We start from the raw sequence: 57,671 nt of genomic DNA, 5'->3' as shown, positions 1-57,671 counted from the left end.
TTCCTTTGTATTTTTCTATTGCTCATGGATCTAGAGCTTTTGCTAGTGCTATTGTTTGTGCTAGAGTGATGAGCTCATTGATTTTTGATGAGCCAAGAATAAAAAAAGAATTTTTACATGCCTTACATCCTGCAAGATTCTTAATTAGAAAGCTTAAAAAAGGACTTATTTAATCCTTGATTTATTAATTTTATATATTGGTATATTAAAATTAATATTTTAAGGAGGGTATATGAAAAGAAAAATTTTGCCAAATAATAATCAAAAATTTTTCAATGACGGACAAATGATTATTTCCAAAACAGATACTACAGGAAAAATCATATATTGCAATAGAATCTTTATTTCTCTTTCGGGCTATAGTGAGGAAGAATTATTGGGAAAACCTCATAACATAGTGCGTCATCCGGATATGCCAAAAGTTGTTTTTGAATTACTTTGGGAAAGACTTAAGAGTAAAAAAGAGATTATAGCTTATGTTAAGAATCTATCAAAAGATGGATCATTTTATTGGGTTTTGGCTTTTGTCAGTCCTTCGTTTGATTCCAAAGGAGAAGTTGTTGGGTATTATTCTATGCGTTTAAAACCCAAAAAAGAAGCAGTTGAAAAAATAGAAAAATTATACAAAGAGCTTTTGATTGAAGAGCAAAAAGGTGGAAAAGGTGCATCAAGGAAGAAACTTGATGATTATTTAAATACAAAAGGGATGAGTTATGAAGAATTGGTTTTATCAATATAATATCAATCAATCTGTAAATTATTTTGCTTTATTTTTATTTTGTTTGATGGCAATCTTGGAAATAGTAGAAAATAATATTTTTGGTTTTATTTTTTGTGTGATTGGAACTTTAGTGGTGTTATTTGGACTTGCTAGTGCTTATTATAGAAATAAAGAAGTTTTAAGGATTACTCAAGTTTTAAATGAGCTTACAAAAGGAAATTTGGAAGCAAGAATTACTCATATAGCTGTTCCAAAATCTGGAGTAGGAAAATTAAGTTGGGTTGTAAATGATTTAGCTGATCAAATGGAGGCTTTTAATAGAGAAATTCTTAATGCTATTTTAGCTGTAAAAGAACAAAGATTTTATAGAAAAGCAAGATTAGAAGGCTTAATGGGTACTTTCGCATATAATGCTAAAATTATTAATGAAGCTACTTTAGAAATAGAAAAAACTCAAAATTTATCCATAAGAAGTATTGTCGTTGAAAATGTTTCTAAGGATATGTCAGATTCTTTGCAAAAAGAATTAGCTTTGATTAATGTGAAATTAAATGATAATGCAAGCACTATGCATGATATATATGAGCAGGCAAATGATATTTCTACTCATTCTTCAAAAAGTGCCAAAAATGCAGAATTAATTTCAGTCGATTTGCAAAATTTAGGTGAAAATATCACTCAAATTCATACTTTAATGGATACTTTTTCACAGCAAATTAATAATGTTTCTTCTTTTATATCTATTATAGAAGATATTACAGAGCAAACAAATCTTTTAGCATTAAATGCAGCTATTGAGGCAGCGCGTGCAGGAGAGCATGGTAGAGGTTTTGCGGTAGTTGCAGATGAGGTAAGACATTTAGCTGAAAAAACTCAAGAGGCCGCCAAAGAAATTTCTGTGATGATTAAAGTATCAATAGAGCAAATGAGTAATATTAAAAATATAACTAATGAAGCTTATAAAGTTGCTAAAAAATCTAACTCAAGTTTAGAAGAATTCCAAGAGGTGTTTACCGGTGTTGATGAGAAAGCTAAAATTTTATTAGATGAGATTTCTAAGACAAGTGTTGATACTAATAAAATATTGCTTTATTTAGAGTGTTGTTTAAAAACATATTTAGCTTGCTCTTGTGTGATTAATTCCAAAATAGAAGATATAGAAGATAAAAATTTAGCCAAATTTGATTCTACAAGTAATATTTATGTTTTAAATCAAAATTTAAATTCTTATATAGAAAAATTATTTGATTGTATAAGAAACAATCAAATAGTCAAAGAGGAAAGAAAAATTTATGCACATATTAAGCAAATTCAAGATATAAATGAAAAAATGATAAGCGAAATAGAGCATAAAAAACATATTTAATAAGAGGTTAAATGAAAAAATACATTTTTTTAAGTTGTATATGTTTAAATGTGCTTGCTTCTAATTTAGAAGAAAGCTTAAGTGAGGGTGATGTTAATATAACTAAAGAACAAAAAACAAATGCAATTTCTAAACAAGTATTTTTTCAAAAACCGCAGGAGTATCAAGTTCAAAATGTTGATTTTGGTACTTTTGCTAGTAATTCTTTAGCACAGGTTTTAAATTTAAGCTCAAAGGATAAAACAGAAGCTAGTTTAGATTATAACGCTTTAAATGTAAATATTAAAAATATCAACTCAATTTTAGATTATGATAATGCTACTTTACTTTTAGAAAAACAAGCAAGAATAGGGCAGTTAGAGCAAGCTTATTCTTTGGGAATTATTAATCGTTATGAATTTGATGAAATCAATTTTGGTTTTAATTATTTTAACGATCAATATAAACAAGCTTATGCAAAAAATAGTTTTGGTGCTGAATTGCAATTTAGTCAATATTTTAAAGCATATGCTAATCATTATGATATAAAAGAAAATAATAGTGATGATAGTACAGAGTTTGGGGTTATATTTGATTTACCTTATTTAAATGTTTTAAATGTAAATTCTAACATGAAAGAAACACAAAATCAGTATAACATTACTTATTCTCCAATTTCTATTTTGGATTTATCACTTAATTATCAAGATGAAAAAACAAGTGCAAAAGATCAAACGGCAATGTGGGTTAAGTTTAGACTAAATTATGAACAAAGTTTAAGTAAGCAATTTTATAATAGCTTTTATCGTAAAAATAGTATAGCCGAGTTTAATCGCTATGATTTTGCTACTAGGACTTATTAATTGCTCATAAAACGAGTAATGTCGTTGTAAGTTACAAATACCATTAAGCTTAAAAGTAAAGCCATGCCAAAATAACTAAGATATTCAAAACATACTTTTGGTACTTCTTTTTTAAAAATTAATTCATAAAGATTAAAAAGTATATGTCCTCCATCTAGTGCTGGTATCGGAAGTAAATTTAGTACTCCAAGATTGATGGAAATTAAAGCTGTGATTAAAAATAAAACTACTATACTAGTATTTGCTGCTTTGGAGGTTATATCCACCATAGTGATGATTCCACCCATATTTTTAGCATCTAATTCCCCGCTGATGATTTTAGTAAGACCTTTAAAAATAAGCAAAGAAGCATTTATGCTTTCTTCATAAGCATATTTTAAACTACTAATTCCTGAGTGATAAATAGTAACAAACTCACCCTTAGGTGCTATACCAATAAGAGGTTTTTGAACTTTTTGATAAAACTCATTATAGCCTTGGTCAATTTGCGGTGTTAAAGTGATATTGATAAATTTATTATCGCGTTCTATGTTAAGTAGGATTGGTTTTGCGTGAACAAGTTTGCCAATTTCTTCAAAACTTTGAATTTGAACCCCATCTATAGCTAGGATTTTATCACCAATTTGTAAATTTGCTTTTTGTGCAGCTGAGTTTGGCGCTATATCTCCAACAACAGGTGCAAGTTTTTGAACTCCTAAAAAACCTATGGCTATATAAAGTAAAAATGCTAGAAAAAAGTTAAAAAATGGTCCCGCAAAAAGTATATAAATTCTAGCTAAAGGACTTAAAGTGTTATAGCTATTTGGCTCATAATTTTTTTCACTAGGGTTTAAATCATCTTGTCCTTTAAGCTTGACATAACCACCAAATGGTAGGGCGGATAAGCGATACTCTGTATTTTTGTAAGTTTTTTTAAAAATAGCTTTTCCAAAACCTATGCTAAAAATTTCTACATCAACTCTCATATGTTTTGCAGCTAAAAAATGTCCTAATTCGTGAAAAAAAATTAAAAAAGATATCACTAAAAGTGTTATTAAAAAACTAAAAGAATAAAATTTAAAACCAATAGCTAAGATAATAAATAAAAATAAATATGATTTCAATTTATACCTTTTTTTAAATGTTTTACATAAGCTAGTATGTATTCAAAAGCTGAATAAAGTGTAAGCACTAAAGCAATAAATAACAATGTATTGGCAAAAGGCCATTGCATGATTAAAAATATAATAGCTATCATTTGAAAGGTTGTTTTTATTTTGCCTGCAAAAGAAGCACTTACATCAAATTTTTCACTTACCATAACCACTCTAAAGCCGGTGATGAAAAATTCTCTTACTAAGATAATGTAAACCATCCATGGATCAGCTTTTTGTGTAAGTAATAACCCTAAAAATGCAGCTAGAATAAGCATTTTATCTGCTAAAGGATCTATAATAGCTCCAAGTTTAGTAGTTTGATTCCAAGTTCTTGCAATATAGCCATCGAAAAAATCAGTTAAAGCAGCTATGCTAAAAATAACACAAGCAAAATAATTTACCCAACTAGGATGGATATTTTTGAAATCATTAATAAGTAAAAAAAACAAAAGTGGAGCTAATAATATCCTTATAAAAGCTAAGATATTGGGTAAATTCATACTTTTAAAATCCTTTATAAAGCACCCTTAAGGTAATATTACTTAAAGGTGGTGCCACCATCTACGATCAAAGTATGGCCTGTGATCCAATTTGCCTTATCAGAGCATAAAAATAAACATGCGCCAGCTAGATCTTGTGGCTGTCCAATGCGGTTTAGCGGACTAAGATTGATAGTTGCATTTTTTACCTCTTCATAATTTGTAAATGCTTTAAGCGCGTCAGTATCAATTGGTCCACCGCTAACTACATTTACACGGATATTTTTAGAACCAAGCTCGGTTGCAGCATATCTTGCCATAGCTTCAACCGCTGCTTTAGCTGTACCATGACCAGCATAATTTTCAATATGAACTAAATTTCCTGTTGAAGAAATAGATAATATACTACCCCCACCAACTTTTTCCATTCTTTTTGCCGCTTCTTGTGCTCCAACAACAAAAGCATTTACGGTTGCTGTGAAAATATTATTAATACCTTTTGGCTTTAATTTCATAAATTTAGTATATCCACCTACAACGGCACGACCTGAAATGATAGCATTAGAGATGAAAAAATCTATTCTATCAAAATCTTGATCGATTTTTTCAAACAACTCTTTATATGTTTCTGGTTCAAGTATATTAAATTCATAAGCCTTTACTTTGATTTTATAATTATTTTCTAAATCTTTCACAATTTCTTGAGCTAAATCTGCATTAGAATTATAAGTAAAAGCTACATTGGCTCCTGCTTTTGCAAACTCATATACAATAGCTTTACCAATCCCTCTTGTTCCACCGCTAATTACTAAAGTTTTATTTTGAAAAAAAGTATCCATTAAAATCCTTTTATGTTATAGTTTTTCATAATCGCTTCTATTTTTGTTAAATTGCAATCACTAGGTTTGCAAAGTGGCAAACGATATTCTAAAGTAGGGGTTAAACCTGCTATATACATTGCCGCTTTAATAGGTATAGGATTGCTTTCACAAAATAAAATTTTATTAATATTATATAACTCATCATTGATTTTTTTAGCTTCAATGTATTTTTCTTTTAAAGCTAGATGAGTTAATTTTGAAATCATATCAGGAAGTAAATTTGAAGTAACTGAAATCACACCCTTACCGCCATTTGAAAGTATAGGATAATTAATCGCATCTTCCCCGCTTAAAAGTATCATTCTAGGTTCATGCGCTAGCAAATCAACGCACTTATCAATGCTTCCACTAGCTTCTTTTACTCCGTAAATATTTTCACAATCTCTAAATAATCTTATAATAGTTTCTGTTTGAAGCTCACACCCTGTTCTTCCTGGGACATTATATAAAAGTACAGGTATATCTATACTTTTTGCTATTTCTTTATAATGAAGATATAAACCTTCTTGTGTGGGTTTGTTATAATATGGAGTAACGCTTAAAATTCCATCAGCTCCATGCTCTTGTGCAAACTTAGCCAAACTTACAGCTTCATGTGTGGCATTGCTTCCTGCTCCTGCTAAAACCTTACAAGAACTTCCTTTGCATGCATCTAGTGCTATTTCTATACAAATTCTATGTTCTTCATGGGTTAAGGTGGCACTTTCTCCGGTTGTTCCAACAGGCACTACTACATCAATTCCATTTGCGATTTGTCTTTTGATGAGTTTATGGTAAGTTTGCTCATCTAATTTTCCATTTTTAAACGGAGTTATTAAAGCTGTCATTGCTCCTATGATGATGTTATTGTCCATTTTCACCCCTTTTTAAGATTATTGTTGTAGATTTGTCTTCATTGAAGTATTTTCTAGCACAATGAATTAAATCATCTTTGCTTAGATTTTCTATATTTTTTTTATAATCAAGCAAAGGTTTTAAATCACCCTTTGCAAGATAAGATCCATAAATATTTGCAACGCTACTTGCATTGCTTAGTGAAAAAATAAAATCACTTTTTACGGTATTTTTGATTTTTTCCATGATAGCATCATCAAATTTGGCATTTTTTACATCTTCAAGAATTTTCAAAAGCTCTTTTTCAACATCTTCTGCTTTTATACTTTCATTACAAACACAAATAAATATAAATAAATTCTCATCTATATTTTCACTTGCATAGGCATAAAATTCATTGATTAGTTCTAATTTATCAATTAAAATTTCACTTATTAATGAGCTTTTTCCATTTCCTAAAAGCTCACTCAATGCGCAAAGTTTTGGCATATCTTCATGATTAAATGCAGGAATTTTGTATGCAAGTGCTAGTAGTTGCGTATCGCTTTCTTTGTGCAAAATCACGCGTTTAGCACCATCTTGTTCAGGTTCTTTTTCATGAACTATAGGGATTTCTTTGGTGTTTTTTATATCTTGAAAATGTTTTTTAGCAAGATTGAAAACTTCATCTTCATTAATATCGCCACTCACAAGCAAAATAGCATTTTTGGGTTGATAAAAAGTTTGATGAAAATCTTGTATATCTTCTATTTTCCAATTTTGTATATCTTTAAAAAAGCCTATTGGAGTCCAATGATATGGATGATGTAAAAAGGCATGATTGTATAATCTAAAATATAAATATCCTAAAGGATTGTTATCGGTTCTCCAACGCCTTTCTTCTAAAACTACATTTCTTTCGGGTTGAAACTCATCATCTTTTAAATTTAAATTACGCATTAATTCAGCAAAAAGCCACAAAGATTTGTCTAAATTTTCACTAGAGCATTTTATAAAATAATGCGTATAGTCAAAACCAGTACTTGCATTATCCACTCCACCAAAACCCTTGACTATCTCATCAAATTCGCCTGCTTTTAAATTTTTTGTACTTTTAAAATTTAAATGTTCAAGCATGTGAGCTATGCCGCTTTTTCCCATTTTTTCATTTCTTGAGCCAACTTTATAAAAAATATCTACACTTATAACCCCGCTTTTTTTATTTACAGGTAAAGTGTAAATTTCAAGTTCATTTTCAAGGGTGATTTTTTTATAATTAATCATTTAAAATTAACTCCTATAGCTTGACTAATATGATTAAAACCATCTTGTTTTAAAAGTTCAATTAATCCTTGATTGATATTTTTAACAATGCTTGGTCCTTTGAAAATCATAGCTGTATAAATTTGAACCAAACTAGCTCCATTTTTAATGCGTTCATAAGCAAGTTCAGCACTATCTATACCACCGCTTGCTATTAAAATAGTATCTTGATAAATTTCTTTAGCTACTTCTTTAAAAAATGTCGCACTTTTTTGAGTGATTAATCTACCACTAATTCCACCAAAGGTTCTTGTATTATCAATTAAAGAATAATCTATACTAGTATTTGCCATGATAATACCATCAGCTTTTGCACTAATAGCACTTTTGCAAAGTGAAATTGCACTATCTATACTCATATCTGGAGCAATTTTTAAAATCACAGGTTTTTTTGTGATTTCTTTTGCTTGATTAAATAGGGTGTTTACAAATTCCTCACTTTGTAAATCTCTTAAATTTTTGGTATTTGGAGAGGATATATTAATCACAAACAAATCGCACAAATCTTTAAATTCTTTTAATAAAATAATATAATCATTAATAGCTTCTTCATTTGGAGTGATTTTATTTTTGCCTATATTTGCTACTAAAGGTATGCTAAAAGGATAGACTTTTTTTACTTCTTTTGCGATAGCATCTTTACCTTTATTATTAAAACCCATAGCATTTTGAATACTTTCTTGTTCAACAAGTCTAAAAAGTCTAGGTTTTTCGTTGCCATTTTGAGGTTTTGGGGTGAAAGTTCCATATTCTAAAAAGCCAAAACCTAAAGCACTTAGCGGTCTTATCATAGTTGCATTTTTATCAAAGCCACCTGCTAAACCCACAGGATTGTAAAAATTTAAATTAAAAATTTCTTGATTTAAAATTTCATCATTTATTATACAATCTTTTGCAAAAAAACTAAGCCCTCCAGGAAATATACAATCTAGCGTTCGCATACTAAATTCAGCTAAAGCATGGGCATTTTCTGGATCTAATTTATATATTAAAGGTTTTAAACTTTCATAAGTCATATTTTTCCTTTTTTTACAAAATAGCATATTTTACTAAAAAAATGATAATTCTTAGTTTTCATTTTCTTTAACTTTATCAGTTTTTTGTACTTTTTGTTTTAATTTTTGATAAATTTCACAATGTTGCATTAAATAAGCATCATTTCCTATAGAAGCTATTTTTCCTTTATCAAGCACAGCAATTTTGTCAGCATTTTCTATAGTGCTAAGTCTATGAGCGATGATGAGTATTAAGCGATCTTTTTTTAAGCTTTCTATAGTTCTTACTATGGCTTTTTCACTTTCATTATCAAGTGCTGAAGTTGCTTCATCAAAAATTAAAATTTGAGGATTTTTATATAAAGCCCTTGCTATGGCAATGCGTTGTTTTTGTCCGCCGGAGAGATTTTTTCCATGTTCTTTTAATTCAGTATGTATACCACCAAGTTCTTGGACAAAATCATAAGCATTAGCTTGTTTTAAAACTTCTATCACGCGTGTTTCGTTATATTCTTTAGCATAAGCAATATTTTGAGCTATAGTGTCATTAAATATATAAATATTTTGAGTTACCAAAGAAATATTTTCTCTTAAACTAATAATATCAAAAGAGCTAATGTCTTTTTGATTGATTAAAATCTCACCACTATCTTTTTCAAAAAAATACATCAAAAGATTGATAATAGAAGATTTTCCTCCACCACTTGATCCAACTAAGGCTAGAATTTCTCCTTTATCAAAAGAAAAATTTACATCTTTTAATACCATTTTATCTTTTTGATAGCTTAAAGAGACATTTTTAAAATGAATATTTTGGATATTTTCTGCAAGTTTTTCATCACCACCTTTAATTTGCGGTTCTAAATCAGTTAGATAAAAAGTTCTCTCACTAGCTGCTACTGCATTTTGCAATCTTGTATAAAGTGAAGAAAGTCTTTTAATAGGAGTATAAGCCATAAATAAAGCTGTAGTAAAGCTAAAAAAAGAACCTATGCTTAAACTTCCATCAATTACTTCTTTACCACCTATTATAATTACTATTGCAAAGCCAATTGAACCCATAGATTCCATTAAAGGGCTACTTAAAGCTTCAATTCTAATGCCTTTTAAGGAAAGTTTGCAAACTTCGCTATTAGTTTGGCTGAATTTTTGCATTTCATTTTTACCTGCATTAGAAGCTTTAATAAGTTCTATATTAGAAAAGATTTCACTTAATCTTGAAGTAAGATCAGAATTTTTTTCTTGAGTATTGCGTCCTATTTTTTTGATTTTTTTAGCAAAAATAGCAAGAGGGTAAATTGCTAAAGGTAAAATAACTAAAGCAAAAAAAGCAAGTTTTGGGCTTTGATAAATCACCACACTTAAAAGTCCAATCGCGGTTAAACTTTCTCTTAAAATTTCAGGTATTATAGTAGAAACTATATTTTGTAAAGCTCCAATATCAGAAGTACATCTGCTGATTAATTCTCCACTTCTGTATTTATGAAAAAAGCTCATATCTAAGCGCAAAAGATTGCCAAGAACTAATTCTCTTAATCTTCTTAAAATATCTGTCCCAACATAAGATATATAATAAACTTGCATATAAGCACCAAGATTTTTTAAAGCATAAATTAAAACAACAAGCAAAGGCATATAATAAAGCAAATCAACATTTTTTTCTATAAAAATTTTATTTAAAATAGGCTCTATGATATATGCACTAGCTGCCGTTCCACCACTAGTTAAAAGCATACCAATAATAGCTAAAACAAAATAAAACCAATAATCTTTATAATAAGGCTTAAAGCGAGTAAAAACCTCTTTAAGCTTCATTTCTTTGTAATTTTTATCCATTTTTCTCCCATACCACACCATTTGGTGTATCCATTAAAAGAATATTCTCTTTAGCTAAATCATCACGAATTTGATCTGCTAAGGCATAGTTTTTTTCTTGCTTTGCCTTGTTGCGTAGAGCGATTTTTTCTTCTATTTCCTGGCATTTTTCTTCACTAATGCCAAATTGAAAATATTTTATAGTATCCATAAAACCTATACCAAAAATAAAAGCGAGTTCTTTTAAGGTTTTTTCTAATTGTATTTTATAAGCTTTGTCTTTTAGGTTTTGATCTAAGTAAATATTACTTTCATTGATAAACTCATCAAGTAAAGCCAAGGCTTTAGAGGCATTTAAATCATCATTTAAAACTTCTAAGATATTTTTAGCTACTTCGCTTTCTATGGTAGTTTTTTCATCTATAAAAGCATTTAAATTTAAGCGTTTTTTTAAACGATAAAATTTATCAAGTCTTTTTTTAGCAGCTTGTAAGTCTTCTAAAGCGTAGTTAAAATGCGCTCTATAATGCACACTTAAAAGATAAAATCTCAAAACCTCTCCGCTAAAAAGTTTTAAAGAATCTTTTAGAAAAAAGCTGTTTCCTAAGCTTTTGCTCATTTTTTCACCATTAATTTGCACAAAGCCATTATGCAGCCAAAAATTAGCCAACTCATGATTGTTTTTACAACGACACTGACAAGCTTCATTTTCATGATGAGGAAAAAGTAAATCTATGCCTCCTGCATGAATATCAAGTTTATCTTTAAAAATACTTTCTATCATCACAACGCATTCTGTGTGCCAACCTGGTCTTCCTTTACCAAAACTTGCAGGATAAAATTTTTCATCAAATTTCCATAAAACAAAATCGCTATCATTTTTTTTGGCTACACTTTCTTCTAAGCGTGATTGATTATCTTCTAAATTTCTTTTAGAGATATAAAAGTATTTATCATCTTTGCTGGTATCAAAATAAATTCCATCTTCAAGTTTATAAGCTAGGTTTAATTCTAAAAGTTTTTCTATATATATAATCATTTGCTCAATATAAGCTGTAGCCTTTGGTTTAAAATCAGGTTCTAAGATATTAAGCGCTTGCATATCCTCATCATATCTTTTAATATAAAAATTTGTAATTTCTTCTAAGCTTTTACCACTTTCTTGCATTTTTTTTAAAATTTTATCATCAATATCAGTGTAATTTCTAGCAAAAATCACTTCATAATCACTTGCTAGTAAAACTCTTCTTAAAAAATCAAAACAAACACTACTTCTTGCATGTCCTAAATGTGCATCATCATATACAGTAGGTCCGCATAGATAAATGTTTGCTTTTTTTGCCTCATTTGGGATAAATTCGCATTTTTTCTTTAAAACACTATCAAAAAAAACCATTAAAATAAACCTTTAAAAAAATGATAAATTCCAATTAAAAATTGTATTAAAATATCTTTAATTTCAAATAAGCCTAGAGCAAATAAACTTAAAAATACTATACTAATAAGCCAAAATTTAACCCTAAAAATACCCCAAAGATTTTTAAAGCCAAATTCTTTAATATTAGCATATAATAAATAAAAAGCACTAATAGATGAAGCTAATGCAATGCCTAAGCTCTTATAAGTTTCTTCTTTGATAAGTAAAATAATCACTATACTAAAAAATGCTGATATAAAAAGTGTTTTAAAGGCTATTATAGCGGCTATTTTTTGTTTAAATTTAGCATAAAGCCATAAAGAAAAAAGTTTTTGCAAACCAAAAGGTAAAAGTCCTAAAAGATAAGCTTGTAATAAAAATGCAGTGATTTTTGTATCTTCTTGATTAAAATTTCCTCTTTGAAATAAAAACTCTACAATTTCTTTAGCTAAAATAATCCCTACTATGCTAGCTAAAATCAAAAGCACGCTTAAATACTCAAAAGCTTTTTGCATAAAAGCTAAGGCTTTTTGTTCTTCATTTGCTTTTAAATGTCTTAGTATTTTTGGGAAGCTTACTTGACTTAGAGCGATTGCAAAAAGAGCTAAAGGAAGCTGAAAAACTCTGTTAGAATAATACAAATACGAAATACTTCCAGCCATTAAAAAACTAGCTATAGTAGTATCTAATAATGAACTAATTTGATTTGCCGAAGAGCCTAAAAGTCCATGGGTAAAAGTAGAGTGGAATTTATCTAAATTGGTCTTTGTTTTTTTAAGTTTTATGCTTAAATACATGCTTTTTAAAATTCTAGTATTTTTTAAAGCAAAAATATGCCATATAAGTTGAGCTAAACCACTTAAGACAGTCGCATATGAAAAATAATACAAGGCCTCTAAAGGCTCATCTTGATTGACAAAAAAACCTGCAATCACAACAAAAAGATTAAAAAATGAAGCAGAAAAAGAAGTGATGAAAAAATTTTGTTTATAATTTAATAAAGAGCCTAAAAAAGTTACCAAAAAAATAAAAAACAAATACCAAAAATTAATAGAAACCAAAGGCGCAGCTAAGATAATTGTTTCTTTATTAAAGCCAAAAGCAAAAATCTTTGTAAAAAATTCAGCAAAAAAACTCACTAAAATACAGGTTAAAAACACTATAATGCTAAATTGCAATAAAACGTTTATACAAAAAGCACCTTTTTTACTTGCTTTTAAAAAACTTGGTAAAAAAGCTTGTCCAAAGGCCCCTTCTGCAAAAATTCTTCTAAAAAAAGCAGGCATTTTTAAAGCCACAAAGAAAATATCGCTATAAATTCCAGCTCCTAAGTACAAAGCTAAAACAATATCTCTTAAAACGCCCATAATCCTAGAAAATAAAATTCCTAAGGCATTGATGATGAAATTTTTAAAAACAATATTTTTTCTCATTAATTTTCATTCTTTAAACATTAGTTTGAGTATTATAAAATTTTTAATAGAGCTAATTTTAACTAAATTTTGATTTTATTTTTGCTAAAATCAAAATTTTATATATAATAAGGAAGCTTAAGCTATGGAAGAAAAGAAAATTTTATACACTAAAGACCCTTATAGAGAGCTTTTAATATTTGCTTCTGAAAATAAATGTGAAGTTGATGAACTTGATTTTAGGTTGTTAAGTTTTAGTACTTCTTATACTTATGATAATCAAGAATGGATAAAAGTTAATGAAAAAGAGTTGAAAATTTTTGAAGAAGATGAGAAATTTTTAAATCATGAATTAAATATAGAACAAGAATATAAAATAGAAATTTATTTTAAAAAATTTGCACGCATTTCAACTTTTGAAGTTAGTTTATATACTAATGAGCTTTGTACTTTATTAAAAGCCAGCGTTAAAGCTAGTGAAACTATTGCTTTTCATGACAAATTAGCTCTAGAGCTTTTAGAAGCTATTTATAAAGCAATGATAAAAGAGAAATACTTGCTTGGATTTAGAATTTTTGACTTTAAAAAGCAAATTATTGATTTTAATGCTAAGATTAAAGAGAAGCAAAAATTTGATTTTGAAGTTGAATTTGAAGTATGTAAAGGAATTAATCCGCAAGAGCCTACAAATGAAGAAATAAAATATCATTATTTAGAAAATCTAAAAAAGTATAATGATGTGATGAATAGAAACTATGTAGCGCCTATAGGAAAAGATGAGGTGGCTATTGAGAGAATTAAGCCAAAAGAGGGTAGCGATGGCAAGGATTTAAAATTTAAAATTTTAAAAGCACTTCCACCAAAAATAAATAAAGAAAAAGTTATTTGTTCTGATAAATTTGAAGTTAAAGAAGATGATGAGAGTATAAAATATATTGCTAAAAAAGATGGTTTTATTATACAAAGAAAATCCATTTATGAGATAGAAAATTATTTAGAATTTGGTAAGGTTGATTTTAAAAGTACAGGTTCTATTTGGGCGGGTTTTGATAAGCAAGTTATTATTGTGATTAAAAATACAAATACTCTAGAAGATGCAATAGGTCCTAGAATTACTGTTGAGGCTCAGGAGTTAGAAGTTACTGGTAATATGGCTCAAGATTCTGTTTTAAGAGGTAAAAAGATAATTCTTAAAGGCAATATGCATCATAAAAGCACTATTATAGGACAAAAGGTTGAGGTTAATATCTTAAGAGGATATTGTGAGGCTGAGGAGGTTTTTGCTGAAACTTTGGAAAATGGCTCTATCAAGGCTAAAAAAGTAAATATTAAAAAGGCTATGGGTGGAGAGATTATTGCTGATGAAATTTACATACAAGAACTCGGCGGAAATTGTTTATGTAGTGCTAAAAGTTTAATCCATGTTGAAAAAATTCAAGGCAGTGGAAATAAATTTATAATTCAAGATCTTAAAGCTTTTGGAGAAGAAAAAAGCGGAGAAGAGATACTAATACATGTTGATGGATTGAAAAAAGAACAAGAAAATTTAGCTAAAGAAATAGAAGAGACTAAACACACAATCAATATAAGTAAAGACTCCATACGAATTTTACAGCAAAAAGTAAAAGAATTAATGAGTGCAAAAAGAGCTATACCGCAAGCTTATAAAGCTACTATTAAAGATTTTAATCAAAAGATTGAAAATCTAAGTATTTTTGCCAATAAAATAGAATCTTTAAAAGAAGAAGAAAAAGCAAATATAGAAAAGCTTAAGAAAATTCAAGAAAAACTTTTAAAATCTAAGATTATTAATAAAAGTGGAAAATGGATGGATTTAAATGAAATTAAATTCATTTTGTTAAATCCTAGAAAAGAATTAAGCTATTATCCTCATGATGAAGAAAAAATTCAATGTTTTGAGCTTCAAAAAATTAATACAGAAAATGAGATGGAACTTTTTGAAATTCGTGCTATTAGCAATTACAAGGAAGAAACTAAATGATAGTGGCAATTGAAGGAATAGTGAGTAAAAAAGAACCCACTTTTGTAGTTTTGAAAACTTCAAGTGGGGTAAGTTATGGTGTTTTTGTTTCGCTTTTTTGCTCAAGTAATTTTGAAAAAGATCAAAAGGTTGAGTTTTTAATCACTCAAATTATCAAAGAAGACTCTCATAAATTATATGGATTTTTAGATATAAATGAGCAAAAAATGTTTGAGTTGTTGATTAAAATTAGCGGTATAGGAGCAACTACTGCTATGGCACTTTGCTCAAGCTTAGATACCAATACTTTTTATGCAGCTTTGCAAAGTGGCGATGAGAGTGTATTTAAAAAGGTTCCTGGTATTGGTCCAAAGAGTGCAAAAAGAATTATAGCTGAGTTAAGTGATGCAAAAATCAATATAGAAAATTCCAATCAAGACCAAGCACAAGCTTTGGCAGCTTTACTTTCACTTGGTTTTAAACAAGAAAATATTTTAAAGGTTTTAAGAACTTGTGAGAGTAAAAATACTAGTGAGCTTATTAAAGAGGCTTTGAAAAAATTAGCATAATAAAAGGAAAAATATAATGATATATGGTGTAATTTTTGGCGCAAATTCTTATGAGCATGAAATTAGCATTGTAAGTGCTGTGGTATTAAAAAAAGTACTCAAAGCACAAAAAAAATTTATATTTTGTGATAAAAATAAGGAATTTTTTCTTATAGATGAAGAAAAAATGAATGCAAAAACTTTTAGCAGCGGTGCTTATAAAAAAGAAAAAGCCTTGGTGTTAAAGCAGGGTGGGTTTTTTATAAAAACTATGTTAGGTGAGAAAAAACTTGACATTGATATAGCGATAAATATCATACATGGAAAAGATGGTGAAGATGGTAAAATAGCTGCTTTGCTTGATTTTTATGGTATAAAATACATAGGCCCACGCATAGAAGCTAGTGTTTTATCTTTTAATAAGGTTTTAACTAAACTTTATGCACAAAGCGTAGAGGTGAAAACACTTGATTATAAGGTTTTAAATTTGCATAAAGAGCAAAATGTATCTTTGGATTTTCCTTGTATTTTAAAGCCTGCAAGATTAGGTAGTAGTATAGGTATAAGCATAGTTAAAGATGAAAGCGAGCTTAAGTATGCCAAAGATGTTGCTTTTGAATTTGATGAGGATGTTGTGATAGAACAATTTGTAAGTAATATTAAAGAATATAACTTAGCAGGTTGTATGATAGATGAAAAAATGGAATTTTCTATTATTGAAGAGCCTAGAAAAAATGAAATTTTAGATTTTGAACAAAAATATTTAGGTTTTTCAGAAAGTTCTAAAGTAAGTGAAGCAAATATTAGTGAAGAATTAAAACAAAAATTAAGGGATAATTTTACGAGAATTTATAATCCTTTATTTAAAGGAGCTTTGATTCGCTGTGATTTTTTTGTGATAGATGATGAGGTTTATTTAAATGAGATCAATCCAAATCCAGGATCTTTAGCAAATTATTTATTTGAAGATTTTACTAATGTAATTAATAGTCTAGCTAAAAATATAGAATTTGAAAAGCAAATTAAGATTGATTATGCTTTTATTCATAGTATTAATGGACAAAAAGGTAAGCTATAATCATGGCTACTTTTAGCAAAGATGAAATTTATACTGCAACTGAAGTGGTAAGAAATTTCAGCACTATGCTTGAAAAAACAAAAAAAAGTGAAAATGGTAGAGTGGTGATTGTGAAAAACAATAAATTTGAAGCTGTACTTTTGAACTTTGAAGAATATGAGCGTTTAAATGAAGCTGTGATGCTTTTAGAAAAGATTTACAAAGATAAAAAAGGCTAGAAATGGCAAAAACTAGAGTATATTCTAATGGGTATTTTTATAATTTAAGTTATGAAATCATCAATCCAAAATGTGAAAAAACAATTCTTATTTTACATGGTTGGGGTGCTAATAAAGAGCTTATGAAGCAAGCTTTTGAAAAGCCTTTGAGTGATTTTAAGCAAATTTATTTAGATTTACCTGGTTTTGGAAATTCAAGTATAGATGCACCTATGGATTCTTATGCTTATGCAAAGGTTGTAGAAGACTTTTTAACTACAATTGAGCAAAAAACAGATTATTTAATGGGGCATTCTTTTGGCGGAAAAGTTGCGACTATTATGTGCCAAAATGCTAATTTTCAAGGTTTGATTTTGCTTTCTAGTGCAGGCGTAGTTTTACCAAAAAATTTTAAAGTGAAGTTTAAAATAGCCTTGTTTAAAATTTTGAAAAATCTCCCTTATGGGGATTTTTGGAGGAAATTTTTTATTAGTAAAGACGCTCAAGGCATGAATGAAGTGATGTATGAAACCTTTAAAAGGGTTGTTAATGAAAATTTAGAAAATGAATTTCAAAAGCTTAAAAATCCTATTTTGATTTTTTGGGGTAATGAAGATAAGGCTACACCTTTAAAAAGCGGAGCAATTATCCATTCTTTAGCACAAAAAGGGAAATTTTTTGCATTAGATGGGGATCATTTTTTCTTTTTAAAACATGCTGATTTTATAAATGAAAAAATACATGAGGAATTTTTAAAAAATGATTAGTATGATAGCTTTTTTAAGTTTGAATTTTTTACTTGGATTTTATCTGATTTTAGCCTTACAATGGTATTCTTATAAATTTTCACGCATAATTTTACACTTTCCCAAACCTTTATGGCATTTGTATTTTTTAATAATTCCTTATTTTGCTTTTGTGTTTTCTTTGTATAGTGGAAATTTTTATTTATATTTTATAGTTTTTGCTCTATCTTTACTATATGGTGGATATTTATATAAAAATTTAGATAAAAAGCTAGTTTTTACTGCTAGGATTAAGCGTTATTTTTTATTTTTGTTACTTTTTAGCTTGATATTTATGCCATTTTTTTGGATAGGTTTAGAAGCTTTAGTAGTTACATTTTTATTAAGCTTTTTTGTGGAAAAAATTAATCAGAAAAGTTTTATAAAAAAAGCAAGTAAAAAGATTTGTGATAATCCAAATTTAAAAATTATTCTAATAACTGCAAGTTTTGGAAAAACAAGTATAAAAAATTTTTTATACGAACTTTTAAAAGATGAGTTTAAGTGCTATAAGACTCTAAGAAGTGTTAATACTTTTATGGGTATAGTAAAAGATATCAATGAAAATTTGGAAAATAATACTGAAATTTATATCGTAGAAGCTGGCGCAAGAGAGCAAAATGATATTTTAGAAATTACAGAGTTTTTAAATCCTCAAATTTGCATAGTAGGTGAGATTGGTTTGGCACATTTGGAATATTTTAAAACTCAAGATAATATCCGCAAAGCTAAGTTGCAAGCTTTAAAATCCGAGCGTTTAGAAAAATACTTTTTGCACTCAAGCACCTTATATGAAAATGAATTTTATGATGAGTATTTAAGTGATGTTAGGGCAAGTTTGGAAGGATTGGATTTTAAAATAAGATTAGATGATAGTATTTATGACTTTCATGCAAATTTACTAGGTGCTTTTAATGCTTATAATATTAGCGTGTGTATTTTGCTTGCACATTATTTAGGAATTAAAATAGAAAATATTACAAAAAGCGTATCGAATTTAAAAGCAGTAGAACATCGCTTGCAAGTGATTTCTAAAGAGCCTAAATTTATCATAGATGATGGCTTTAATGGAAATTTTAAGGGTATGAGTCAAAGCTATGAGCTTTGTAAAAGCTATCAAGGAAGAAGAGTTTTAGTAACTCCTGGTATAGTTGAAGTTAATGAAGAAGAAAATATAAAATTATGTAAAATTATTAATGAATGTTTTGATTTTGTGATTATTACTTCAGAGACTAATAGCGTGATTTTACAAAAACATATCACATTAGATTTTTATGTATTAAAAGAAAAATCTCAACTTGTGCAAACTTTATCAAGATTAACTCAAAATGGGGATTTGATTTTATTTTCCAATGATGCGCCAAGTTTTATGTAAAACCATTTAGCTTAAAAAGGCCAAATGGTCTCCATAAATTTTGTCCCCCAAGGCTTGCGTGTAGATTTGTCTATATCGCCTTCGGTTTTATAAAGAATTTTTGCATCAGCTATATATTTACTATCTATCATATTATCTTGAGAAATATCATAAGGTCTTATAACCCCGCTTAGTTGAATGATTTGTTTTTCTCCATTGATTAAAAGCTCGCGACTTCCTTCTATAAAATAATTTCCATTAGATAAAACCTTAATTACTCTAGCAGAAATTGTAGTTTGGAAATTTTCACTTCTAGTTTGGCTTCCTGTGCCTTGATATTGTGAAGTACTTGCTGTGGTATAGCCTATATTTGTATAGTCATTAACAAAATCTCTAACTTTGCTAAGTCCAGCACCTGTAGTTATTTGTCCACCACCTAAATTTACATTGTTGTTTTTGCTTGTAGATTTAGAGCCTTGTGAATTTTGTGTAGCATTTTCTCTAATGACTACGGTTACCAAGTCATTTACATTCATTGCTTTTTTATCAGAAAATAAAGGGTTATCTCCTTTACCAAACAGCGATCCAGGATTGCTTTGAGTATTATGATTTTGCTTAGGAGCTAGTTCTTCTACATAAGTAGGTGGTTTCATATTAATATGTGGATCAACTGTGGCACTACAGCCAAACATTACAAAAGGTAACAAGTAAAAATTAACATTTTTAAATTTCATATCTTTATAACCTTATATTATTATGATGAATTTTAAAATAATTATATTATAAAAAACAATTATTTTGTTAAATAAAGAGGAAAAAATGAAATCTATGTTTTTATTAAACTGCATTGATGAAAAATTTTTGCAGCAGTGTTTAGAAAAGGTACGAGGCAAAATAGCTTTTTACTTTCCTGTTTTTTGTGAAAAAAATAAAGAAAAAATTACTTCATTTTGCACAAAAAGAAATCTTAAAATAGATTTTTTTAGTAGTTTTGAAAAAAATGAGTATCAAGGTAAATTCACTCAAAATTTAAATGATTTTTTTAAAAAAATTATTGAAGATTTTGAGAAAACAAAAAAAGAAAATGATTTTACTATAGTAGTTGGAGTAGATGATTTTGGCTTGATGGGGGATTTAAGTTTAAATATAGCCTTAGCTAAAGAGCTAAACACTCCATTGTATGCAAAAAGTCAAGATGAAAATCATACTATGTTAAATTTTTTACTAAGCCAAAAGCTTAGCGACTTTGTTTTGTTAAAAGAAAATGAAGATTTTACTCAAGATTTATTACAAGAATATACTTATAAAACTCAGGCAAGATTTTCTTATGAGCTTTTTGAAAAAGCAAAAGCAGATAAAAAAATAGTAGTTTTACCTGAAAGTTTTGATGAAAGAGTATTAAAAGCTAGTGAATTTTTAATACAAAATGAAATTGTTGATTTGATTTTGCTAGGTGATAGCAATGAAATTTGTGCGAAAGCCAATAGTTTAAATATCAATATCGATGGTGTGCGTATTATAAATCCTAAAAATTCTCAATATAATGAAGAATTTGAAGAACTTTTATATGAAGCTAGAAAAAGTAAAGGTATGAGTAAAGAAGAAGCTAAAAAACTCGTGCAAGATAAAACTTATTTTGCGACTTTACTTGTACATACTCAAAAAGCCCATGCTATGGTAAGTGGTGCAAGTACAACTACTGCTGAAACTATTCGTCCTGCTTTGCAAATTATCAAAACAAAACCTGATGTGAGTTTGGTTTCTGGTATGTTTTTTATGTCTTTAGAAGATAAGGTTTTGGTTTTTGCTGATTGCGCTGTTATGCCAAATCCAACCCCTGAACAACTTGCTGAAATTGCTTATGTGAGTGCAAATAGTGCTAAGGCTTTTGGACTTGAACCTAAAGTGGCTTTACTTTCATATTCTAGTGGAGATAGTGGGAGTGGAGCTAGCGTGGATGCGATTAAAGAAGCTACTAAAATAGCTAAAGAAAAATATCCTCAACTTGAGCTAGAAGGTCCTATACAATTTGATGCAGCATATGATATGCTAACAGCAAAAAGTAAAATGCCAAATTCTAAAGTAGCAGGAAAGGCAAATGTATATGTGTTTCCTGATTTAAATGCGGCAAATATTTGCTATAAAGCAGTACAAAGAACAGCAAATTCTTTAGCTATTGGCCCGATTTTACAAGGTCTTAAAAAGCCAATTAATGATTTAAGTAGAGGTTGCTTGGTGGAAGATATTGTTAATACTGTGATTTTAAGTGCTATTCAAGCACAAGAATAAGGAGAAAAATGAAAATATTAGTTTTAAATTCAGGCTCATCTTCAATTAAATTTAAGCTTTTTGAAAAAGATGAAGCCCTAGCATCTGGTTTAGTGGAAAAAATAGGCGAGCAAAGCTCTAAAATAGAACTAAAAGATCTAAAAAGTGGTCAAAAATACCAAAAAGAATTAGCAATTAAAGATCATGAGCAAGGTATTGAATTAGTAAATGAATTATTTGCTCAAAGTGGAATTTTATATGATTTAAATGAGCTTGATGGGTGTGGACATAGGATAGTTCATGGAGGTCCAAATTTAACTAAACATTGTTTAGTAGATGATGAAATTTTAAAAGAAATTGATAGGGTTTCTCATATAGCACCTTTACATAATCCTGCACATTTAATAGGTATTAAAACTATGATAAAAGCAGCTCCAAAAGTTCCCAATGTGACAGTTTTTGACACAGCTTTTCATCAAAGCATGCCTGATTATGCTTATATGTATGCTTTGCCTTATGAGTTTTATGAAAAACACCAAGTTAGAAAATACGGCTTTCACGGTACTTCACATTCTTATGTAAGTAAACAAGCTGCACATATACTTGGTAAAAATATTAATGAATTTAATGCAATTAGCGCTCACCTTGGAAATGGTGCGAGTGTTTGTGCTATAGAAAATGGAAAATGCGTAGATACTTCTATGGGTTTTACTCCACTAGAAGGTTTGATTATGGGAACTAGATGTGGTGATATTGATCCTGCTGTATTGCCATTTTTAGCAAAAGAATTAAATTTAAATCCATCTGATTTAGATACTATAATGAATAAAAAAAGTGGTGTTTATGGAATTTGTGGGTTTAATGATTTTAGAGATATTGAAGCGCAAATTGAAGAAAATAACGAAAAAGCAAGACTTGCTCTTGATATGTTTTGTTATCGTTTGAGTAAATATATTGGCTCATATTTTGCGATTTTACCTAGAGTCGATGCGTTGATTTTTACAGCTGGTATTGGAGAAAATGATAATATTGTTAGAGCAAAAGTTTGTCAAAGACTAGCGCATTTGGGATTTGATATAGATTTAGATAAAAATGCACAACTTAGAAATGGTGAGATTAGTAAAAAAGACTCTAAAATTAAAATTTTAATTGTTCCAACAGAAGAAGAATTAGAAATAGCTAAAATTACCACAGAACTTATTAAAAAATAAATAACCTTGAGTTTTAAACTCAAGGTTTGTTTTAAAATGCAGGAACTACGGCACCTTGGTATTTTTCATTGATAAAATCTTTTACTTTTTGACTTTGCAAAGCCTTTATTAAAGCTTTGATTTTAGGATTATCTTTATTATCTTGAGTAGTTACTAAGATGTTTGCATAAGGACTTTCTTTGCTTTCTATTAAAATAGAATCTTTTACAGGATTTAAATTTGCCGATAAAGCATAGTTTGAATTAATCACTGCAAAATCAACATCATCTAAAGCTCTTGGAAGTTGTGCTGCTTTTAACTCTTTAAATTTGATATTTTTTGGATTATCTTTAATATCAAGTGGAGTTTTTAATGCGATATTTTTAAAACTAACTAGTTTAGTACTAGCGATAATATCTAAAGCTCTGCTTTCATTTGTCGGATCATTTGGTACAGCTATAGTAGCATTTTGTGGAAGATCTTGGATATTTTTATATTTTTTAGAATAAACAGCCATTGGTTCGATGTGAACTTTTGCAACGCTAATTAATTTTGTGCCTTTATTGGCATTAAACTCATCCAAATAAGGTTGGTGTTGGAAGAAATTCGCATCAAGTTCTTTACTATCTGTACTAAGATTTGGTAAAACATAGTCATTAAATTCTTTAATTTCTAATGTGTAACCTTCTTTTTTTAATAAATCTTTAGTTTGTTCTAAAATTTCAGCATGAGGCACAGGTGTTGCACCTACAGTGATAACTTCATTAGCAAATAAACTTGCACCTAAAATTGTGCTTACAGCGAGCAATTTTAACAATTTCATATTAACTCCTTTTTATAGTTTTTTAAAATGTTTGATTATATTGTAAAAATATTAATAAGATGAGAAAAGTTTTATTTTTGTTTGTTTTTATATTCTTTAGAAAAGTATTTAAGTTCTTTTATAAATTTTATATAACCACCTTTATACCAACTTTTTTGAGCATTAATAAGGGCTTTTCCAATTTTATAAGAATAAGTATTTTGATTTTTAATACCTTCGCTTTTGTAATCATCATAGCTTGATAAAGGTGGAAGTTTAAGGTAAGGTTTTGTTTTCAAATCTTTTTGGTATTGTTTAGCTAGTTTTGTGTGTTTGTAATAAATCTTTAGTAGAGTAAAAGGTAAAAAAGGAATTTTTTTCTTATTCTTAGCACACTCTATAAAGGCATAACCTAGTTTGTATGATAAATGATATCTTGTGCGTTGGATGGATTGCTTGTTGTCTTTGTGAAAAGAGCCTATATATTTACTTCCTCCAAGTTTTAACCATTTTTCATAATATTCTTGCCATTTAGGCCATGTTTGATTGCAAAATTTACTATTCCAAAAACGACTGTTGGTGCCACAAGCATGAACTATAGAAGCATTTTGTGTAAGATTTGTAAGATAATGAGTACTTCCCGTGTATTTGTCTTTTAAATCTTTGACTTTAAAGTGATTTTCATAAACCATTAAGGAAAAAATTCCTTGATCTTGCCAATTTTTAGTATTTTGTGAAAGATAATTATAAATGAATTGATAACACTGTAAAGGATTTGGTATAAGATCGTTAAAGACTAAAATTCCTGTTTGATATACACGCTTATTAAGATATTTTTTTTCTAAAGGCAGTGCTGTGTGAATTAATGTTTTACCTAATCTTGCACCAAAATGATATTTTCTAGCTCTTAATTTACTAAGTTCATCTATACTTTTTAAAAGTAAAACATCAAAATCAAGATAGATAATACTTTCGCATTCATCTAAAAACTTAAAAGCTTCAAATCTTGCAAAAGCCATATGCGTCCATCTTTTTAAGAAAAATAAATTATTAATATCGTTTTGATTTTTATCAAGAGTGGTTAAAAAATCTTCTTGGGTAAAAAGAATAAATTTAATTGTTTTGTTTTTAACAATTTTTTGCATGATATTTTGATCATTCAAGCTAAAACCATCATGTAAAATGTAAAACACATCTACCTTTTCACCCATAACATCCATGATATTAATGAGCAAGGTTCCTATGGTAAAGCTTGAATTTTTAGTCGCTGCTAGTAAGATACCAAGTTTATGTTTCATTGTTTATCTTTTGGTGATTTTATAAAGAATATTTCCTATAAATTGTATGATTTGAACTAAAACAATTAAAACCACAACAGTTTGAATCATAATATCAGTTCTAAAACGCTCATAACCATAGCGAATAGCCACATCACCTAAACCACCACCACCAACAGTTCCTGCCATAGCAGAAAAACCAATAACAATAATCAAAATTAAAGTAATACCATTAATAATACTTGGTAAAGCCTCGCTAAACATAACTTTAAAGATAATTTGTGCTTTACTAGCTCCATAAGATCTTGCTGCTTCAATGATAGCAGGATCAATTTCTTTAAAAGCACTTTCAATCATTTTGGCCAAATAAGGCGCAATTCCTATGGTAAGTGGTACTATGGTAGCAGTTGTTCCTATGCTAATACCAATGAGATATTTTGTAAAAGGACTTAAAACTACAATAAGTACTAAAAATGGAAAAGATCTTAAAATATTGATAATAAAATCAAGCACACTGTAAATGCTTTTATTTTCCCATAAGCCACCTTTATCAGTAACAGTAAGCACAATTGCAGGGATAAGCGCGATTAAAAAGGCTAAAAAAGTGGCTGTAAAACTCATATAAAGAGTTTCTAGTAATGCCGGATAAAGTATATTTTCAAAATTTCTTAAAATTGTTTCTAAGTTCATTACACAAGCTCCCAAATAACGCCATTTTCTTGTAAATAATTTAAAACTCTTTCTTGATCTTTAGCTTCTATATTGATCACCAAATTTCCTAAAGCATTGTTGTTTAATTTTTCTATCTTACCCCAAACTATATTAAAATCAATATTTAAACTTCTAGCCATATGAGTGATAATGCTTTGGTTTGCTTTTTCTTTGCAAAAGTATAAGCGCACATTAACTCCATTTAGTGGTAAAAAATCACTTTCCCCTAGAAATTCACGCATTTTTTCACTTGGTTTTAAGAATAAATCTTCGATTTTCCCTTGACCTATGATTTGTCCATGCTCTAGCAATACAGCCTTTTGTGCTATTTGTTTTACTGCCTCCATTTCATGAGTTACTAATACTACACTGATGTTAAATTCTTGATTGATTTTGGCAATAAGTTCTAAAATATTATTTGTAGTATTTGGATCAAGCGCAGAAGTAGCTTCATCACTTAGTAAAATTTTAGGATTTAAAGCAAGGGCTCTAGCTATGGCTACTCTTTGTTTTTGCCCACCACTTAGCTCATTTGGATAAGCTTTGCTTTTAGCTAAAAGTCCCACAAGATCTAAAAGTTCATTAACTCTTTTTTGAATTGTGCTTTTGTCAAAATTATGAATTTCTAAAGGCATAGCTACATTTTCAAATACATTTTTTCTACTCATAAGTGCAAAATGCTGAAAAATCATCCCTATATCTTTTCTAAATACTCTTAACTCTTTTTCTTTTAAAGTAGCTATTTCTTTACCAAAAACTTCCACACTACCGCTTTGATAATTTTCTAAACCATTAATACATCTTAGCAAAGTTGATTTTCCTGCCCCGCTGTGTCCAACAAGAGCATAAATTTCTCCTTCTTTAACTTCTAAAGAAACATCATTTATAACTAATTCTTTGCCATAATATTTTTTAAGATTTTGTATTTTTATCACTTATTAGCCTTCTAAATTAGAAATTTCATCATTGATTTTTTCAAGTTGAGCTTTAATATTTTCAAGTTGAGTTTTATTTTGCTCAACGACTGCAGTAGGTGCATTAGAGATAAATTTTTCATTTTTCATCATAGCATCTAGCTTGTTAAATTCTTTTTCAAGTTTTGTTTTTTGACTATTAAGCCTATTTAAAACACCGCTTAAATCAAGATCTTGAGTTGGTATAAATACTTCTAAATTCTCGCTTACATCTCTAATGGATTTTTCTAAATTTGTATTGATAAACTCGATGTTTTCACATTTTGCAAGTGTTGAGATGAAATTAGTGTAATTTTTTAACTCAGCCATTAAACTCTCATCGTTTAATTTTATACAAGCTTTTTGAATTTTTGCATTTGCAAGCTCTACTAGGGTTTTTGCACGGCGTAAACTTACTATACTTTCTATAATGATATTAAATAGTTTTTCTATTTTTTCATCTCTAGAATTAAATTTAGGATATTTTGAAATCATTATAGATTCATGAGTTTGAATAGAGGTTTTACTTAACTCATGGTATAAATACTCACTAATAAATGGCATAAAAGGATTTAAAAGTTTTAATGCTTCTTTAAAAATACTTCCAAGTTCTTTTATACTTGATTTTTCAGCCTTGCTAAGCTCAATCCCCCAATCACAAAATTCATCCCAGAAAAATCTATACAAAGTATTTGCCGCATCATTAAAGCGGTAGTTGTCTAAATTTTCTCTTGTTTCTTTTACGCATACTTCAAAACGAGATAGCATGTATTTTGCTAAGTTAGTTTGAATTTTACTTTTATCTAAATCTTCAAATTTTTCTTCATTTAAGAGTAAAAATTTACTTGCGTTATAAAGCTTATTGGTAAAATTTCTAACTTGTATGAGTTTGTCATTGCTTAACTTTATATCTCTACCTTGGATAGCTAAAAGAGCAAGAGTAAAACGCAAGATATCAGCGCTGTATTCATCCACGCTTTGCACAGGATCAATGACATTACCTAAAGACTTGCTCATTTTTCTACCTTGTTCATCTTTAACCAAAGCATGCAAATATATATCTTTAAAAGGAAGTTCACCTAAGGCATTAGTGCTTTGAAACATCATTCTAGCAACCCAGAAAAATAAAATATCAAAACCAGTGATTAATAAAGAATTTGGATAAAAATCTTTTAAATCATCTTCATGCCAAAGTGTGTTTTTACCCCAGTCTTTATTACCCCAACCTAAAGTACTCATAGCCCAAAGACCTGAAGAAAACCAAGTATCTAAAACATCAGGGTCTTGTTTGAAATTAGTGCTTTGGCATTTTGGACATTGACTTGGAGTTTCTTCGCTTGCCCATTCATGAGAGCATTCACAGTAATACACAGGAATTTGATGACCCCACCAAAGTTGTCTTGAAATACACCAATCTTTTAAATCCCTCATCCAAGCATTAAAACTATTAATCCAATGTGCAGGGTAGAATTTGCTTCCACCAAGATTAACTTTTTCTATGCTTTCTTTTGCGATTTCATTTTTTACAAACCATTGTTTAGAAATGTAAGGTTCAACTACATTTTTACAACGATAACAATATCCTACTTGATTAGTATAATCTTCTATTTTTTCAACAAAACCTTTTTCTTGTAATTCTTTTATAATAATATTTCTTGCTTCTAATCTTTCTAAGCCTTTAAAATGCAAGCAATGTTCATTTAAGATACCTTTTTCATCAAAGATGGTAATAAATTCAAGTTTATGTCTTAAGCCTACTTCATAGTCATTATGATCATGTGCTGGGGTTACTTTCACAAAGCCTGTACCAAATTCCATATCCACATGCTCATCAGCAATAATAGGAATTTTTCTATCTATTAAAGGTAAAATGACATTTTTGCCTATTAAGTGTTTAAATCTTTCATCGCTTGGATTAACCATCACAGCACTATCACCAAAATAAGTTTCTGGTCTTGTGGTGGCTACTACGATATATTCTTGAGAATTTTCTAAGAAATATTTTAAATAATATAATTTTCCTTTATTTTCTTTGTGTTCTACTTCTATATCGCTTAATGCTCCATCATGAGTGCACCAATTTACCATGTAATTTCCACGCACGATAAGCTTTTTATCATAAAGATCCACAAAGGCTTTTTTTACTGCATTTACTAAACCTTCATCCATAGTAAAACGCAAACGACTCCAAGCGGGAGTGATACCCAAAATTCGCATTTGCTTAACTATGGTACCACCGCTTTGCTCTTTCCATTCCCATACCTTTTTTATAAATTCTTCTCTACCGAGTTCTTCTTTTTTAATGCCTTGAGCTAAAAGTTGTTTTTCTACAACATTTTGTGTTGCAATCCCTGCATGATCAAGTCCTGGCTGATAAAGAGTTTTGTAACCATCCATTCTTTTATAACGCGTTGTGATATCTTGTAGAGTACAAGTTAGAGCATGACCTATATGCAAAACACCTGTTACATTAGGTGGTGGCATCATAATACAAAAGTTTTTACCTTTTTCTTGAATTTTTTCATTACCATTGATTTCAAAATATCCGCGTTCTTCGCAAATTTTATAATATTCTTTTTCTAGTGATTTATCATACATAATTGCTACCTTGAGAATGAAAATAAATTGTTATGTTAGCTTAAAATTGTTAAAGAAGTTTTGAAATTTAGAAATTAGTTATAAAAACTAATTTCTACTTTACGATTATTTTGTCTTTGAGAATCAGACTTATCTTTAGTAGGATAGGTGTCTTTTCCCAAAGATTCTATTTCTATAACCTCAGTAAAACTAAAGAAATGTTTAGCCACATTCATTGCTCTATTTAATCCTATCATATAGTTTGCAAAAGTACTACCTCTATCGTCTGCATAACCTTGAATTTTAACTCTTTTGAGTATATCTTCTCTTGCTAGATTTTGATTGATTTTTTCAAGTAGATTTTCATTGCTGTATTCACTATATCCATTTCTTTCAAATAAAAATTTCAAATCAGAAATTTTAACATCTACATAATTGTATTTTTTCTTATTTTTAGCAAAAACAATATCTTTATTATATATGCTTAGTTTCATATTGTCATTTGAAAGCATATCGATAAAAATAGTTAAATTGTAATCTTGAGAATTAATTTTAACAGGATTAATCATTTCTTTTAACATATCAACCCTATAATCACTTAAACTTTTTCCATCCAATACATAAACTTTAACAAAATCATTACTTAATCTTGGTTCATATCTGCTAGTTTTACCTTTTGTAATGTATTCTTGCATAGTATTTTTATATTTTGTTGTTTTTTCTTTTTTTATGCTTGTTTGTTTGTTGTTTTCAACGAGAACTTTTTGTTCTTCTTGGGCTACTTTAGGAGTAATAGTTTCATTTTTAGAAACTTCAGCTATATTTGTTTGGGTTGTTGGCGCGACTTCTTGAGTGCTTGTATTTTCATCTATGATAGGATTATTTTGTACTGGAATTTCTTCTTTTAAAGACTCCGGATTTATTTGTTGTGATGGATAATAAGTATTATCACTTATATTATTTCTTTCTTGATTGTATTGAGTACTTGGCGGAGTGTAGCTTTGATAAGAACTACTTTTTTTATAATCATATACATAAGTATTTGAATCATCTTCAAAATACCACATATAAAAACCAATACTAGCGCCTATTAGCACCACAAAAGCTATACTAAAAGCAATAATACTTTTCATTTTTTATCCTTTGTGAAGTCCTCAAAAGGACTTTGATTATTTATAATTTTTAATAGAATTTTCTAAAATTTCACTTGCTTTTTCAATACCTGCAAATTCTTTTACTTTTACCCATTTGTTTGGCTCAAGCATTTTATATGTTTCAAAGAAATTTTTGATTTTATCTAGGCTTGCTTTTGGTAAATCATCTAAACATTTAATATTATCATATCTTGGATCTATTTTACTTACAGGAACAGCAAGTAATTTTTCATCCATACCACTTTCATCTTCCATTAATAATACCCCTATTAAACGACAAGGAATCACAGCTCCTGCTTGGATAGGGTATTCATTTAATACTAAAATATCAATAGGATCGCCATCATCTGCAAGAGTATTTGGTATAAAACCATAGTTTGCTGGATAAAACATAGCTGAATACATCACGCGATCAACCATGATGGCTCCGCTTTCTTTATCAAGCTCGTATTTAATGTTTGATCCATAAGGAATTTCAATAACTGCATTAAGTTTATTTGGTACTTCTCCAACTTTGATTTTGCTAATATCCATTTTTTATCCTTTATTTTAATAAATCATTGATTAAATTTTTCATATCAGCTACGATAGCTTCAATACTTCTTTCACCATTGATTACATGGTGGATATTTTCTTTAGTATAAAAATTTGTTATTTCTTCTAAAGGTTCTAAATAAACTTTCATTCTATTATTAAAAACTTCTTCGTTATCATCAGCACCTCTAGCACGCCCTAAAACTCTTTCTCTAGCAACTTCTTCGCTAACTTTAACTTCTATCACACCTTTTAAAATTACTTCACTTTGATTTTTTAATACCTTATCAAACTCAAGCATTTGTTCAACACTTCTTGGATAACCATCTATTAATATAGTATTAGTTGGCGCATTTTTTAAAGCAGTGATGATAGTATTAACTACCACTTCCAAAGGAACCAAATTTCCTTTAGAAATAAAACTATCAATAGTCTTTCCAAGTTCGCTTCCACTAGCCACTTCTGCTCTTAGCAAATCACCTGTAGAATAATGAGTAATGCTTGCATCATCTGTAGCTATAATGCTTGCATCGGTTGTTTTACCACTACCTGGTGCACCTATGATTAAAAATAATTGTTTCATTTAGTATTCTCCCTTAATCTTATACCTAGTTCTCTCATTTGTTCATTGCTTACTTCGCTTGGAGCTTGAGTCATAAGACATTGCGCTCTTTGTGTTTTAGGAAATGCTATAACTTCTCTAATACTTGAAGATTTTGTTAAAAGCATGATAAGTCTATCAAGGCCTATTGCTATACCACCATGTGGTGGTGCTCCAAAACTTAATGCATCAAGTAAGAAGCCAAATTTCTTTCTTTGTTCTTCTTCATCAATATTTAAAAGCTTAAATACTTTTTGTTGGATAGGACTTTTGTGAATTCTTATACTACCACCACCTAATTCTACACCATTTAACACTACATCATGTGCAATAGAATTAATTTCTTCTAAGTCTTGCTCATCAATATTTTTTGGCATAGTAAATGGATGGTGCATTGCAGAATAGCTTCCATCATCATTTTGCTCAAACATAGGAAAATCAATAACCCATAAGAATTCTAATTTATCCTCATCGATAATTTTCATTTCATCAGCAAGGAATAATCTAAATCTGCCCATATAATCAAGCACAGTTTTTTTAATCCCTGCGCCAAAAAATACTACATCACCAACTTCTAATTCACATCTTTGGATTAAAGCATTTAAGTCCTCTTCGCTAAAGAATTTACAAAGTGGGCCTTTAGGACCATCTTCTTTCATTTGTATAAATGCAAGCCCTGCTGCTCCAAATTTACGCACAAATTCTTCAAATCTTTGCATTTGGCGTTTAGAAAAAATCGTATCGCCTTTTGGAACTCTTAAAGCTTTAATACGATTTTTCTTCGTGTCTTTTGCAATATTTGCAAAAATTTCATTATTTGATTTTGCAAAAATATCAATCACATCAATAAATTTCATATCAAATCTTAAATCAGGCTTATCAGAGCCATAATTTTCCATAGCTTCTTTATAACTCATTTGTCTAAAAGGTATGCTAATTTCTTTTCCGCAAGCTTTGAAAATATCTTTAAGTAAATTTTCTGCCATAGCTATGATATCTTTTTGCTCACAAAAACTCATTTCTATGTCTATTTGAGTAAATTCAGGTTGGCGATCTGCTCTTAAATCCTCATCTCTAAAACATTTTGCAATTTGAAAATATCTATCAAATCCTGAACACATTAAAAGTTGTTTGAAAAGTTGAGGGCTTTGAGGTAGGGCATAAAATTCACCTTGATGTACGCGTGATGGTACTAAATAATCCCTTGCGCCTTCTGGGGTAGCTTTGGTTAAAATAGGGGTTTCAACCTCTAAAAATCCCATTTTTGCTAAAGAATTTCTTGTTGCTATACAAGCAGTTGATCTTAGAGCAAAATTATCATAAAGTTTTTTGCTTCTTAAATCTAAAAATCTATATTTCAATCTTAATTCTTCATTAACGCTTTCATCGCCTATAGCAAAAGGTACTACAGCACTTTCATTTTCAATAGTAAGTTTATTTATAACAACTTCTATTTCTCCGGTTTTTAATTTTGGATTTACAAGTCCTTCGCCACGTGGACGAATTTTTCCTTGTGCTATTAAAACATATTCATTTCTTACTGATGAAGCTATATTATGTGCTTCTTGATTATCCGCTGGATCACATACTAATTGTATAAGTCCGCTACGATCTCTAAGATCGATAAAAATTACACCTCCATGATCACGGTAAGAATTTACCCAACCACATAATGTTACTTCCTTGCCAACATTTTGTATGTTAAGCTCTGTATTATAATGAGTTCTCAAAATTTTTCCTTAGCTTAATTTTGTTCAATTTTGTTATTATAGTATTTTATTCTTTTGCTTAGCTAAGTTTTGTTATAATTTTTTTATGAAAAAATGTATAAATATAGAAAAAATTCAAAAAGTAGGCTTATTTTGCAGGTTAAATACAAATTTAAATGAGCAAATTGCTTTTTTAAAAACAATTTTTTTGCAAAAAAATATAGAGCTTGTGCTATTAGATCAGAAAAAAAATAATCTTAAAGATTTACAGAAATTAGATTTTTTAATTTCTCTAGGTGGGGACGGCACGCTTTTGTCTTTATGTAGGCAAGCTTATCAAGCAAAAAAGCCTATTTTAGGGATAAATGCAGGAAATTTAGGTTTTTTAACTGCTTTTTCTTTTAATGAAGTAGAAAGTTTTTTTAAAGATTTTTTTAAAAATGATTTTAAAATAGAAAAAGCTAAAATACTTCAAATAACGCTTTGTAAAAAGAATAAAATCATTAAAAAATTTGCTTTTAATGACGCGGTTTTTTCTCGCGATAATGCTTTAATGGCAAATGTGGAAGTTTTTTTTGAAAATAAACTTTTTAATGCTTATTATGGAGATGGTTTAATCATAGCTAGTTCAAGTGGTTCAACTGCTTATAATATTAGTGCAGGTGGACCTATAGTACATCCTTGGAGTGAAATTTTTGTTCTAACTCCGGTTTGTTCTCATTCTTTAACTCAAAGGCCTATAGTTTTGCCTTATGGTTTTGAGCTTGAATTAAAAGTTGAGCATTGTTTATTGTATTTAGATGGGCAAGAAGTGGTTGATCCTAAAGAATATGATAGAATTCTTATAGGGCTTAGCAAGAAAGAACTTAGTTTTATACATAAAAAAGATAGAGATTATTTCCAAGTTTTAAAAGAAAAGTTAAATTGGGGTAAGTGATGATAGAAAGTATTTTAATCAAAGAAAATTTAGGTTTTAAACAAGCAAAATTAGACTTAGAAGCGGGACTTACTGTCTTTACTGGTTTAAGTGGTGCTGGAAAGTCTGTGCTTTTTAAGGCCATTTTGGCAGCTTTTGCTTTAAGTGAGAGCGAAGCTAAAATGGTGGAAGTTTTATTAAACGATGAGCTTGAATTAGATGAGTTTGGCATTGAAAATGAAGAATTAAATGTATTTAAACTTTTAAAAGATAAAAGCTCGCGTTATTTTGTCAATAATCAACTTATTTCAAAAAAGAATTTAGCCTTACTTTCTAAGAAATTTGTAAAATATCTTTCAGCTAAGGAAAATAATGAGTTTTCAAATGAAAGATTTTTAAACTTACTTGATTTTATGCAATCAAAAGAGGATAAGAAATTTAAAGATTTTTTAAATGAATATAAAAATGTTTATAAAGAATATATAGAAAATAAAATTAAATTAGAAAAAATTCAAGAAGAAGAAAAAAAGGTAGAAGAATTAAAAGAATTTACAAGCTTTGAAATACAAAAAATCCAAAGTATTAACCCAAAAATAGGCGAATTTGATGAGTTGATGAGTTTAAAAAAAAGGCTTTCTAAAAAAGACAAAATTGATGCAGCTTGGAACAGGGCAAGCAAAATTTTTGAATTAGAATCAGCAGTGATTGAAGCTTTGCAAATTAGTGATGTTGATAGTTCATTTTTTTCAGAGTGTTTAAATGAACTAAGGGTGGTGTGGGAAAATCAAAGTTTTGATGATTTTGATTTTGATATAGAAGAAGTGCTTGATAGGATAGAAAAACTTTCTTCTTTGATTTCAAAATATGGAAGTATAGAAGAAGCTTTAGAAGCTTTAGAGAAGAAAAAAGCAGAATTAGCTCATTATGAAAATTTAAGTTTTGAAAAAAAAGAATTAGAAGAGAAAGTGCAAAATGCTAAAATACTTTTAGATGAGAAAAGCCAAAAATTAAGTACTTTGCGCAAAAAAAGATTAAAAGAGCTTGAGAAATTACTTAATTTTTATCTTGAAAAACTTTATATGAAAGAGATTAAATTAGAGCTTAAAGATTGTGCTTTGAGTATTTTAGGTAAAGATGAAGTGAATTTAAATATAAATGAAGCTAGTTTGAAAAATTTAAGCTCAGGTGAGATAAATCGTTTAAGACTTTCTTTTATCGCAACTGAATGTAATGTTACTAATAAAGCTAGTGGGATAATATTTTTAGATGAAATTGATGCAAATTTAAGTGGTAAAGAAGCAATGAGTATAGCTGAAGTTTTAAAAGAGCTTGCTAAGTTTTATCAAATTTTTGCAATTTCACACTTACCACAGCTTTCATCAAAAGCAAGCAATCACTTCCTAGTAGAAAAAATAGGAAATGAAAGTAAGGTAAGAAAGATAGAAAAAGAAGAAAGAGTAAAAGAACTTGCTAGAATGGTAAGCGGGGAAAATATTACCCAAGAAGCTTTAGAATTTACTAGAACTTTGCTTTAAAAACAAAAAGTAAATTTCAATATGATATAATTAGTTTTTTAAAATTATTTAAAGAGAGTGTTTTACCATGGAAGAAAAAATTTTAATCATTGATGATAATAAAATGCTAACTAAACTTTTAGCAAAAAAAGTAGAAAATACTTTAGGATTAAAGGTAGATGTTGCTTTTGATATGAATAGTGCAAAAGATTTATTGAAAAATGATTATTTTATGGCTTTTGTAGATCTTTGTTTACCAGATGCTCCTAATGGTGAAGTGGTTGATGTAGTTTTAGAAAAAAATATCCCCGCTATTGTTCTTACGGGAAGTAATGACGGACAAACTCGTAAAAAATTTATGGAAAAAGATATTATTAATTATATTCAAAAAGAAAGTGAAGATTGTATTAATGAAATGTTAAATTCTATTAGAATGCTTCAAAAAAATAATAAAACTAAGATAATTTTAGCAATTGCAAATGTAACTTTACGCGCAGAAATGAAGAAAAACTTAAACAATCAGCTTTTTAATGTTTTAGCAGCAGCTCATGGAGAAGAGGCACTAAGTTATTTAAGTGATCATCCTGATACAAAATTAGTAATTTGCGATGCTACTATGCCGGTAATTAATGGGGAAGATTTACTTGTAGAAATTCGCTCAAAATATTCTAAAATAGAACTTGGTGTGATTATGGTTGGGGATAAAGATGATGCATTAGAAGCAAGAGCTTTTAGAAAAGGTGTGAATGATTATGTGATTAGACCTTTCCAAAAAGAATCACTTAATTGTAGAGTAAATAATTGTTTAGATTATATGCAAAAATGTGTTTTGCTAGATGAGTATAGTTTAGGTAAAGATTTATTAACAGGACTTGATGATTATGCTACTTTTGAAAAAAGATTTTTAGATTATTTAGAAGATATACAAGAAAATGAAGAAATGGCGTTGGCTTTGATTGATATTGATAATCTTGCAACAATTAATTATGAATTAAGTTATGATTGCGGTGATGGAGTGATAAAATATACAGCCGAAAAGATTAAAGATCAAATTCGTGGTATGGATTTAGCTACTAGAATTGAAGATGGTAAATTCTACATTGCTTTAAAAAATATAAGCAATAAAGAGGCTTTAAAAGCTTTTTCAAATATAAGAGTTAATATTTCCAAAGAAAGCGTTTTAATAGCTTTAGACGAGGTTGATTATAGCATCTCTGTGGGGGTTGCTTTTGGTAGCAAAGGAAGCCAAATGCAAGATTTGCTCAATAACGCACAAAAGGCATTAGATTTAGCTAAGGCTAATGGAAAAAATAGGGTAGAGGTATGTTTTTAGATTGTGATTTTAGTGAAAAAATCATAGATACTCATTGTCATCTAGATAGCCAAGCTTATTTTGGATATTTAGATGAGATGTTAACGCATGCATTTGAAAATGGTGTAGATAAAATCATTATACCAGGTGCAGATATAAAAGATCTACCAAGAGCAAGAGAGATAGCACATACTTATGATAATGTGTATTTTTCTTGTGGGGTGCATCCTTATGATATAGATGATTTTGATTTAGAAGTTTTAAAAGAATTTATAGATGATAAAAAATGTATCGCAGTGGGTGAGTGTGGGCTTGATTATTATCGTTTAAATACTAATGATGATACTATTAAAACAAGACAAAAAGAAGTTTTTATAGCTCAAATACAACTAGCTATTGAATATAAAAAGCCATTGATTGTGCATGTGCGTGAAGCTAATGAAGACAGCTTTAATATTCTAAAAACATACTCAAAAGAATTGCAAGGCGGTGTTTTGCATTGCTTTAATGCAAGCGAGCTTTTACTTCAACTAGCAGATGAAGGATTTTATTTTGGCATAGGCGGGGTTTTAACTTTTAAAAATGCAAAAAAATTAGTGGAAATTTTACCTAAAATTCCAAAGGATAAACTTGTTTTGGAAACAGATGGGCCTTATTTAACTCCAGAACCACATCGTGGCAAAGTAAATGATCCTATTTTAACGCATTTTGTAGCACAAAAAATATCTGATCTTTTAAAATTATCTAAAGTTGAAGTAGTAAAACTTACGAATTTAAATGCTAATCGTTTGTTTTTTCAAGGTTTATAATGAAAAAAAACTTTATATTTTTTATATTAGTATTATTATGTTTAAATGCTAAAGCCTTGCAGGTAACTCCTGAATATTATACTCAGCAAGCTCAAATTTTAAGAAATTTAGACATAGAAGCAAGCTATCTTAGTGATATGTTATTTTTAGAATTTAAAGAATCTTCTTTAAATATGCATTCTAAAACTTTAGTTGATACCATGAGAGAATTTTATAAAATCACTCCAATTATCCGTAAAATTTTAGAAAAAGAAAATATTCCTCAAGAATTTTTATATTTGGCAATTGTAGAATCTGGTTTAAAAATTCATAGTGTTTCTAGAACTAAAGCAGTAGGTGTTTGGCAGTTTATGAAGCCAACAGCACAAACTTTAGGTTTAAGAATAGATCCTTATGTTGATGAAAGAAGAGATTTAGTCAAATCAACTTATGCAGCCATTGCTTATTTAAAGCAATTAAAAGAGCAGTTTGGAAAATGGTATTTAGCAATTTTAGCTTATAATTGTGGCGATGGTAAATTACGCCAAGCTATAAAAAAAGCAAAAAGTGATGATTTAAGAATCTTGCTTGATCCTGATAAAAAATATTTACCATTGGAAACTAGAATTTTTATTAGAAAAATTCTTACTATGGCATTTTTGGCTAATAATAATGATTTTTTGATTTCACAAGATAGTGCTTTGCTTAATTATGCTCTATCGAGTGAAGTTAAAAAAATACCTGTTCCACCAAGTGTTTCTTTAAGAGAGCTTGCTAAAGTAGCTAAGATGTCTTATAATGAATTTAAGCGTTATAATCCACATTTTAATTATGACTTTACTCCGCCTGATAAAAAAGATTATTATATGTATATTCCTTTAAGTAAAAGTGTGGCTGTGGAAAATGCATTAGAGAATGTAAAGCTAGCTAAAGTGGATACAACTATTCCGCATACAAAAATTTATATAGTAAAAAAGGGTGATAGTCTTTATACTATTGCAAAAAAACATAAAATTAGTGTTGAAAGCATTAAAGAATATAATAAAATCAAAGGAAACTTGATTAATATTAATCAAAAACTTGTGTTAAAAATTAAGGAGAATAACAATGCAAAAATCAAAACTACTCAAAAATTACCAAAAAACTCTCATACAAAAGTCGTTAGTCGTTAGTTGTGTAGGGGTTTTATTTAGTGCTTGTAGTATGGTGCCTATTAGCACACCTACTGTGTATTATCCAGAAAGAGATTTTAAAAGTATAAAGCATAATAATACAGGCTTAAAAGGCACTATGAAACCTTATACTATTAATGGTAAAACATATTATCCAACCGTAGTAGAAGTAGGTGAGACTGCTGATGGTATAGCTAGTTGGTATGGACCGGGCTTTCATGGTAAAAAAACTTCCAATGGTGAAACTTATGATCAACATGCTTATACAGCAGCTCATAAAACTTTACCTATGAATACTATAGTAAAGGTAACTAATTTAAAAAATCATCGCCAAACTACCGTAAGAATAAATGATAGAGGACCTTTTGTAGCAGGTAGGATTATAGATTTATCTAATATGGCCGCAAGAGATATTGATATGATTCAAGCAGGAACAGCTCCTGTAAGACTTGAAGTAATTGGTTTTGGAACAAGTGCAAATTCAGGTTCAGTGCATACTAATTCTAATTTAGGTAGCAGTGGGGAGATTGCTGATAGTGGCCATATTTTCCAAGGCGGAGCTTTTATGGTGCAAATTGGGGCATTTAGAAATAAAAGTGGCGCAGAGTTAATAGCAAGTAGATATAAAAATTATAATTCTTATACTTCAACAATACAAACAAGTGCTAAAGATGGTTTACATAGAGTATTTTTAAAAGGCTTTAGAAGCGAGCAAGAGGCAAGGGATTTTGTTGATGGTGGTTCTTTTCCTGGTGCGTTTATAGTAAGAGAGTAAAATTATGATAGAGCTTATTTTTTTAGATGTAGATGGTTGTCTAACAGATGGTAAAATCATCTACACACAAAATTATGGTGAAATTAAAGAGTTTAATGTAAAAGATGGTGCAGCAATTGAGGCTTGGCAAAAGCTTGGCAAAAAAGTTGCTATTATTACAGGCAGGACTAGCGAATGTGTGTATTTTAGAGCTAGAGATTTAAAAATTGATCTAGTATATCAAGGTATTAGTGATAAATTAACTTGCGCTAAAGAAATTTTAGAAAAATTAAATTTAGACTTTTCTCAATGTGCTGCTATTGGGGATTATTATAATGATATGAGTTTACTTGAAGCAGTTGCTTATAGTTTTAAACCAAAAGATGCACATAAGGCTTTAAAAACTGATAAAGTTTTAAATAGAAAAGGTGGCAATGGGGCGGTAAGTGAGATGATAGAAATTTTAATTGAACATAATAATATGCAAGCTCAATGGGATAAACTTTGGCGATAAAAATTTTTGCTATATTAATGAGTTTATTTGCCTTTGTTATGGTGATTTTAAGTACTCAAGATCCTTATTTGTTTGCAATAAAACCGCAAAAGGTAGATGTGGCAAATATGCAAGCTTTTGATGTGCTTGATTATGAGCTTAATACATCTGTTACAAAAGCTAGCTATCAAGCAAGTCGTTGGGTAAAATACCAAGATAAAGATATTTTTGATGATTTTAAAGTGCAAGCACTTGATTATAATTTAAGTTCGGATTTATTAGTAAGAAATGATGAAAAATCCATTTTAGAAGGTAATGTAAGTTATTTTGATCAAAATCAAACTTCTATTTTTACTCAAAAAGCAATTTATGATATGAAAAATAAAATTTTATTTTCCAATGAAAAATTTAAGGCATATATAGGGTTAAATGAGGTTTTTGGGGATAATTTTTTATATGATGTAAATCAAAAAGAATTAAAAATTCAAGGAATAAAAGCATGGTTTTTAGAGCAATAATTTTTTTGTGTTTGTTAAATTTATTTGCATTTAGTGCTCAAAAAATAGAAGTTTATGCTAAAGATTTTTATTTGGATGAGAAAAATGAAACGAGCATATTAACTGGTGATGTGGAAGTAAAAAAAGGTAAAGATATTTTAAATTCGCAAAAATTAGTCATTTATATGAAAAATAAACAACCCATTAAGTATATAGCTACTAAAGATGCTAAATTTAAAATTATGATGAAAGATAAGATTTATCATGGAAGTGGTGATGAGTTTGTTTATAATGTAGCTAAAGATACATATGAAATTAATGGTAATGCAAAAATTATAGAAGTGCAGTCAAAAAAAGAGCTTATAGGTGATAAAATCATAGTAGATAGAAAAAATATGACTTATAGAGTAGTTAGTAAAGATAAAAAACCTGCTAAATTTGTATTTGAAGTAAAAGAATGATATTAAATGCTAAATTTTTAACTTCTGCTTCTAAAATAAATGAAGCTCCACAGCCTATATATACTGAAATTGCATTTTTAGGCCGCTCTAATGTAGGAAAAAGTTCTTTGATTAATACTCTTTGTAAGAATAAAAATTTAGCAAAAAGTTCTTCAACTCCGGGCAAAACCCAACTCATTAATTTTTTTGAAGTTGATTGTAAAAAAGATGAAGATAAATTTAAATTGATGTTTATTGATTTACCTGGTTTTGGCTATGCTAAAGTGAGCAAAAAAACTAAGGCTATTTGGAATAAAAATTTAGATGAGTTTTTAAAAGAGCGTAGTTCTATCAAACTTTTTATTCATCTAATAGATTCAAGACATGAAAATTTAGATATTGATGCAAATTTGGATTTGTATTTAGATTCTTTTATTAGAGCTGATCAAAAAAAAATAATAGTTTATACAAAAGCAGATAAGCTCAATCAAAGTCAAAAAGCAAAAATTTTAAATGTAAATAAAAATGCCATTTTAGTTTCAAATTTGAAAAAAAGTGGTATTGATAAATTAGAACAAAAAATTATTTTAGAGAGCTTAGGTTTTAATGAGGAGTAGAAATTTAGTAAAAAATAGATTTGATTTTTCTTATTTATTTTTTTATTTATCTTTGATTTTTTATCAAGTGCTAAGCTCTGTTTATTATTGGATGCCTCCTTTGTTTGGCGTGTTTTTTTGTTATATGATAGTGCTTTTAAAAGAAAAAGAAAGAACTCTTAATAAGCTTGATTTTAGATGGTATTTTTCTTTGTTTTATCTTTTATTAATTGATATTATCCATGGATTTTATCTTTTTAGTTCTTGGATAGCTTTTTTTGTTTTTTATCATCTTTTTGTTGATTGGTTTAAAAGTAAATTAAAACTAGGCCATTATTTGCTCGTTATATTTACCTTTTGTGCTTATATTTTTATCTATCTTTTTGATGTATTTTTGGCGTATTTAGATAATAGTCAAATTTTAAAATTTGGTATTGAATATCTATGGTTTTTTGTCGTTGAAGCTTTGATTTCTTTTGTTATTTTTAAAGGGAAAATCTAATATGCGTATGCGTTTGGTGATGGGGTTTATAGCTTGTTTTTTTATACTTTTACTTGCTAGAGTGTATTATATAAGCATTAAATCTAATGTTTATTATGAAGAAATAGCTAAACAAAATGCCATTAAAACGCAATTTTTAGCACCTGTAAGAGGGCAAATTTTAGATGTTAAAGGTAGGCCCTTAGCAGTAAATAAATTAGGTTTTTCAATCTCTATAAAGCCATATTTGTATATAAAAAAGAAAAACAGAAATCTTTTAGAGCAGGAATTGCAAGTTATAGTAGATGCTTTTCCTGATTTAAACATAACTAAATTAAAACGAAATTATATAAAAGCAGATTCTTATTATAATCAAGATTATATAGAAGTGGTTCCATTTATAGAATATGATGCTATGATTAAGCATTTTACTAAGCTTAATTTGCGTGAAAATATGCAAGTTAAATCTACTACTCAAAGATTTTATCCTTATGATGCTTTAGCTAGCCATGTTATAGGTTATGTTGGAAAAGCAAATTTAAATGATATGAATGAAAATGAAATTGCAAGATTAACTAGCTATGTAGGGCGTAGCGGTATAGAGCGTTCTTATAATGAAATTTTGCAAGGTCAAAAGGGTGAAAAGGTTAGCAAAGTAAATGCGTTAAATAAAGAAATAGAAGAACTTTCTTATAAAAAACCTACTTCAAGTAATATCACTTTAAGCATTGATCTTGATTTGCAAGAATACTTGACTAGTATTTTTGAAAATTTAGCAGGCGCTGCTATAGTAATGGATGTAAAAAGTGGAGCTATTTTAGCAGCGGGTAGTTTTCCTGAATATAATCTCAATCCTTTTGTTACCGGTATTAGTCAAGAAGAATGGGATAAACTTTCTAATGATTTAAACCATCCTTTTACTAATAAACTCATTAATGGTCTTTATCCTCCAGGTTCAGTTATAAAAATGGGAACAGCTTTAGCATTTTTAGATAGTGGAAAAGTGAATGAAAATCATAAATATTTGTGTGATTCTAACTTTGAACTTGGTGGTAGAAAATTTAGATGCTGGAAGGCTATAGGTCATGGTTATGTAGATATGACAGATGCTATTAGAGAAAGCTGTGATGTATATTTTTATAAAGGAGCTTTGGAGGTTGGTATTGACATTATTAGTTCTGTTTTTGAAAGAATAGGTTTTGGTACAAAAACAGGAGTAGATTTACCTAATGAATTTATAGGAACGGTTCCTAATAGAATTTGGAAAAAAGAAAAATACAATCAACCTTGGTATCAAGGTGAAACTTTAAATACAAGCATAGGTCAAGGTGATTTTCTTGCTACTCCTATGCAAGTGGCTAAATTTACAGCTATGATTGCTACGGCTAAAAATATCACACCGCATTTTTTACATAGTATTGATGATAATGTTACTAAGGTAAATTTTGACAATAATGAAAGTGTTTTTACGACTTTTGAATTATCAAAACTTCCACTTTTAAGGCGTGCGATGTATGAGGTGGCCAATGTTGATGGTGGAACTACAGCAAGATTTTTAAGAAATTCTCCTATTACTATAGCAGCCAAGACAGGAACAGCTCAAGTAGTTGGAATTTCCCAAAGTGAAAAAAAGCGTATTAAAGAAGAGGATTTAGAGTATTTTTTAAGATCTCATGCTTGGATTACTTCTTATGCGCCTTATGAAAAACCTCAATATGTAGTAGTAGTTTTAATCGAACATGGAAAAAGTGGTAGTAGCGCAGGCGGACCTGTACTTGCTAAAATTTATCAAAAACTTATAGATTTGGGTTATATTGATAAAAAATATATTAAGAAAAAAGCTAAATGATTAGCATTCCATCGCCATAAGAATAAAAACGATATTTGTTTTTTATAGCTTCATGGTAAAGTTCTAAAGTTTTTTCTCTACCTATAAAAGAGGCCACAAGCATAATAAGAGTTGATTTTGGTAAGTGAAAATTAGTGAGTAAAAAATCAAGTCTTTGTGGGGTATTTTGTGGGTGTAAAAACAAATCACAAAAACCTTCTTTTAATTTTTTTCTATGATAATACTCTATACAACGAGTAACTGTGGTGCCTACACCAAGTATTTTTTTAGAAGAATTAATCAAAGCACAAGTTTCATCATCAACATAGAAAAATTCTGAATGCATTTTATGCTCGCGTATATCTTCGCATTCTACACCTTTAAAAGTTCCCGCACCAACATGAAGTGTGATAGTATGGATATTATGATTTTTTTTAAGTTCTTTTATCATTGCTTCGTTAAAGTGCAAGCTTGCAGTGGGTGCAGCAACCGCACCTTGATTTTTGGCAAAAATGCTTTGATAGTTAATGTTATCTTGTGCTTCATCTGCTCTTTTAATATATGGTGGTAAAGGTATATGGCCTATTTTTTCTAAAATTTCAAAAACTTCATGATGATTGAATTTTTTTTCATCATTAAAAAATTCTACTTCTCTTGTGCCATCATCGTGTAATTTTTTGATTTTAGCTTTTAAAGAATTTTCAAAATATAAAATTTGTCCTTCTTTAACCTTACCACGAATTTGAACTAAAAAATCATTATTTTTTAAAGGGTGATTAATGAAAAGTTCTATTTTGCTACCACTTTCTTTAAATCCATAAATTCTTGCTTTTATTACTTTAGTGTCATTAAAGATAATTTCACAAGGTGGTAAAATTTTAGCTAAGTTCTTAAAATGTAAATGTAAAATTTGATCTTTACATCTTTCATAAACTAAAAGTTTAGCATTCTCCTTGGGTAAGATAGGAAAATTTGCTATAAGTTCATTAGGTAAATCATAATCATAACTAGAAAGCAAAAGATCTTTATCAATCGTTTTCATCATTTTCTTTTTGACTAGGATTAACTTTTTTGGCTATATAAATAGAAATTCCATAAAGCCCGCACAAAGGAACGGCCATTAAAAATTGTGAGATTATATCAGGTGGTGTCATCATAGCTGAAAAAACAAAAATTACTAAAACTGAAACTCTAAAGTGTTTTTTTAAAAATGCATCATCAATAAGTCCAAGTTTGGCAAAGAAAAAGGTTATCACAGGCATTTCAAACGCTAAGCCAAAGGCAACTACAAGTTTAGTAAAAAATCCCACATACAAGCCTATGCTGATTAAAGGTTTAAAATCTTGAGTTTGCACCCCAAAATCAATTAAAAATTTAAAAGCCAAAGGTATGACTATATAATAACAAAACAAAGCTCCAAGCGCAAACATAATGCTAGCAAAGCTTACAAAAGGCACTACTAATCTTTTTTCATTATCATAAAGTCCTGGTGCTACGAATTTCCAAAACTGCCAAAAAATAACCGGTAAAGAAATCAAAAAAGCTGTAAAAAATGAAACTTTCATTGCAGTAAATAAAGGCTCTTGTAATTCAACGAAAGTCATTTGTTTTGAAATTTCAGGTAAGGCTGCTTCAACGGGTGCTTTTAGTATATCTATGATATAACTATTAAAACTAAAGCATACAAAAAACATTACAACAACACAAGCTACGCTTATAAATAATCTTTTTCTAAGTTCTACTAAATGTGGTTTTAATTCTTCAAACATTCTTAGCTTTCCATTTTTTGAGTATTTTTTTCATCTTTTTGAGTTTTTTCTTCTACACGCGAAAGTTCTTGTATATCTTTTTCTAAATCATTAATTTCACTTTTTAACTCTTTGGTATTATTTAAAATATCTTCTTTGAGTTGATCAAATTCTTCAAAACTCAGTTTTTTTCTGATATTTTCGTTAGTTTGTGAAAATTCATCTTTGTATTTTTGTGCTTCATCTTTTAACTCTGCTATTTTTAATTCTTTATTGATACTTGCTTTTGCTTCATCAATATTACTTTTAATGGCTTTTAAAATTTTTGCAATTTCAACTATAGTTGAAGGTAGTTTTTCAGGCCCAAGAACTAAAATAGCTATAACTAAAATAACTAAAATTTCTCCAAAACTCATTATTTTATCTTCTTTCGCTTAAATATATAGTTTGCATTTTACATAAAAATACTTAAAAATACTATTACTTTTATAATATTAATATATAAAGATATATTGATATATTAATATATTTTTGTTATGCTTATTTTAAAATGAAATGGAGTGAAAAATTATGGAAAAGTTATTTTTTATTTTTAAAGATTTTTTGATTTTATTTGTTGAAATTTCTATTTTATTTATATTAGTTAGTATGCTCATTGCTTATCTTAATGAGCGTTATGCTAAATTTTTCAATGAACATTTAAAGAAAGATTCTTTTGTAAGTTATATAAAGGCTATTCTTTTGGGTAGTTTAACTCCCTTTTGTTCATGTTCAAGCATACCGCTTTTAAATGCATTTTTAAAAGCTAAAGTACCACTTGGAGTATGTATAGCTTATTTGATAACTTCGCCTTTAATTAATCCTATTATAGTAGTGATGTTTGTAGTAAGTTTTGGCTTAAAAATCTCTTTATTTTATGTGGGATTTTTATTTAGCGTGATTTTATTTATTGCTTTTTGTGTTTCAAAAATAAACACTCAAAGATTTTTTAATGAAGATTTTTTAAAAAATGATTTAGAGCAAACTTCAAAGTGTTGTTCTAATGATACTTCTAAAAGTTTATGCTGTGAAAAACCTAGTTCTATTTTTGTTAAAAATTCTAAAATTAGCAGTAAAATTTTAAAATTTAAGACTAAAACAAAAGAAAATAAAATCAAAATATTATTTATGCAAAGCTTTAATGAATACAAAAAAATTCTGCCATATATTATTATTGGTATGGGTATTGGGGCTTTTATACACGGCTTTTTTCCGCAAGATTTTTTTCAAAATTATATGAAAGATTATGGGGTATTGGGTGTATTTATAGCAGCATTTATAGGGGTTTTGCTTTATATGAATTGCACTGCTATGATTCCTGTAGCACTAGCTTTAACTACCAGTGGATTTCCGCTTGGTATAATGATGAGTTTTTTAATAGCAGGAGCAGGGTGTTCTTTACCTGAGCTTATTTTGCTTAAAAGAATTTTTAAAACAAGCTTTTTGTTTTTATTTGCAGGTATGATTGTTTTTATTGCAATTAGTTTTGGACTTTTAATGTTTTTTATATAAGGAATTTTATGCAAGAATTTTTAAAAATAACAAGTGCAATTAATGATGAAAGCAGGATTTTAATCTTAGCTTTTTTACAAAAATATGGAAAACTTTGTGTGTGTGATTTGCAAAGCTCTTTAAATATGAGTCAATCAAGGCTTTCAAGACATTTAAAAATTTTAAAAGAAGCTAATTTTTTAGAAGTAGATAGACAGGGTGTTTGGGCGTATTATGGAGTAAAAGAAAATTTAAATAATTTTTGCAGCGATATATTAAAAAATATCAATGAACTTTCTATAAAGCTTCCTGAGCTTAAAAGGTTTTCTTGTGAATGCAAAGCTTAAGTGCTAATATACAAAGCTAGTTCATCGCTTAAAAGATAATTAGTATTATAAAAAATTCCATTTTTATATACTAATTTCCCTTTTTTGCTAAGAAACATTGCCTTTTCTTTTTCTAAAGGTTCTAGCTTTGTTTCATCCACTCCTATAATGCTTCTAAGTCCTAGAAAAATATGCTCTAAACACAAATCTTTTGAATTTAAATTTTCAACCTCCCTAAAACAAGGATTTGCTATATAATCTTTTAAACTTTTTTTAGTATAAAATCTTTGATTTTTTAAAAATCCTACCGCACTTAAACCACATCCTATATAGTCTTTTCCTTGCCAATAAGCAAGATTATGTTTGCAAATTTGTCCAAAATTACTGATTTCATATTGTTTATAACCAAGATTTTCAATTGCTTTGATAAAATGTTTTGCAAGGCGTGGAGCGTTTTTTTTATAATGAAATTTTTTAGCAAATCTTGTCTTTTCTTCTATAGTTAAATTATAAGCACTCACATGGCTAATATCAATTAAAGCGAGTTTAGAAATTTCATAATCAAGCATTTTACTATCATCGAGTTTTGTATCATAAATTAAGTCTAAATTTATATTATTAAATCCTGCTTTTTTTGCGTTTTCTATACTTGTAAAAATGTTTTTTTGATCATGAATACGCCCAAGGAATTGTAATTTTTTTTCATGAAAACTTTGCACCCCAAAAGAAATGCGGTTAAAACCTAAATTTTTTATCTCTTTAAGCCAAGAAAAATTGCTTGAGTTAGGATTTGCTTCTATGCTTATTTCATTATTTTTTTGTAAATAACTTTGCAAAAAAATAAAAATTTTTTCATAAAAATTAACACTCATTAAACTAGGAGTACCACCACCTATAAAAATAGTTTTTATGGAATTTTTATCAAGCATAAAAAAATCTAATTGATATTTTATATCTTGCATTAATGCGTTTAGATAATCTTTTTCAAAATATTTTTTTTTAAGTGAAGTAAAAGAACAATAAAAACATTTACTTTCGCAAAATGGTATATGTATATATAAATGCATAAAACTTCTTTAAAATGTGATTATAAATTCGTATTTTTTTGTTAGAATTATATTATTAAAAAGTCAAGGATAAGAAAATCATGGAAAAAGAAAAAAAATATAGGCCAAATGTAGCCGCAATAGTGCTATCATCAGCTTATCCTTTTGAATGTAAAATTTTACTCGCTAAACGCAATGATATGGAAAATATATGGCAGTTTCCTCAAGGTGGAATAGATGAGGGAGAGGATGCTAAAAGTGCGTTATTTAGAGAATTAAAAGAAGAAATAGGTACAGATGAGATTGAAATTTTAGCCGAACATCCTGAATGGATTAGTTATGATTTTCCACCTAAGGTTGCACAAAAAATGTATCCTTATGATGGTCAAAATCAAAAATATTTTTTAGTTAGATTAAAAAACAAAGCTATTGTTAATCTAAATACTAAAAATCCTGAATTTGATGCTTATAAATTTGCTTCATTAGAAGATGTGTATGATATGATTAATCATTTTAAAAAGCCTATATATATTAGAGTTTTAAAATATTTTAAAGAAAGGGGGTATATTTAATGCTGGTCGTACAAAAATATGGGGGAACGAGTGTAGGAACGCTTGAGCGTATCGATGAAGTTGCTAAAAGAGTGGCAAAAAGTAAAAAAACTTGCGATAAGTTAGTTGTAGTAGTTTCTGCAATGAGTGGAGTTACTAATGAGCTTATTGATTTTGCACATCATTTTAGTAAAAATCCTTCAGGTCGTGAGATGGATATGCTTTTAAGTAGTGGTGAGCGTGTAACTTCATCTTTACTTGCTATTGCATTAAATGAAATGGGTTTAAAAGCTACTGCATTTTCCGGACGCAATGCAGGGATTATTACAGATGATGTTTATACTAAAGCAAGAATTGAACACATTGATACTATAAATATCAATACAGCTTTAGATGAGGGGTATATTGTAGTAGTTGCTGGCTTTCAAGGTATCGACAAAATGGGTAATGTTACTACTTTGGGTCGTGGTGGAAGTGACTTAAGTGCAGTTGCATTAGCAGGAGCCTTAAATGCTGATTTGTGTGAAATTTATACTGATGTAGATGGGGTATATACTACCGATCCTAGAATTGAGCCAAAGGCTAAAAAGCTAGATAAAATTTCTTATGAAGAAATGCTAGAGCTTGCAAGTTTGGGAGCTAAAGTTTTACAAAATCGCTCTGTAGAGCTTGCTAAAAAATTAAATGTAAAATTAGTTACTAGAAGTAGCTTTAATGAAAATGAAGGGACGATCATTACTAAGGAGGAAAATATGGAACAAGCTTTGGTTAGTGGTATAGCACTAGATAAAAACCAAGCAAGGGTTACTTTAAGAAATATTGATGATAAGCCAGGAATTGCTGCTGAAATTTTTGGAACTTTGGCAAATGAAAATATCAATGTAGATATGATTATCCAAAATGTAGGTGTAGATGGAGCTACAAATTTGGGCTTTACTGTGCCTGAAAACGAGCTTGATTTAGCAACTAATGCTATGAAAAAAGTTTTAGGTGCTAATGCTAATATAGAAACAGATAGTGCAGTGGTAAAAGTTTCAGTTGTGGGTGTGGGTATGAAATCACATTCTGGAGTAGCTTCAGCAGCTTTTAAAGCATTGGCAAATGAAAATATTAACATACAAATGATTTCTACAAGCGAAATTAAAATTTCAGTCATCGTGCATGAAAAATATGGTGAATTAGCTGTAAGAGTATTGCATGAAGTTTATAAACTAGATGTATAAATGAGTAATAGTTTTTTAAAATTTACCCTAGAGCAAATCCGAGAAAATGGCACTTATACAAGTTGGTTAGAAGAAAGGCGTCTTGAATGGTCGCCTTTGATAGCTTCTAAATTAGCTTTGCTTTTACAAGGTTATACTTTTATTGTGATTACTGATGAGCAAAGAGTTTGGTTTGAAGAGTATTTTTTAAGCCAAATCAATGCTAACACCACAAGACCTTTAGTGCCTTTTGTGTCTTTAAAAGGAATTTATAATAAGGCTTGCAATACCCAAGAAGATATAGATTTGCTAAATGATCTTTTAAGTATTTCTTTTCCTAATGGTTATGCTTTTTTTTATATAGGAACTAATACAGGATTTAAATTTAAAATCGCCAATTCTAAAGCAGAAAGTATGCTTTGGCTTTTTGATGAGCAATTGCAAAATAGCTTTTATCTTTCCTCACGCGATAAGGAATTAGACTATAAACTTATTTCTTTATACAAAGTATTTGAGCAAAGCTTAGAGGCTGTGCTTTTTTCTAAGGTAGAAATTTGAATCTAAGAAATAAAATCATTATCCATAATGATTTTGAGTTTATGCAAGAAAAACTCACAGAAGAATATGGGCAAAAAAATCTTAGATTTTTCATACCTAAAAACCCTGATTTAGAATTAAGATTAAATGACTTAACTTATGACAAAAACGCTCAAGCAACGGCAAGGGCTATTATGAAAGAAAGTTATATGGCTGAAGCACAAGCTAAAATTATTGTTATACTAGCTAAGTCTTTTCGTGAAGAAGCACAAAATTTTTTATTAAAACTTTTTGAAGAGCCACCAAAAAATGTATATTTTATTATCGTAGCTCCTTCAAAAAATGTTTTTTTACCTACTATACTTTCAAGATTTATCATAGAAAAGCATAAAATTCAAAAAGAAAAGATGTCTTTAAATTTAGATCTTAAAAAAATGGATCTAGCTCAAATTGCTTCATTATTAAAACAATATGAAAATATAGACAAGCATGAATGTTTAGATTTAATTAGTGTTTTAAGCTATGAGTGTTTTAAACAAGATATAAAATTAAACGATGAAGAAATTGATTTTTTTTATAAAGCTTATGAGTTAGCTAAATTAAATGCAAAGCCAACTATTTTACTAAGCACCATAGCTTTAATTTTACACGAGAGAAAAAATGAAAATCATTAAAATCAATCCTAACACAGACTTTGAGCAAATTTCTAAATATATAAAGCCACATAAAGCAGGTAAGAAAATTATGAGTGAAAAAACTCAAATTCATTTTTTTCTTATCAAAGAACTAAGAGCACCTGCTGCAAATATACTTAAACAAGACGCACTAAGGGTTGGAGCTGAACTTGTAACACATAAAGAAGTTATACTAGGTAAAGAACATACTAATGCCTTGCTTATGGTAACACAAGATCAAGCTAAAAAGCTTATAGAAAAAGAAAAACTACAAGATTTTAAGCTTAAAAATTTAGCACTATTTTTAAAGTCTAATTTCGCTAAACCAAAATATGCAAAAATCATGGGTGTGATTAATATTAATGAAGATAGTTTTAACGCTCAAAGTAGGGTTAAAGAAAATGAAGTTTTAGAAAAAATCGAACTTATGATCTCTCAAGGGGCTGATTATATAGATATAGGCGGGGTTTCTTCAAGGCCTGGAAGTATGTATTGTGGGAAAGAAGAAGAGTTTAAACGCTTAAAAAATACCCTAGATTTAATCTATAAAGAAAAACTTTATGAAAAATGTATTTTTAGTTTAGATAGTTTTGATGAGTATTGTTTAGAATATGCTTTAAATAAAGGCTTTAAGCTTATTAATGATATCACCGGTTTTAAAAATGAAAATTTAGCCAAACTAGCTTTAAAATACAAAGCCACTTATACACTCATGCATATACAAAATACCCCACAAAATATGCAAGATAACCCGCATTATGAAGATGTATTAGCCGAGCTTGATGATTTTTTTACGCAAAAGCTAGAAAGGCTAAGTGAGCTTGGTTTAGAAGATGTGATTTTAGATGTTGGCATTGGTTTTGGTAAAAGTCCTTGGCATAATATGATGTTAATCAAACATTTAGAGCATTTTTTACGCTTTGAAAAAGAACTTTTAATCGGAGCTAGTAGGAAAAGTATGATAAATGCTTATTTTAGCTCAAGTGTTGAGCAAAGACTAGCGGGCACACTTTATTTGCATTTAGAGGCTTTTAAAAATGGTGCAAGCATTATAAGAGTGCATGATGTGTATGAACATAAGCAAATGTTTGAACTTGCAAAAGCTATGGATGAACTTTCTTTGGAGTAGTGATGACTTATCAAGAGTATTTAGAAAAGGTAAAATTGGCAAAAGAATGGATGAGGGCTTATTATGAAGATGATGAGCCTTTAGCAAGCGATGAAGAATACGATAAACTTATAAGAGAGTTAAAAGCATTTGAAACGCTTCATCAAGAAAAGATTTCTAAAGATTCTCCTACGCAAAATATCGCCCCAACTATACAAAGTGAGTTTCATAAACTTGCACATAGTGCAAAAATGTGGTCTATGGAAGATGTTTTTGATGAAGCTGAGCTTAGAGCTTGGGCAAAAAGAGCTAAATGTGAGTTTGATTTTTTCATAGAACCTAAATTTGATGGAGCGAGTTTAAATCTTACTTATGAAAATGGTATTTTAATCAGCGGTGCTACAAGGGGTGATGGAGAAGTAGGCGAGGATATTACTTTAAATGTAAAAGAAATATCAAACATACCTCAAAAAATTCCTTATAAAGACAAGATAGAAATTCGTGGCGAAGTGGTGATTTTAAAAGAAGATTTTGAAAAAATCAATGAAAAAAGAGCTAAAGATGGCTTGAGCTTATTTGCAAACCCACGCAACGCAGCAAGTGGTTCACTAAGACAGCTTGATACAAGCATTACAAAAGAAAGAAATTTAAAATTTTATCCTTGGGGAGTGGGGGAGAATTCTTTAGAATTTAGCAAGCACTCTGAAGTAATGGAGTTTGTAAGAAGTCTTGGTTTTTTAAAAGATGATTTTGTTTTTTGTGTTAAGACTTTAGATGAGGTTTTAGAAAAATATCACGAGCTTTTAGAAAAAAGAGATCAAAAGCCCATGATGATGGATGGTATGGTTGTAAGGGTAGATGATTTAGCTCATTGTAAGCTTTTGGGTTATACAGTGAAATTTCCAAAATTTATGGCTGCGTTTAAATTTCCTGCTTTGGAAAAAACTACAACATTACTTGGGGTTAATTTACAAGTTGGAAGAAGTGGAGTGATCACCCCTGTGGCAGTGCTAGAACCTGTAAATTTAGATGGGGTTGTAGTAAAGTCTGCAACCTTGCATAATTTTGATGAGATAGCTAGACTTGGAGTGATGATAGGCGATAGCGTAAGTGTGATAAGAAGTGGCGATGTCATACCTAAAATCACTAAAGTTTTTACCCAAAGGCGTGATGGTTTAGAAAGTAAAATTGCCAAGCCAACTCTTTGTCCTGAGTGTTTAAGTGAGCTTTTAGATGAGGGTGCTTTTTTAAAATGTCAAAACCTAGACTGCAAAGCAAGACTTGTAAATTCCATTATACATTTTGTATCTAAAAAGTGTTTAAATATAGACGGCCTTGGAGAAAATATCGTCGAGCTTTTGTTTAAAGAAGGAAAAATCACTAACATAGAAAGTATATTTTTCTTAAAATATAGTGATTTTGAAGGCTTAGAAGGCTTTAAAGAAAAAAAAATCAACAATCTTCTAAGTGCTATTGAAAATGCAAAAAAATGCCCCTTATCAAGGTTTATCACTGCTTTGGGTATAGAGCATATCGGAGAAGTAGCAGCTAAAAAACTAGCTCAATCTTTTGGCTTTGAATGGTTTATGCAAAGCTATGAAGCTTATGCAAATTTAGAAGGCTTTGGCGAACAAATGGCTAAAAGCTTAGAAGAATTTACCCATGTCAATGCAAATCGCATTAAGCATTTTTATGAAATTTTGCATTTAGAGGATGAGAAAAAAGAGCTTATTATAAATGATAATATTTCTAATAAAACCTTTGTTATCACAGGCACTTTAAGCAAATCACGCGATCATTTTAAAGAACTAATCGAAAACTTTGGAGCAAAGGTAAGTTCAAGTGTGTCTAAGAAAACTGACTTTGTATTATATGGAAGTGAAGCAGGCTCAAAGCTTGAAAAGGCTCAAAGTTTAGGAGTTAAGTGCATCAATGAAGCTGAGTTTAACGCTCTTTTAGGCGGTGATGATGAGGTATGATGTCTTTGTAAGTGCAAAGTTAAACATTTCTCGCAACAAAGCTTGTGAGCTTATAGAAAACAAGCAAATTTTACTCAATAGTGAGTTTAAAAAAACCTCTTTTAAAATCACATCTTTAAATCCTTTAGAAGATGAGAGTTTAAAACTCACGCTTTTAGAAGAGCTTTTTGTAAGCAGAGCTGCTTTTAAGCTCAAGCATTTTTTACAAGAGTATACATTTACTATCAAAGATAAAATTTGTTTAGATATAGGTTCATCGACCGGAGGTTTTGTGCAAATTTTACACCAAAATAATGCTAAACACATTACAGCTTTAGATGTAGGTTCTAACCAACTTCATGAGAGCTTAAGAAATTTAGAAAATATCCAAATTTGTGAAAACACTGATTTGCGTGAGTTTAAAAGTGAAATTTTATATGATGTTATCACTTGTGATGTGAGTTTTATATCTTTAACACATTTGATTTTTCATATAGATAAACTTGCTAAAGATCTTATCATCTTGCTTTTTAAACCTCAATTTGAAGTAGGTAAAAATGCTAAGCGCGATAAAAACGGAGTGGTAAAAGATACCAAAGCCATCAAAAATGCTAAAGAAAGCTTTGAAAAAGCTTGTGCAAAGCTTGGTTGGATCTTGCAAGCAAGTCAAGAGTCACACTTAAAAGGAAAAGAAGGTAATGTTGAGTTTTTCTACGCCTATAGAAAAAACTAAGATCACAAATTTAGCCATAGGGCGTTTTGATGGTATGCATTTGGGGCATTTTGAGCTTTTTAAGCATTTAGATGAAAATGGTGCCTTATTTATCATCACTAAAGAGGAAAAAGAAGCCCTAACACCTAAGGATTTTAGAGTAAATTTGGTTGATTTTCCTTTGATTTTTTGTGATTTTGATAAAATCAAGGACTATAAAGGCGAGGATTTTTTAAAGCTTTTAAAGCAAGAATTTCCCAAACTAGAAAAGATCATTGTAGGTTATGATTTTAAATTTGGCAAAGAAAGAAAATGCAGTGCCAAAGACATACAAAGTCTTTGTGGTATAAACACCATCATCGTAGATGAGTTTAAAATTCAAAATAAAAGTGTTCATGCAAGTATGATTAAAACCTTACTTAAAGAAGCAAAAGTCAAAGAAGCTAAAAATTTTCTAGGTAGATTTTATAATATACAAGCAAATATCATCAAAGGTCAAGGCATAGGCGCTAAAGAGCTTTTTGCAACTTTAAATTTACATACAAAAGACTTCTTTTTACCCAAAGATGGCGTATATGCGACTTTAGTAAAGATTGAAAATAAAAGCTATCATAGTGTAAGTTTTATAGGCATAAGATCTACTGATAAAAATTTTGCTTTAGAAACGCATATTTTAGATGAAAATTTCACAAACACAAAAGCAATTTTAGTTGAGTTAAGTTTTATTGACTATATAAGAGCTAATGAGAAATTTAACGACTTAGCCTTATTAAAAGCACAAATTAGTAAAGATATTGACAAAGCAAAAGAAATTTTAGGAAGATTAAATGAAAGATGAAATTTTTAAAAAACCCTTAGAAAAACAATTTGAATTTGATAAAAGCGTAGCAAGTGTTTTTGATGATATGGTGTCAAGATCTGTGCCTTTTTATACGCAAAATTTAAAACTCATAGTCGAACTTATTGATCATTTTACACCACAAAATGCGAGAATTTGTGATCTTGGTTGTTCTACGGCTAGTTTATTGCTTGCACTTTATGAAAAAAGAAAAGATTTTCTTTTAAGCGGGGTTGATGAGGCTAATGCTATGTTAGAGATCGCCAAAAACAAATGTCAAGCCTTTGGAGCTAGGGTGGAATTTCATCAAAAAAATTTAGATGATTTTGAGTTTTTTAAAAATGATGTTTTTATAGCTACTTATACTTTGCAGTTTATTCGCCCACCTAAAAGACAAGAATTAGTTGATAAAATCTATCAAAACTTAAATGAAAATGGTATATTTGTGCTTAGTGAAAAAATTCTTTATGAAGATGTCAAAATAGCTAAAAAAATGATACAAATTTATGAGCAATATAAACTAGAGCAAGGTTATAGTAAGCTAGAAATTTCAAGCAAGCGAGAAGCCTTAGAAAATGTCCTCATACCTTATACTCAAAATGAAAACATAACTATGCTTAAAAAGGCAGGATTTTCTAAAGTAGAAAGCGTATTTAAGTGGGTAAATTTTGAAACTTTCATAGCTTTTAAATAAAAATATTTTTTATAACAATGTGTTTTAGAAAAATAATTATGAAGCCATGGAAGCAAAAATATTATTTTTTAACCATAAAGTCTATTTTATAGTAATTTTAAATTTAAGATACTTCTTATCTTAAATTATACTTAAGTAAAAATTTATAAATAAAATATTAATATTCTATACTTATTGTTAAAATATTAGCAATGGGTATTGTAAAACACACAAACAAATAATGAATCAATCAAATACATTAACTATTTTTGAAAGGACTTTTTCAATGAATATAAATTTATCTAAAAATTGCCTTATGGGGGGGGTAGCACTTTATTAAAACTTTCCCTACTCACTATACTTTCACTAAACTCTTTAGAAGCTGCCACCCAGGCAAATTATGATAAAGCTTCTAATACTTATGTAATTAAAAAACACCATTATAATAATAATGATGTTTATGATTATAATCTTGACACATATAAACTCTTAAGTGGTAAAAACTTCTATGGTCAAATGGCTAGCAATAAAAACCTTTCAAATATTACTTTAATCTATGATAATCCTAAAAACAAAGCTCATGAAAAAATGAATGATTTATATTTAAACAAGACATACTCACTCCAAGTATCAAAGAAGATATTTTTGTAGTTAATGGTTTTCATAGTTCTAACTCAGCTAATACTACCCTAAATCAAATCAGCTATATACCTTTTTTAGTTTCAGCCTATACCTTTAATGCAAAAGCAAATAATAATACCTTAGTATTAAAAGCAGGGGAATTATCTTCAGTATATTATTTAAAACCTACCGATAAAGAAGTAATTAATCCTAAAGCTAGTGGATTAGATAATAAATATAATTTTTTAATCACTCCAGCCATAGCAAGAAAAGGTGAAGCAAGCAATAATACTTTAAATTTCTTAAAAGATGCCTATGTGGATATGGGTGTTGAAAACACCTATACCCTACCTTTAAATGGTGCTCCTTATATCTTAGGTGCTTTTGGAGTTGATGCTAATACTAATAATAATACTGTGATATTAAATAAGGGAGTA

General features: G+C 29.0%; 58 protein-coding genes and 2 pseudogenes (1 of these 60 running past the window's edge). 37 read left to right on the top strand and 23 right to left on the bottom strand.

Features of this window, described 5'->3' with window-relative positions:
• The 4 genes in view from mnmC to L8W69_RS07175 are tightly spaced (at most 59 nt apart) and all read left to right on the top strand, a layout consistent with a single transcriptional unit that may run on beyond the window.
• Positions 1-173, top strand: the 3' portion of a protein-coding gene (gene mnmC / locus L8W69_RS07190) for a bifunctional tRNA (5-methylaminomethyl-2-thiouridine)(34)-methyltransferase MnmD/FAD-dependent 5-carboxymethylaminomethyl-2-thiouridine(34) oxidoreductase MnmC (protein WP_263666791.1). 1,663 nt of this gene lie to the left of the window's left edge; 173 of the gene's 1,836 nt are visible here — the last part of the coding sequence; its start codon lies beyond the left edge, outside the window; the stop codon is at positions 171-173.
• Between the two features lie 59 nt (positions 174-232).
• Positions 233-739 (top strand): PAS domain-containing protein, encoded by a 507-nt coding sequence (locus L8W69_RS07185; RefSeq protein WP_220566630.1) that lies wholly within the window; start codon positions 233-235, stop codon positions 737-739.
• Entirely contained in the window at positions 714-2,087 is a 1,374-nt protein-coding gene (locus L8W69_RS09320) for a methyl-accepting chemotaxis protein (protein ID WP_220566631.1), read from the top strand. The genes L8W69_RS07185 and L8W69_RS09320 overlap by 26 nt, the downstream gene beginning before the upstream one ends.
• Positions 2,088-2,098: 11 nt before the next feature.
• A complete protein-coding gene (locus L8W69_RS07175; RefSeq protein WP_263666790.1) occupies positions 2,099-2,929 on the top strand; it encodes a hypothetical protein in 831 nt (276 codons plus the stop codon).
• On the opposite strand, the gene rseP is transcribed toward L8W69_RS07175, so the two are convergent.
• Genes rseP through murJ form a run of 9 tightly spaced genes read right to left on the bottom strand, consistent with a single transcriptional unit; the run spans position 2,926 to position 13,221 of the window.
• On the bottom strand, positions 2,926-4,032 hold the full coding sequence (gene rseP / locus L8W69_RS07170; RefSeq protein WP_263666789.1) for an RIP metalloprotease RseP: 1,107 nt from the start codon (positions 4,030-4,032) through the stop codon (positions 2,926-2,928). The two genes, L8W69_RS07175 and rseP, sit on opposite strands and share 4 nt — an antisense overlap.
• Complete coding sequence (gene pgsA / locus L8W69_RS07165; RefSeq protein WP_263666788.1) at positions 4,029-4,565, bottom strand: CDP-diacylglycerol--glycerol-3-phosphate 3-phosphatidyltransferase; 537 nt, start codon at positions 4,563-4,565, stop codon at positions 4,029-4,031. Before pgsA ends, rseP begins: the two co-directional genes overlap by 4 nt.
• A gap of 38 nt (positions 4,566-4,603) precedes the next feature.
• Positions 4,604-5,383 (bottom strand): enoyl-ACP reductase, encoded by a 780-nt coding sequence (locus L8W69_RS07160; RefSeq protein WP_263666787.1) that lies wholly within the window; start codon positions 5,381-5,383, stop codon positions 4,604-4,606.
• Positions 5,383-6,279, bottom strand: coding sequence for a 4-hydroxy-tetrahydrodipicolinate synthase (gene dapA, locus L8W69_RS07155; protein WP_133319239.1), 897 nt, complete (start codon positions 6,277-6,279; stop codon positions 5,383-5,385). Before dapA ends, L8W69_RS07160 begins: the two co-directional genes overlap by 1 nt.
• A complete protein-coding gene (locus L8W69_RS07150) occupies positions 6,269-7,522 on the bottom strand; it encodes a M16 family metallopeptidase (protein ID WP_263666786.1) in 1,254 nt (417 codons plus the stop codon). Before L8W69_RS07150 ends, dapA begins: the two co-directional genes overlap by 11 nt.
• Positions 7,519-8,577, bottom strand: a complete 1,059-nt coding sequence (locus tag L8W69_RS07145) for a quinone-dependent dihydroorotate dehydrogenase (RefSeq protein ID WP_133319237.1) — start codon at positions 8,575-8,577, stop codon at positions 7,519-7,521. Before L8W69_RS07145 ends, L8W69_RS07150 begins: the two co-directional genes overlap by 4 nt.
• Before the next feature lie 51 nt (positions 8,578-8,628).
• Positions 8,629-10,392, bottom strand: coding sequence for an ABC transporter ATP-binding protein (locus L8W69_RS07140; protein WP_263666793.1), 1,764 nt, complete (start codon positions 10,390-10,392; stop codon positions 8,629-8,631).
• Positions 10,385-11,767: a cysteine--tRNA ligase gene (cysS, locus tag L8W69_RS07135; RefSeq protein ID WP_263666785.1), complete on the bottom strand. Its 1,383-nt coding sequence runs from the start codon at positions 11,765-11,767 to the stop codon at positions 10,385-10,387. Before cysS ends, L8W69_RS07140 begins: the two co-directional genes overlap by 8 nt.
• Positions 11,767-13,221 carry a murein biosynthesis integral membrane protein MurJ gene (gene murJ / locus L8W69_RS07130; RefSeq protein WP_263666784.1) on the bottom strand — a complete coding sequence of 485 codons (1,455 nt, stop codon included), beginning with the start codon at positions 13,219-13,221 and terminating at the stop codon, positions 11,767-11,769. The genes cysS and murJ overlap by 1 nt, the downstream gene beginning before the upstream one ends.
• Before the next feature lie 124 nt (positions 13,222-13,345).
• Between murJ and L8W69_RS07125 the strand changes: the two genes are divergently transcribed.
• From L8W69_RS07125 to L8W69_RS07100, 6 genes are read left to right on the top strand one after another with little or no spacing between them, the layout of a single operon-like run.
• On the top strand, positions 13,346-15,202 hold the full coding sequence (locus L8W69_RS07125; RefSeq protein ID WP_263666783.1) for a FapA family protein: 1,857 nt from the start codon (positions 13,346-13,348) through the stop codon (positions 15,200-15,202).
• Positions 15,199-15,750, top strand: coding sequence for a Holliday junction branch migration protein RuvA (gene ruvA, locus L8W69_RS07120; RefSeq protein WP_220566641.1), 552 nt, complete (start codon positions 15,199-15,201; stop codon positions 15,748-15,750). Before L8W69_RS07125 ends, ruvA begins: the two co-directional genes overlap by 4 nt.
• A 16-nt stretch (positions 15,751-15,766) precedes the next feature.
• Positions 15,767-16,807: a D-alanine--D-alanine ligase gene (locus L8W69_RS07115; protein ID WP_263666782.1), complete on the top strand. Its 1,041-nt coding sequence runs from the start codon at positions 15,767-15,769 to the stop codon at positions 16,805-16,807.
• A gap of 2 nt (positions 16,808-16,809) precedes the next feature.
• Complete coding sequence (locus L8W69_RS07110; protein WP_087699049.1) at positions 16,810-17,025, top strand: type II toxin-antitoxin system Phd/YefM family antitoxin; 216 nt, start codon at positions 16,810-16,812, stop codon at positions 17,023-17,025.
• 2 nt (positions 17,026-17,027) lie between these two features.
• A complete protein-coding gene (locus L8W69_RS07105; RefSeq protein WP_263666781.1) occupies positions 17,028-17,771 on the top strand; it encodes an alpha/beta fold hydrolase in 744 nt (247 codons plus the stop codon).
• Entirely contained in the window at positions 17,764-19,164 is a 1,401-nt protein-coding gene (locus L8W69_RS07100; RefSeq protein ID WP_263666780.1) for a Mur ligase family protein, read from the top strand. The genes L8W69_RS07105 and L8W69_RS07100 overlap by 8 nt, the downstream gene beginning before the upstream one ends.
• 11 nt (positions 19,165-19,175) lie before the next feature.
• On the opposite strand, the gene flgH is transcribed toward L8W69_RS07100, so the two are convergent.
• A complete protein-coding gene (flgH, locus tag L8W69_RS07095; protein WP_133319229.1) occupies positions 19,176-19,877 on the bottom strand; it encodes a flagellar basal body L-ring protein FlgH in 702 nt (233 codons plus the stop codon).
• An 85-nt stretch (positions 19,878-19,962) separates the two neighbouring features.
• Here flgH and pta point away from each other — a divergent pair, with 85 nt between their 5' ends.
• On the top strand, positions 19,963-21,432 hold the full coding sequence (gene pta / locus L8W69_RS07090; RefSeq protein WP_318529609.1) for a phosphate acetyltransferase: 1,470 nt from the start codon (positions 19,963-19,965) through the stop codon (positions 21,430-21,432).
• A gap of 8 nt (positions 21,433-21,440) precedes the next feature.
• Positions 21,441-22,622, top strand: a complete 1,182-nt coding sequence (locus L8W69_RS07085) for an acetate kinase (RefSeq protein ID WP_263666779.1) — start codon at positions 21,441-21,443, stop codon at positions 22,620-22,622.
• A 31-nt stretch (positions 22,623-22,653) separates the two neighbouring features.
• On the opposite strand, the gene L8W69_RS07080 is transcribed toward L8W69_RS07085, so the two are convergent.
• The 9 genes and pseudogenes from L8W69_RS07080 to aspS form a co-directional block, all read right to left on the bottom strand.
• Positions 22,654-23,424 carry a MetQ/NlpA family ABC transporter substrate-binding protein gene (locus L8W69_RS07080; RefSeq protein WP_133319226.1) on the bottom strand — a complete coding sequence of 257 codons (771 nt, stop codon included), beginning with the start codon at positions 23,422-23,424 and terminating at the stop codon, positions 22,654-22,656.
• Positions 23,425-23,495: 71 nt separating this feature from the next.
• Positions 23,496-24,701, bottom strand: coding sequence for a glycosyltransferase (locus L8W69_RS07075; protein ID WP_263666778.1), 1,206 nt, complete (start codon positions 24,699-24,701; stop codon positions 23,496-23,498).
• Between the two features lie 9 nt (positions 24,702-24,710).
• Positions 24,711-25,367: pseudogene (locus tag L8W69_RS07070) on the bottom strand (methionine ABC transporter permease); the annotation flags it as partial.
• Positions 25,368-25,369: 2 nt separating this feature from the next.
• The gene (locus L8W69_RS07065; protein ID WP_263661301.1) at positions 25,370-26,326 is read right to left on the bottom strand and encodes a methionine ABC transporter ATP-binding protein; all 957 of its coding nucleotides are present in this window, start codon (positions 26,324-26,326) and stop codon (positions 25,370-25,372) included.
• Positions 26,327-26,329: 3 nt separating this feature from the next.
• A complete protein-coding gene (locus tag L8W69_RS07060) occupies positions 26,330-28,942 on the bottom strand; it encodes a valine--tRNA ligase (RefSeq protein WP_263666777.1) in 2,613 nt (870 codons plus the stop codon).
• A 74-nt stretch (positions 28,943-29,016) separates the two neighbouring features.
• Positions 29,017-30,054, bottom strand: a complete 1,038-nt coding sequence (locus L8W69_RS07055; RefSeq protein WP_263666776.1) for a hypothetical protein — start codon at positions 30,052-30,054, stop codon at positions 29,017-29,019.
• Between the two features lie 36 nt (positions 30,055-30,090).
• The gene (ppa, locus tag L8W69_RS07050) at positions 30,091-30,609 is read right to left on the bottom strand and encodes an inorganic diphosphatase (RefSeq protein WP_220566652.1); all 519 of its coding nucleotides are present in this window, start codon (positions 30,607-30,609) and stop codon (positions 30,091-30,093) included.
• A gap of 10 nt (positions 30,610-30,619) precedes the next feature.
• Positions 30,620-31,192: an adenylate kinase gene (locus L8W69_RS07045; protein WP_220566653.1), complete on the bottom strand. Its 573-nt coding sequence runs from the start codon at positions 31,190-31,192 to the stop codon at positions 30,620-30,622.
• Positions 31,189-32,940: an aspartate--tRNA ligase gene (gene aspS, locus L8W69_RS07040; protein WP_263666775.1), complete on the bottom strand. Its 1,752-nt coding sequence runs from the start codon at positions 32,938-32,940 to the stop codon at positions 31,189-31,191. The genes L8W69_RS07045 and aspS overlap by 4 nt, the downstream gene beginning before the upstream one ends.
• An 85-nt stretch (positions 32,941-33,025) precedes the next feature.
• Here aspS and L8W69_RS07035 point away from each other — a divergent pair, with 85 nt between their 5' ends.
• The 12 genes from L8W69_RS07035 to mrdA all read left to right on the top strand — a co-directional run bounded on the left by L8W69_RS07035 (position 33,026) and on the right by mrdA (position 43,731).
• A complete protein-coding gene (locus L8W69_RS07035; protein ID WP_263666774.1) occupies positions 33,026-33,856 on the top strand; it encodes an NAD(+)/NADH kinase in 831 nt (276 codons plus the stop codon).
• On the top strand, positions 33,856-35,370 hold the full coding sequence (locus L8W69_RS07030) for an AAA family ATPase (protein WP_263660277.1): 1,515 nt from the start codon (positions 33,856-33,858) through the stop codon (positions 35,368-35,370). Before L8W69_RS07035 ends, L8W69_RS07030 begins: the two co-directional genes overlap by 1 nt.
• Positions 35,371-35,437: 67 nt before the next feature.
• Positions 35,438-36,682, top strand: a complete 1,245-nt coding sequence (locus L8W69_RS07025) for a diguanylate cyclase (RefSeq protein WP_263661305.1) — start codon at positions 35,438-35,440, stop codon at positions 36,680-36,682.
• Positions 36,673-37,470, top strand: coding sequence for a TatD family hydrolase (locus L8W69_RS07020; RefSeq protein WP_220566657.1), 798 nt, complete (start codon positions 36,673-36,675; stop codon positions 37,468-37,470). Before L8W69_RS07025 ends, L8W69_RS07020 begins: the two co-directional genes overlap by 10 nt.
• A complete protein-coding gene (locus tag L8W69_RS07015) occupies positions 37,470-38,621 on the top strand; it encodes a lytic transglycosylase domain-containing protein (protein WP_133319213.1) in 1,152 nt (383 codons plus the stop codon). The genes L8W69_RS07020 and L8W69_RS07015 overlap by 1 nt, the downstream gene beginning before the upstream one ends.
• Positions 38,557-39,396, top strand: coding sequence for a septal ring lytic transglycosylase RlpA family protein (locus L8W69_RS07010; protein WP_133319212.1), 840 nt, complete (start codon positions 38,557-38,559; stop codon positions 39,394-39,396). The genes L8W69_RS07015 and L8W69_RS07010 overlap by 65 nt, the downstream gene beginning before the upstream one ends.
• A gap of 4 nt (positions 39,397-39,400) precedes the next feature.
• Complete coding sequence (locus L8W69_RS07005) at positions 39,401-39,889, top strand: HAD hydrolase family protein (RefSeq protein WP_133319211.1); 489 nt, start codon at positions 39,401-39,403, stop codon at positions 39,887-39,889.
• Positions 39,880-40,386, top strand: coding sequence for a hypothetical protein (locus L8W69_RS07000; protein ID WP_220566660.1), 507 nt, complete (start codon positions 39,880-39,882; stop codon positions 40,384-40,386). Before L8W69_RS07005 ends, L8W69_RS07000 begins: the two co-directional genes overlap by 10 nt.
• Positions 40,368-40,826, top strand: a complete 459-nt coding sequence (gene lptA, locus L8W69_RS06995; RefSeq protein ID WP_133319209.1) for a lipopolysaccharide transport periplasmic protein LptA — start codon at positions 40,368-40,370, stop codon at positions 40,824-40,826. Before L8W69_RS07000 ends, lptA begins: the two co-directional genes overlap by 19 nt.
• Positions 40,823-41,422, top strand: a complete 600-nt coding sequence (gene yihA, locus L8W69_RS06990) for a ribosome biogenesis GTP-binding protein YihA/YsxC (RefSeq protein ID WP_133319208.1) — start codon at positions 40,823-40,825, stop codon at positions 41,420-41,422. The genes lptA and yihA overlap by 4 nt, the downstream gene beginning before the upstream one ends.
• Entirely contained in the window at positions 41,412-41,903 is a 492-nt protein-coding gene (locus L8W69_RS06985) for a hypothetical protein (RefSeq protein ID WP_133319207.1), read from the top strand. Before yihA ends, L8W69_RS06985 begins: the two co-directional genes overlap by 11 nt.
• A 1-nt stretch (position 41,904) precedes the next feature.
• A complete protein-coding gene (mrdA, locus tag L8W69_RS06980; RefSeq protein ID WP_263666773.1) occupies positions 41,905-43,731 on the top strand; it encodes a penicillin-binding protein 2 in 1,827 nt (608 codons plus the stop codon).
• Here mrdA and queA read toward each other — a convergent pair.
• Genes queA through tatB form a run of 3 tightly spaced genes read right to left on the bottom strand, consistent with a single transcriptional unit; the run spans position 43,724 to position 45,874 of the window.
• Positions 43,724-44,752, bottom strand: a complete 1,029-nt coding sequence (gene queA / locus L8W69_RS06975; protein ID WP_263666772.1) for a tRNA preQ1(34) S-adenosylmethionine ribosyltransferase-isomerase QueA — start codon at positions 44,750-44,752, stop codon at positions 43,724-43,726. The genes mrdA and queA overlap by 8 nt on opposite strands.
• The gene (tatC, locus tag L8W69_RS06970; protein ID WP_133319204.1) at positions 44,739-45,479 is read right to left on the bottom strand and encodes a twin-arginine translocase subunit TatC; all 741 of its coding nucleotides are present in this window, start codon (positions 45,477-45,479) and stop codon (positions 44,739-44,741) included. Before tatC ends, queA begins: the two co-directional genes overlap by 14 nt.
• Before the next feature lie 2 nt (positions 45,480-45,481).
• A complete protein-coding gene (gene tatB / locus L8W69_RS06965) occupies positions 45,482-45,874 on the bottom strand; it encodes a Sec-independent protein translocase protein TatB (protein ID WP_133319203.1) in 393 nt (130 codons plus the stop codon).
• Positions 45,875-46,028: 154 nt separating this feature from the next.
• On the opposite strand from tatB, the gene L8W69_RS06960 reads away from it, so the two are divergent.
• Positions 46,029-47,009 (top strand): permease, encoded by a 981-nt coding sequence (locus L8W69_RS06960; RefSeq protein ID WP_263666771.1) that lies wholly within the window; start codon positions 46,029-46,031, stop codon positions 47,007-47,009.
• 8 nt (positions 47,010-47,017) lie between these two features.
• A complete protein-coding gene (locus L8W69_RS06955) occupies positions 47,018-47,335 on the top strand; it encodes an ArsR/SmtB family transcription factor (protein WP_263666770.1) in 318 nt (105 codons plus the stop codon).
• On the opposite strand, the gene hemW is transcribed toward L8W69_RS06955, so the two are convergent.
• A complete protein-coding gene (hemW, locus tag L8W69_RS06950; protein ID WP_263666769.1) occupies positions 47,332-48,381 on the bottom strand; it encodes a radical SAM family heme chaperone HemW in 1,050 nt (349 codons plus the stop codon). The two genes, L8W69_RS06955 and hemW, sit on opposite strands and share 4 nt — an antisense overlap.
• Before the next feature lie 80 nt (positions 48,382-48,461).
• Here hemW and L8W69_RS06945 point away from each other — a divergent pair, with 80 nt between their 5' ends.
• The 11 genes and pseudogenes from L8W69_RS06945 to L8W69_RS09395 all read left to right on the top strand — a co-directional run.
• Positions 48,462-48,932 (top strand): RNA pyrophosphohydrolase, encoded by a 471-nt coding sequence (locus L8W69_RS06945; protein WP_133319199.1) that lies wholly within the window; start codon positions 48,462-48,464, stop codon positions 48,930-48,932.
• Complete coding sequence (locus L8W69_RS06940; protein ID WP_263666768.1) at positions 48,932-50,134, top strand: aspartate kinase; 1,203 nt, start codon at positions 48,932-48,934, stop codon at positions 50,132-50,134. The genes L8W69_RS06945 and L8W69_RS06940 overlap by 1 nt, the downstream gene beginning before the upstream one ends.
• The gene (locus L8W69_RS06935) at positions 50,135-50,671 is read left to right on the top strand and encodes a HobA family DNA replication regulator (RefSeq protein WP_263666767.1); all 537 of its coding nucleotides are present in this window, start codon (positions 50,135-50,137) and stop codon (positions 50,669-50,671) included.
• A 41-nt stretch (positions 50,672-50,712) separates the two neighbouring features.
• Positions 50,713-51,324: a DNA polymerase III subunit delta' gene (locus L8W69_RS06930; protein ID WP_318529610.1), complete on the top strand. Its 612-nt coding sequence runs from the start codon at positions 50,713-50,715 to the stop codon at positions 51,322-51,324.
• A complete protein-coding gene (gene folP / locus L8W69_RS06925; RefSeq protein WP_263664858.1) occupies positions 51,311-52,453 on the top strand; it encodes a dihydropteroate synthase in 1,143 nt (380 codons plus the stop codon). The genes L8W69_RS06930 and folP overlap by 14 nt, the downstream gene beginning before the upstream one ends.
• A 2-nt stretch (positions 52,454-52,455) precedes the next feature.
• On the top strand, positions 52,456-54,411 hold the full coding sequence (gene ligA, locus L8W69_RS06920; RefSeq protein ID WP_263666765.1) for an NAD-dependent DNA ligase LigA: 1,956 nt from the start codon (positions 52,456-52,458) through the stop codon (positions 54,409-54,411).
• Positions 54,401-55,123 (top strand): TlyA family RNA methyltransferase, encoded by a 723-nt coding sequence (locus L8W69_RS06915; RefSeq protein ID WP_133319339.1) that lies wholly within the window; start codon positions 54,401-54,403, stop codon positions 55,121-55,123. Before ligA ends, L8W69_RS06915 begins: the two co-directional genes overlap by 11 nt.
• Positions 55,089-55,940: a bifunctional riboflavin kinase/FAD synthetase gene (locus L8W69_RS06910; RefSeq protein WP_263666764.1), complete on the top strand. Its 852-nt coding sequence runs from the start codon at positions 55,089-55,091 to the stop codon at positions 55,938-55,940. The genes L8W69_RS06915 and L8W69_RS06910 overlap by 35 nt, the downstream gene beginning before the upstream one ends.
• Positions 55,930-56,634 (top strand): carboxy-S-adenosyl-L-methionine synthase CmoA, encoded by a 705-nt coding sequence (gene cmoA / locus L8W69_RS06905; RefSeq protein WP_263664856.1) that lies wholly within the window; start codon positions 55,930-55,932, stop codon positions 56,632-56,634. The genes L8W69_RS06910 and cmoA overlap by 11 nt, the downstream gene beginning before the upstream one ends.
• A gap of 288 nt (positions 56,635-56,922) precedes the next feature.
• Positions 56,923-57,264: a hypothetical protein gene (locus tag L8W69_RS06900; protein WP_263666763.1), complete on the top strand. Its 342-nt coding sequence runs from the start codon at positions 56,923-56,925 to the stop codon at positions 57,262-57,264.
• Positions 57,213-57,671 (top strand): annotated as a pseudogene (locus L8W69_RS09395) (hypothetical protein); the annotation flags it as partial. The gene L8W69_RS06900 and the pseudogene L8W69_RS09395, both read left to right, overlap by 52 nt.

Origin of the sequence: Campylobacter sp. CNRCH_2016_3089, assembly GCF_025772505.1 — a bacterium.
Taxonomy (GTDB): domain Bacteria; phylum Campylobacterota; class Campylobacteria; order Campylobacterales; family Campylobacteraceae; genus Campylobacter_D; species Campylobacter_D lari_D.
The sequence above is the reverse complement of the archived record's forward strand: the minus strand, read 5'-3'. Positions and strand labels throughout refer to the sequence as shown.

Excerpts from the sequence above, each read along its gene's own strand:
- ligA (WP_263666765.1), top strand. The coding sequence starts at position 52,456 with ATGACTTATCAAGAGTATTTAGAAAAGGTAAAATTGGCAAAAGAATGG.
- L8W69_RS06985 (WP_133319207.1), top strand. The coding sequence starts at position 41,412 with ATGAGGAGTAGAAATTTAGTAAAAAATAGATTTGATTTTTCTTATTTA.
- L8W69_RS07025 (WP_263661305.1), top strand. The coding sequence starts at position 35,438 with ATGGAAGAAAAAATTTTAATCATTGATGATAATAAAATGCTAACTAAA.
- folP (WP_263664858.1), top strand. The coding sequence starts at position 51,311 with ATGAAAATCATTAAAATCAATCCTAACACAGACTTTGAGCAAATTTCT.
- L8W69_RS07140 (WP_263666793.1), bottom strand. The coding sequence starts at position 10,392 with ATGGATAAAAATTACAAAGAAATGAAGCTTAAAGAGGTTTTTACTCGC.
- L8W69_RS07115 (WP_263666782.1), top strand. The coding sequence starts at position 15,767 with ATGATATATGGTGTAATTTTTGGCGCAAATTCTTATGAGCATGAAATT.
- L8W69_RS07005 (WP_133319211.1), top strand. The coding sequence starts at position 39,401 with ATGATAGAGCTTATTTTTTTAGATGTAGATGGTTGTCTAACAGATGGT.
- L8W69_RS07075 (WP_263666778.1), bottom strand. The coding sequence starts at position 24,701 with ATGAAACATAAACTTGGTATCTTACTAGCAGCGACTAAAAATTCAAGC.
- L8W69_RS06915 (WP_133319339.1), top strand. The coding sequence starts at position 54,401 with ATGAGGTATGATGTCTTTGTAAGTGCAAAGTTAAACATTTCTCGCAAC.
- hemW (WP_263666769.1), bottom strand. The coding sequence starts at position 48,381 with ATGCATTTATATATACATATACCATTTTGCGAAAGTAAATGTTTTTAT.
- pta (WP_318529609.1), top strand. The coding sequence starts at position 19,963 with ATGAAATCTATGTTTTTATTAAACTGCATTGATGAAAAATTTTTGCAG.
- L8W69_RS07145 (WP_133319237.1), bottom strand. The coding sequence starts at position 8,577 with ATGACTTATGAAAGTTTAAAACCTTTAATATATAAATTAGATCCAGAA.
- L8W69_RS06935 (WP_263666767.1), top strand. The coding sequence starts at position 50,135 with ATGAGTAATAGTTTTTTAAAATTTACCCTAGAGCAAATCCGAGAAAAT.
- L8W69_RS07185 (WP_220566630.1), top strand. The coding sequence starts at position 233 with ATGAAAAGAAAAATTTTGCCAAATAATAATCAAAAATTTTTCAATGAC.
- pgsA (WP_263666788.1), bottom strand. The coding sequence starts at position 4,565 with ATGAATTTACCCAATATCTTAGCTTTTATAAGGATATTATTAGCTCCA.
- L8W69_RS06910 (WP_263666764.1), top strand. The coding sequence starts at position 55,089 with ATGTTGAGTTTTTCTACGCCTATAGAAAAAACTAAGATCACAAATTTA.
- mrdA (WP_263666773.1), top strand. The coding sequence starts at position 41,905 with ATGCGTATGCGTTTGGTGATGGGGTTTATAGCTTGTTTTTTTATACTT.
- ppa (WP_220566652.1), bottom strand. The coding sequence starts at position 30,609 with ATGGATATTAGCAAAATCAAAGTTGGAGAAGTACCAAATAAACTTAAT.
- L8W69_RS07020 (WP_220566657.1), top strand. The coding sequence starts at position 36,673 with ATGTTTTTAGATTGTGATTTTAGTGAAAAAATCATAGATACTCATTGT.
- L8W69_RS07060 (WP_263666777.1), bottom strand. The coding sequence starts at position 28,942 with ATGTATGATAAATCACTAGAAAAAGAATATTATAAAATTTGCGAAGAA.
- L8W69_RS07080 (WP_133319226.1), bottom strand. The coding sequence starts at position 23,424 with ATGAAATTGTTAAAATTGCTCGCTGTAAGCACAATTTTAGGTGCAAGT.
- cysS (WP_263666785.1), bottom strand. The coding sequence starts at position 11,767 with ATGGTTTTTTTTGATAGTGTTTTAAAGAAAAAATGCGAATTTATCCCA.
- L8W69_RS07160 (WP_263666787.1), bottom strand. The coding sequence starts at position 5,383 with ATGGATACTTTTTTTCAAAATAAAACTTTAGTAATTAGCGGTGGAACA.
- L8W69_RS07105 (WP_263666781.1), top strand. The coding sequence starts at position 17,028 with ATGGCAAAAACTAGAGTATATTCTAATGGGTATTTTTATAATTTAAGT.
- L8W69_RS07150 (WP_263666786.1), bottom strand. The coding sequence starts at position 7,522 with ATGATTAATTATAAAAAAATCACCCTTGAAAATGAACTTGAAATTTAC.
- L8W69_RS07100 (WP_263666780.1), top strand. The coding sequence starts at position 17,764 with ATGATTAGTATGATAGCTTTTTTAAGTTTGAATTTTTTACTTGGATTT.
- cmoA (WP_263664856.1), top strand. The coding sequence starts at position 55,930 with ATGAAAGATGAAATTTTTAAAAAACCCTTAGAAAAACAATTTGAATTT.
- L8W69_RS06930 (WP_318529610.1), top strand. The coding sequence starts at position 50,713 with ATGCAAGAAAAACTCACAGAAGAATATGGGCAAAAAAATCTTAGATTT.
- L8W69_RS07015 (WP_133319213.1), top strand. The coding sequence starts at position 37,470 with ATGAAAAAAAACTTTATATTTTTTATATTAGTATTATTATGTTTAAAT.
- L8W69_RS07035 (WP_263666774.1), top strand. The coding sequence starts at position 33,026 with ATGAAAAAATGTATAAATATAGAAAAAATTCAAAAAGTAGGCTTATTT.
- L8W69_RS07125 (WP_263666783.1), top strand. The coding sequence starts at position 13,346 with ATGGAAGAAAAGAAAATTTTATACACTAAAGACCCTTATAGAGAGCTT.
- tatB (WP_133319203.1), bottom strand. The coding sequence starts at position 45,874 with ATGAGTTTTGGAGAAATTTTAGTTATTTTAGTTATAGCTATTTTAGTT.
- L8W69_RS07175 (WP_263666790.1), top strand. The coding sequence starts at position 2,099 with ATGAAAAAATACATTTTTTTAAGTTGTATATGTTTAAATGTGCTTGCT.
- murJ (WP_263666784.1), bottom strand. The coding sequence starts at position 13,221 with ATGAGAAAAAATATTGTTTTTAAAAATTTCATCATCAATGCCTTAGGA.
- L8W69_RS06960 (WP_263666771.1), top strand. The coding sequence starts at position 46,029 with ATGGAAAAGTTATTTTTTATTTTTAAAGATTTTTTGATTTTATTTGTT.
- L8W69_RS07055 (WP_263666776.1), bottom strand. The coding sequence starts at position 30,054 with ATGAAAAGTATTATTGCTTTTAGTATAGCTTTTGTGGTGCTAATAGGC.
- L8W69_RS09320 (WP_220566631.1), top strand. The coding sequence starts at position 714 with ATGAAGAATTGGTTTTATCAATATAATATCAATCAATCTGTAAATTAT.
- L8W69_RS07085 (WP_263666779.1), top strand. The coding sequence starts at position 21,441 with ATGAAAATATTAGTTTTAAATTCAGGCTCATCTTCAATTAAATTTAAG.
- flgH (WP_133319229.1), bottom strand. The coding sequence starts at position 19,877 with ATGAAATTTAAAAATGTTAATTTTTACTTGTTACCTTTTGTAATGTTT.
- L8W69_RS06945 (WP_133319199.1), top strand. The coding sequence starts at position 48,462 with ATGGAAAAAGAAAAAAAATATAGGCCAAATGTAGCCGCAATAGTGCTA.
- ruvA (WP_220566641.1), top strand. The coding sequence starts at position 15,199 with ATGATAGTGGCAATTGAAGGAATAGTGAGTAAAAAAGAACCCACTTTT.
- yihA (WP_133319208.1), top strand. The coding sequence starts at position 40,823 with ATGATATTAAATGCTAAATTTTTAACTTCTGCTTCTAAAATAAATGAA.
- L8W69_RS07010 (WP_133319212.1), top strand. The coding sequence starts at position 38,557 with ATGCAAAAATCAAAACTACTCAAAAATTACCAAAAAACTCTCATACAA.
- L8W69_RS07110 (WP_087699049.1), top strand. The coding sequence starts at position 16,810 with ATGGCTACTTTTAGCAAAGATGAAATTTATACTGCAACTGAAGTGGTA.
- dapA (WP_133319239.1), bottom strand. The coding sequence starts at position 6,279 with ATGGACAATAACATCATCATAGGAGCAATGACAGCTTTAATAACTCCG.
- L8W69_RS07030 (WP_263660277.1), top strand. The coding sequence starts at position 33,856 with ATGATAGAAAGTATTTTAATCAAAGAAAATTTAGGTTTTAAACAAGCA.
- lptA (WP_133319209.1), top strand. The coding sequence starts at position 40,368 with ATGGTTTTTAGAGCAATAATTTTTTTGTGTTTGTTAAATTTATTTGCA.
- L8W69_RS07045 (WP_220566653.1), bottom strand. The coding sequence starts at position 31,192 with ATGAAACAATTATTTTTAATCATAGGTGCACCAGGTAGTGGTAAAACA.
- L8W69_RS06940 (WP_263666768.1), top strand. The coding sequence starts at position 48,932 with ATGCTGGTCGTACAAAAATATGGGGGAACGAGTGTAGGAACGCTTGAG.
- L8W69_RS06955 (WP_263666770.1), top strand. The coding sequence starts at position 47,018 with ATGCAAGAATTTTTAAAAATAACAAGTGCAATTAATGATGAAAGCAGG.
- queA (WP_263666772.1), bottom strand. The coding sequence starts at position 44,752 with ATGAAAACGATTGATAAAGATCTTTTGCTTTCTAGTTATGATTATGAT.
- tatC (WP_133319204.1), bottom strand. The coding sequence starts at position 45,479 with ATGTTTGAAGAATTAAAACCACATTTAGTAGAACTTAGAAAAAGATTA.